General features: G+C 71.8%; 50 protein-coding genes and 1 pseudogene (1 of these 51 cut by a window edge). 29 read left to right on the forward strand and 22 right to left on the reverse strand.

All coding sequences use genetic code 11. The features are described from left to right. Positions 1-148 precede the first annotated feature (148 nt). Positions 149-1,558 carry a GTPase HflX gene (gene hflX, locus AB0K82_RS21900; protein ID WP_364399453.1) on the reverse strand — a complete coding sequence of 470 codons (1,410 nt, stop codon included), beginning with the start codon at positions 1,556-1,558 and terminating at the stop codon, positions 149-151. Positions 1,559-1,780: 222 nt separating this feature from the next. Here hflX and aceB point away from each other — a divergent pair, with 222 nt between their 5' ends. The 6 genes from aceB (at position 1,781) to AB0K82_RS21930 (ending at position 9,831) form a co-directional block, all read left to right on the forward strand. Next, the gene (aceB, locus tag AB0K82_RS21905) at positions 1,781-3,382 is read left to right on the forward strand and encodes a malate synthase A (protein ID WP_364399454.1); all 1,602 of its coding nucleotides are present in this window, start codon (positions 1,781-1,783) and stop codon (positions 3,380-3,382) included. A 39-nt stretch (positions 3,383-3,421) separates the two neighbouring features. Beyond that, on the forward strand, positions 3,422-4,864 hold the full coding sequence (locus AB0K82_RS21910; protein WP_364399456.1) for an FAD-linked oxidase C-terminal domain-containing protein: 1,443 nt from the start codon (positions 3,422-3,424) through the stop codon (positions 4,862-4,864). Between the two features lie 43 nt (positions 4,865-4,907). After that, positions 4,908-6,071 (forward strand): FAD-binding oxidoreductase, encoded by a 1,164-nt coding sequence (locus AB0K82_RS21915; protein ID WP_364399458.1) that lies wholly within the window; start codon positions 4,908-4,910, stop codon positions 6,069-6,071. Further along, positions 6,071-7,333 carry a glycolate oxidase subunit GlcF gene (gene glcF / locus AB0K82_RS21920; protein WP_364399460.1) on the forward strand — a complete coding sequence of 421 codons (1,263 nt, stop codon included), beginning with the start codon at positions 6,071-6,073 and terminating at the stop codon, positions 7,331-7,333. Before AB0K82_RS21915 ends, glcF begins: the two co-directional genes overlap by 1 nt. Before the next feature lie 2 nt (positions 7,334-7,335). Then, positions 7,336-8,967, forward strand: a complete 1,632-nt coding sequence (locus tag AB0K82_RS21925) for an L-lactate permease (RefSeq protein ID WP_364399462.1) — start codon at positions 7,336-7,338, stop codon at positions 8,965-8,967. A gap of 120 nt (positions 8,968-9,087) precedes the next feature. Continuing rightward, positions 9,088-9,831 carry a hypothetical protein gene (locus AB0K82_RS21930; RefSeq protein ID WP_364399464.1) on the forward strand — a complete coding sequence of 248 codons (744 nt, stop codon included), beginning with the start codon at positions 9,088-9,090 and terminating at the stop codon, positions 9,829-9,831. A 16-nt stretch (positions 9,832-9,847) separates the two neighbouring features. Here the strand turns inward: AB0K82_RS21930 and AB0K82_RS21935 are convergent, their stop codons facing one another. Beyond that, on the reverse strand, positions 9,848-10,450 hold the full coding sequence (locus AB0K82_RS21935) for a TetR/AcrR family transcriptional regulator (protein ID WP_364399466.1): 603 nt from the start codon (positions 10,448-10,450) through the stop codon (positions 9,848-9,850). Positions 10,451-10,571: 121 nt separating this feature from the next. On the opposite strand from AB0K82_RS21935, the gene AB0K82_RS21940 reads away from it, so the two are divergent. From AB0K82_RS21940 to AB0K82_RS21970, 7 genes are all read left to right on the forward strand, one after another. Then, positions 10,572-11,552 carry an aldo/keto reductase gene (locus tag AB0K82_RS21940; protein WP_364399467.1) on the forward strand — a complete coding sequence of 327 codons (981 nt, stop codon included), beginning with the start codon at positions 10,572-10,574 and terminating at the stop codon, positions 11,550-11,552. Positions 11,553-11,715: 163 nt separating this feature from the next. Continuing rightward, a complete protein-coding gene (locus tag AB0K82_RS21945) occupies positions 11,716-12,396 on the forward strand; it encodes a response regulator transcription factor (protein WP_364399468.1) in 681 nt (226 codons plus the stop codon). Beyond that, complete coding sequence (locus AB0K82_RS21950) at positions 12,393-13,904, forward strand: HAMP domain-containing sensor histidine kinase (RefSeq protein WP_364399470.1); 1,512 nt, start codon at positions 12,393-12,395, stop codon at positions 13,902-13,904. The genes AB0K82_RS21945 and AB0K82_RS21950 overlap by 4 nt, the downstream gene beginning before the upstream one ends. A gap of 30 nt (positions 13,905-13,934) precedes the next feature. Further along, complete coding sequence (locus AB0K82_RS21955; RefSeq protein WP_364399471.1) at positions 13,935-14,210, forward strand: hypothetical protein; 276 nt, start codon at positions 13,935-13,937, stop codon at positions 14,208-14,210. Between the two features lie 209 nt (positions 14,211-14,419). Continuing rightward, a complete protein-coding gene (locus AB0K82_RS21960) occupies positions 14,420-15,652 on the forward strand; it encodes a bifunctional glycosyltransferase family 2/GtrA family protein (protein ID WP_364399648.1) in 1,233 nt (410 codons plus the stop codon). After that, positions 15,649-17,760, forward strand: a complete 2,112-nt coding sequence (locus AB0K82_RS21965; protein ID WP_364399473.1) for a glycosyltransferase family 39 protein — start codon at positions 15,649-15,651, stop codon at positions 17,758-17,760. Before AB0K82_RS21960 ends, AB0K82_RS21965 begins: the two co-directional genes overlap by 4 nt. A gap of 285 nt (positions 17,761-18,045) precedes the next feature. After that, a complete protein-coding gene (locus AB0K82_RS21970) occupies positions 18,046-19,071 on the forward strand; it encodes a hypothetical protein (RefSeq protein ID WP_364399475.1) in 1,026 nt (341 codons plus the stop codon). 692 nt (positions 19,072-19,763) lie between these two features. Here AB0K82_RS21970 and AB0K82_RS21975 read toward each other — a convergent pair. The 5 genes from AB0K82_RS21975 to AB0K82_RS21995 form a co-directional block, all read right to left on the reverse strand. Beyond that, the gene (locus tag AB0K82_RS21975; RefSeq protein ID WP_364399477.1) at positions 19,764-21,422 is read right to left on the reverse strand and encodes an ABC transporter family substrate-binding protein; all 1,659 of its coding nucleotides are present in this window, start codon (positions 21,420-21,422) and stop codon (positions 19,764-19,766) included. Beyond that, on the reverse strand, positions 21,419-22,222 hold the full coding sequence (locus tag AB0K82_RS21980; protein WP_364399479.1) for an ABC transporter permease: 804 nt from the start codon (positions 22,220-22,222) through the stop codon (positions 21,419-21,421). The genes AB0K82_RS21975 and AB0K82_RS21980 overlap by 4 nt, the downstream gene beginning before the upstream one ends. Beyond that, a complete protein-coding gene (locus AB0K82_RS21985; protein WP_364399480.1) occupies positions 22,219-23,199 on the reverse strand; it encodes an ABC transporter permease in 981 nt (326 codons plus the stop codon). Before AB0K82_RS21985 ends, AB0K82_RS21980 begins: the two co-directional genes overlap by 4 nt. 153 nt (positions 23,200-23,352) lie before the next feature. Beyond that, positions 23,353-23,508: a DUF397 domain-containing protein gene (locus tag AB0K82_RS21990; RefSeq protein ID WP_364399481.1), complete on the reverse strand. Its 156-nt coding sequence runs from the start codon at positions 23,506-23,508 to the stop codon at positions 23,353-23,355. Next, positions 23,505-24,317: a helix-turn-helix transcriptional regulator gene (locus AB0K82_RS21995; RefSeq protein ID WP_364399483.1), complete on the reverse strand. Its 813-nt coding sequence runs from the start codon at positions 24,315-24,317 to the stop codon at positions 23,505-23,507. The genes AB0K82_RS21990 and AB0K82_RS21995 overlap by 4 nt, the downstream gene beginning before the upstream one ends. Positions 24,318-24,470: 153 nt before the next feature. On the opposite strand from AB0K82_RS21995, the gene AB0K82_RS22000 reads away from it, so the two are divergent. Then, positions 24,471-24,875: an ATP-binding protein gene (locus AB0K82_RS22000; protein WP_364399484.1), complete on the forward strand. Its 405-nt coding sequence runs from the start codon at positions 24,471-24,473 to the stop codon at positions 24,873-24,875. A 146-nt stretch (positions 24,876-25,021) separates the two neighbouring features. On the opposite strand, the gene AB0K82_RS22005 is transcribed toward AB0K82_RS22000, so the two are convergent. The 4 genes from AB0K82_RS22005 to AB0K82_RS22020 all read right to left on the reverse strand — a co-directional run bounded on the left by AB0K82_RS22005 (position 25,022) and on the right by AB0K82_RS22020 (position 28,064). Further along, positions 25,022-26,056, reverse strand: coding sequence for an acyl-CoA dehydrogenase family protein (locus AB0K82_RS22005; protein ID WP_364399485.1), 1,035 nt, complete (start codon positions 26,054-26,056; stop codon positions 25,022-25,024). Between the two features lie 2 nt (positions 26,057-26,058). Then, the gene (locus AB0K82_RS22010) at positions 26,059-27,228 is read right to left on the reverse strand and encodes an acyl-CoA dehydrogenase family protein (RefSeq protein WP_364399487.1); all 1,170 of its coding nucleotides are present in this window, start codon (positions 27,226-27,228) and stop codon (positions 26,059-26,061) included. Positions 27,229-27,236: 8 nt separating this feature from the next. Next, complete coding sequence (locus AB0K82_RS22015; protein ID WP_364399489.1) at positions 27,237-27,830, reverse strand: TetR/AcrR family transcriptional regulator; 594 nt, start codon at positions 27,828-27,830, stop codon at positions 27,237-27,239. Between the two features lie 66 nt (positions 27,831-27,896). Continuing rightward, the gene (locus tag AB0K82_RS22020; RefSeq protein ID WP_364399491.1) at positions 27,897-28,064 is read right to left on the reverse strand and encodes a hypothetical protein; all 168 of its coding nucleotides are present in this window, start codon (positions 28,062-28,064) and stop codon (positions 27,897-27,899) included. Positions 28,065-28,169: 105 nt separating this feature from the next. Between AB0K82_RS22020 and AB0K82_RS22025 the strand changes: the two are divergent. Both AB0K82_RS22025 and AB0K82_RS22030 read left to right on the forward strand, forming a co-directional pair. After that, a pseudogene (locus tag AB0K82_RS22025) lies at positions 28,170-28,637 on the forward strand (ADP-ribosylglycohydrolase family protein); the annotation flags it as partial. Between the two features lie 55 nt (positions 28,638-28,692). Further along, a complete protein-coding gene (locus tag AB0K82_RS22030; protein ID WP_364399492.1) occupies positions 28,693-28,974 on the forward strand; it encodes an ADP-ribosylglycohydrolase family protein in 282 nt (93 codons plus the stop codon). A gap of 262 nt (positions 28,975-29,236) precedes the next feature. On the opposite strand, the gene dapF is transcribed toward AB0K82_RS22030, so the two are convergent. Both dapF and miaA read right to left on the reverse strand, forming a co-directional pair. After that, positions 29,237-30,052 carry a diaminopimelate epimerase gene (dapF, locus tag AB0K82_RS22035; protein ID WP_364399494.1) on the reverse strand — a complete coding sequence of 272 codons (816 nt, stop codon included), beginning with the start codon at positions 30,050-30,052 and terminating at the stop codon, positions 29,237-29,239. After that, positions 30,040-30,939 (reverse strand): tRNA (adenosine(37)-N6)-dimethylallyltransferase MiaA, encoded by a 900-nt coding sequence (gene miaA, locus AB0K82_RS22040; RefSeq protein WP_364399650.1) that lies wholly within the window; start codon positions 30,937-30,939, stop codon positions 30,040-30,042. The genes dapF and miaA overlap by 13 nt, the downstream gene beginning before the upstream one ends. Before the next feature lie 227 nt (positions 30,940-31,166). Between miaA and AB0K82_RS22045 the strand changes: the two genes are divergently transcribed. Both AB0K82_RS22045 and AB0K82_RS22050 read left to right on the forward strand, forming a co-directional pair. Continuing rightward, the gene (locus tag AB0K82_RS22045; RefSeq protein WP_364399496.1) at positions 31,167-31,847 is read left to right on the forward strand and encodes a carbohydrate-binding protein; all 681 of its coding nucleotides are present in this window, start codon (positions 31,167-31,169) and stop codon (positions 31,845-31,847) included. 162 nt (positions 31,848-32,009) lie between these two features. Further along, on the forward strand, positions 32,010-32,243 hold the full coding sequence (locus AB0K82_RS22050; protein ID WP_364399498.1) for an antitoxin: 234 nt from the start codon (positions 32,010-32,012) through the stop codon (positions 32,241-32,243). On the opposite strand, the gene AB0K82_RS22055 is transcribed toward AB0K82_RS22050, so the two are convergent. Together AB0K82_RS22055 and miaB are read right to left on the reverse strand one after the other, a co-directional pair. Further along, positions 32,238-32,915 (reverse strand): hypothetical protein, encoded by a 678-nt coding sequence (locus AB0K82_RS22055; RefSeq protein ID WP_364399500.1) that lies wholly within the window; start codon positions 32,913-32,915, stop codon positions 32,238-32,240. The genes AB0K82_RS22050 and AB0K82_RS22055 overlap by 6 nt on opposite strands. A 22-nt stretch (positions 32,916-32,937) precedes the next feature. After that, entirely contained in the window at positions 32,938-34,428 is a 1,491-nt protein-coding gene (gene miaB, locus AB0K82_RS22060) for a tRNA (N6-isopentenyl adenosine(37)-C2)-methylthiotransferase MiaB (RefSeq protein WP_364399502.1), read from the reverse strand. Between the two features lie 191 nt (positions 34,429-34,619). Between miaB and AB0K82_RS22065 the strand changes: the two genes are divergently transcribed. The 5 genes from AB0K82_RS22065 (at position 34,620) to AB0K82_RS22085 (ending at position 40,206) form a co-directional block, all read left to right on the forward strand. Then, complete coding sequence (locus AB0K82_RS22065) at positions 34,620-35,402, forward strand: amino acid ABC transporter ATP-binding protein (protein ID WP_364399504.1); 783 nt, start codon at positions 34,620-34,622, stop codon at positions 35,400-35,402. An 80-nt stretch (positions 35,403-35,482) separates the two neighbouring features. Further along, entirely contained in the window at positions 35,483-36,337 is an 855-nt protein-coding gene (locus AB0K82_RS22070; RefSeq protein ID WP_364399506.1) for a glutamate ABC transporter substrate-binding protein, read from the forward strand. A gap of 72 nt (positions 36,338-36,409) precedes the next feature. After that, positions 36,410-37,099: an amino acid ABC transporter permease gene (locus tag AB0K82_RS22075; RefSeq protein ID WP_364399508.1), complete on the forward strand. Its 690-nt coding sequence runs from the start codon at positions 36,410-36,412 to the stop codon at positions 37,097-37,099. 5 nt (positions 37,100-37,104) lie between these two features. Next, positions 37,105-38,046 carry an amino acid ABC transporter permease gene (locus AB0K82_RS22080; protein ID WP_364399653.1) on the forward strand — a complete coding sequence of 314 codons (942 nt, stop codon included), beginning with the start codon at positions 37,105-37,107 and terminating at the stop codon, positions 38,044-38,046. 144 nt (positions 38,047-38,190) lie between these two features. Next, the gene (locus AB0K82_RS22085) at positions 38,191-40,206 is read left to right on the forward strand and encodes a prolyl oligopeptidase family serine peptidase (protein ID WP_364399510.1); all 2,016 of its coding nucleotides are present in this window, start codon (positions 38,191-38,193) and stop codon (positions 40,204-40,206) included. A gap of 323 nt (positions 40,207-40,529) precedes the next feature. Here the strand turns inward: AB0K82_RS22085 and rny are convergent, their stop codons facing one another. Together rny and AB0K82_RS22095 are read right to left on the reverse strand one after the other, a co-directional pair. Continuing rightward, positions 40,530-42,101, reverse strand: coding sequence for a ribonuclease Y (gene rny / locus AB0K82_RS22090; RefSeq protein WP_364399512.1), 1,572 nt, complete (start codon positions 42,099-42,101; stop codon positions 40,530-40,532). 432 nt (positions 42,102-42,533) lie between these two features. Next, complete coding sequence (locus AB0K82_RS22095) at positions 42,534-43,496, reverse strand: DUF6597 domain-containing transcriptional factor (protein ID WP_364399513.1); 963 nt, start codon at positions 43,494-43,496, stop codon at positions 42,534-42,536. A gap of 35 nt (positions 43,497-43,531) precedes the next feature. On the opposite strand from AB0K82_RS22095, the gene AB0K82_RS22100 reads away from it, so the two are divergent. Further along, on the forward strand, positions 43,532-43,978 hold the full coding sequence (locus AB0K82_RS22100) for a VOC family protein (RefSeq protein ID WP_364399515.1): 447 nt from the start codon (positions 43,532-43,534) through the stop codon (positions 43,976-43,978). 50 nt (positions 43,979-44,028) lie between these two features. On the opposite strand, the gene AB0K82_RS22105 is transcribed toward AB0K82_RS22100, so the two are convergent. Both AB0K82_RS22105 and recA read right to left on the reverse strand, forming a co-directional pair. Beyond that, a complete protein-coding gene (locus tag AB0K82_RS22105; protein WP_364399517.1) occupies positions 44,029-44,898 on the reverse strand; it encodes a regulatory protein RecX in 870 nt (289 codons plus the stop codon). A gap of 42 nt (positions 44,899-44,940) precedes the next feature. Next, entirely contained in the window at positions 44,941-46,056 is a 1,116-nt protein-coding gene (gene recA, locus AB0K82_RS22110) for a recombinase RecA (RefSeq protein WP_364399656.1), read from the reverse strand. 194 nt (positions 46,057-46,250) lie between these two features. Here recA and AB0K82_RS22115 point away from each other — a divergent pair, with 194 nt between their 5' ends. The 4 genes from AB0K82_RS22115 (at position 46,251) to AB0K82_RS22130 (ending at position 49,292) form a co-directional block, all read left to right on the forward strand. Further along, positions 46,251-47,123 carry an ATP-grasp domain-containing protein gene (locus AB0K82_RS22115; RefSeq protein ID WP_364399518.1) on the forward strand — a complete coding sequence of 291 codons (873 nt, stop codon included), beginning with the start codon at positions 46,251-46,253 and terminating at the stop codon, positions 47,121-47,123. 68 nt (positions 47,124-47,191) lie between these two features. Beyond that, positions 47,192-47,584 carry a hypothetical protein gene (locus AB0K82_RS22120; RefSeq protein ID WP_364399519.1) on the forward strand — a complete coding sequence of 131 codons (393 nt, stop codon included), beginning with the start codon at positions 47,192-47,194 and terminating at the stop codon, positions 47,582-47,584. Positions 47,585-47,587: 3 nt separating this feature from the next. Next, entirely contained in the window at positions 47,588-48,793 is a 1,206-nt protein-coding gene (locus AB0K82_RS22125; protein WP_364399520.1) for a glutathionylspermidine synthase family protein, read from the forward strand. A 49-nt stretch (positions 48,794-48,842) separates the two neighbouring features. Then, the gene (locus tag AB0K82_RS22130; RefSeq protein WP_364399522.1) at positions 48,843-49,292 is read left to right on the forward strand and encodes a DUF350 domain-containing protein; all 450 of its coding nucleotides are present in this window, start codon (positions 48,843-48,845) and stop codon (positions 49,290-49,292) included. Between the two features lie 123 nt (positions 49,293-49,415). Here AB0K82_RS22130 and AB0K82_RS22135 read toward each other — a convergent pair whose 3' ends face one another. Beyond that, a complete protein-coding gene (locus AB0K82_RS22135; protein WP_364399524.1) occupies positions 49,416-49,610 on the reverse strand; it encodes a DUF3046 domain-containing protein in 195 nt (64 codons plus the stop codon). 68 nt (positions 49,611-49,678) lie between these two features. Between AB0K82_RS22135 and AB0K82_RS22140 the strand changes: the two genes are divergently transcribed. Next, the gene (locus tag AB0K82_RS22140) at positions 49,679-54,163 is read left to right on the forward strand and encodes an ATP-dependent helicase (RefSeq protein WP_364399526.1); all 4,485 of its coding nucleotides are present in this window, start codon (positions 49,679-49,681) and stop codon (positions 54,161-54,163) included. An 84-nt stretch (positions 54,164-54,247) separates the two neighbouring features. Here the strand turns inward: AB0K82_RS22140 and AB0K82_RS22145 are convergent, their stop codons facing one another. Both AB0K82_RS22145 and AB0K82_RS22150 read right to left on the reverse strand, forming a co-directional pair. Next, positions 54,248-54,841, reverse strand: coding sequence for a hypothetical protein (locus tag AB0K82_RS22145; RefSeq protein ID WP_364399528.1), 594 nt, complete (start codon positions 54,839-54,841; stop codon positions 54,248-54,250). Between the two features lie 320 nt (positions 54,842-55,161). After that, positions 55,162-56,615, reverse strand: partial view of a protein kinase gene (locus AB0K82_RS22150; RefSeq protein WP_364399530.1) — the 3' portion only. Its footprint extends 286 nt past the window's final position; only the last 1,454 of its 1,740 coding nucleotides appear in the window; the start codon falls outside the window, past its right edge; the stop codon is at positions 55,162-55,164.

Consider the following 56,615-nt stretch of genomic DNA (forward strand, 5'->3'; position numbering starts at 1 on the left):
TAACCCGAGTTCCCACCCCCACACCTCGCCCCCCCCCCCCCCCCGCCCCCGCCCCACCCCCCCCCCCCCGACCGCGTAATGGACGAATACGCAGGGCAGCGCCGTACGGCGGAATCCGCATTCGGAGCCCGCCGTACGGTCTTATCACTCAGGCGTGTGCGGTGACGTACGGCTCCAGCTCGCCGGCCACGCGCGCCGGCACCCGGGCGTGCAGCGCCGTGCCGTCGGGGGTGTGCTCCTGGGAGAGCACCTCACCGAGGTCGTGCACCCGGGCGACGAGGTCGCCGCGCTCGTACGGCACCAGGGCGTGGACCTCGTGGTCGCCGCGCGGGAGGCTCTCCTCGATCGCCTCGAGGAGGCCTGTCACGCCCTCGCCCGTACGCGCCGAGACGACGACGCTGTGCGGCTCACGGCGGCGGAGCCGGGCCAGGGAGAGGGCGTCGGCCACGTCGGCCTTGTTGATCACGATGAGCTCGGGCACGTCGTCCGCGCCGAGCTCGCGCAGCACCTCGCGGACCGCGGCGATCTGCGACTCCGGGGCCGCGTCGGAACCGTCGACGACGTGCAGGATCAGGTCCGCGTCGGCGACCTCCTCCAGCGTCGAGCGGAACGCCTCGACGAGCTGGTGCGGCAGGTGGCGCACGAAACCGACCGTGTCGGCGATCGTGAACGCCCGGCCGTTCGGCGTGCTGGCCCGCCGGACCGTGGGGTCCAGGGTGGCGAACAGCGCGTCCTCGACGAGGACGCCGGCGCCGGTCACGCGGTTGAGCAGGCTGGACTTGCCGGCGTTGGTGTAGCCGGCGATCGCGACCGAGGGGACCTGGCGGGTGCGACGCCGGGACCGCTTCGTGTCGCGCGCCTTGCCCATCTCGTCGATCTGGCGGCGCAGCCGGGCCATGCGGGACCGGATCCGGCGCCGGTCCAGCTCGATCTTCGTCTCACCGGGGCCGCGGCCACCGATGCCGACGCCGCCGGCGGCACGGCCGCCGACCTGCCGGGACAGGTTGCCACCCCAGCCGCGGAGGCGGGGCATGAGGTACTCGAGCTGGGCCAGCTCGACCTGCGCCTTGCCCTCGCGGCTGCTGGCGTGCTGGGCGAAGATGTCGAGGATGAGGGCCGTCCGGTCGATCACCTTGACCTGGACGATCTCTTCGAGCTGACGGAGCTGGCTCGGGGTCAGCTCGCCGTCGCAGATCACGGTGTCGGCGCCGGTGGAGATGACGACGTCGCGCAGCTCCGCCGCCTTGCCGGACCCGATGTAGGTCGCCGGGTCGGGCTTGGAACGCCGCTGGACCATGCCCTCGAGGACGTCGGATCCGGCGGTCTCGGCGAGGAGCGCGAGCTCGCGCAGGGAGTTCTCGGCCTGGGCCTCGTCGCCGTCGGTCCAGACCCCGATGAGGACGACGCGCTCGAGGCGCAGCGCACGGTATTCGACCTCGGTGACGTCGCTGAGCTCCGTGGACAGGCCGGCCACACGCCGCAGCGCCTGCCGGTCCTCCAGATCGAGCTCACCGGTCAGCGGGGTCTGCTCTGGCTCTTCGTAAGGAAAGTTCGTCATGTTCCCCCATGTCAACGCCGGAACGTCGCCGGATCTTCCCCGATGCTCCCATGCCCTGAGCCCGGAGCACACCTACTTATTCCGGACCGGCCGACGCCGTCCCGAGTGTGGGCTTCCCCGAGGGGGGAGGAGTACTCCGGCCCCGTTGACCGAGCTGCGGCGATCTTAATATCGTTTCCACTAAGCAGAAGAATAATTTCACTGTGCGAAAGGATGGCGCCGATGTCCGAACCCCAAGGCGTGGAGCTGACCGGCCCGGTCCGCGAGCGTTACGACGAGATCCTCACGCCCGAGGCGCTCGGCTTCCTCGCCGCCCTGCAGCGTGAGTTCGGCGGCCGCCGCGACGAGCTGCTGCGCAAGCGCACCGAGCGGCAGGAGGAACTGACCGGAGGCGGCACGCTGGACTTCCTCCCGAACACGGCGACCGTCCGCCATGACGGCGCCTGGCGGGTCGCCAAGCCCGCGCCGGGCCTGGAGGACCGCCGCGTGGAGATCACCGGCCCGACCGACCGGAAGATGACCATCAACGCCCTGAACTCCGGCGCCAAGGTGTGGCTCGCCGACTTCGAGGACGCGAACACGCCGCTGTGGGACAACATGGTCGGCGGCCAGCTCAACCTCCGCGACGCCCTGGACCGCACGATCGACTTCGAGACCGGCGGCAAGTCCTACCGGCTGAAGCCGGACGAGGAGCTCGCGACGATCGTCGTCCGTCCGCGCGGCTGGCACCTCGACGAGAAGCACGTCCTCGTCGACGGCACGCGGATGTCCGGCTCGCTGTTCGACTTCGGCCTGTACTTCTTCCACTGCGCGCGACGGCAGCTCGCCAAGGGCAAGGGACCGTACTTCTACCTGCCGAAGATGGAGAGCCACCTGGAGGCGCGCCTCTGGAACGACGTCTTCAACCTCGCCCAGGACCTCCTGGAGATCCCGCGCGGCACGATCCGGGCCACGGTCCTGATCGAGACCATCCCGGCGGCCTTCGAGATGGAGGAGATCCTGTACGAGCTGCGGGACCACTCCGCGGGGCTGAACGCGGGCCGCTGGGACTACCTGTTCTCCGTCATCAAGAAGTTCCGCGCCCGCGGGCGGCAGTTCCTGCTGCCGGAGCGCAACGCGATCACGATGACGGCGCCGTTCATGCGCGCGTACACCGAGCTGCTCGTGCGCACGTGCCACAAGCGCGGCGCGCACGCGATCGGCGGCATGGCCGCGTTCATCCCGTCGCGCCGCGACGAGGAGGTCAACAAGGCCGCGTTCGAGAAGGTGCGGGCGGACAAGACCCGTGAGAGCAACGACGGCTTCGACGGCTCCTGGGTCGCCCACCCCGACCTGGTGCCGGTCTGCCGCGAGATCTTCGACGGGGTCCTCGGCGAGAAGCCGAACCAGCTCGACCGGCTCCGCGAGGAGGTCTCCGTCTCCGCCTCGGACCTGCTGGCCGTGGACAAGACGCCGGGCGAGATCACCGAGGCGGGGCTGCGCAACAACATCAGCGTCGGCCTGCAGTACATCGCCACCTGGCTCGGCGGCAACGGCGCGGTCGCCATCTTCAACCTCATGGAGGACGCCGCGACCGCCGAGATCTCCCGCTCCCAGATCTGGCAGTGGCTGCACAACGACGTGAGCCTCGCCGACGGCCCCAAGGTCACGAAGGAGCTGGTGGAGCGGATCGTCGAGGAGGAGCTCGGCAAGATCCGCGAGTCGTACGGCGACGCGTTCGACGAGCAGCGGTTCGCCGACGCGGCGTCGCTCTTCACGGAGGTGGCGCTCGCCGACGACTACGTCGATTTCCTCACCCTCCCGGCGTACGAGCGGATGCCCTGACCCTCGCCGATCAGCGAAAAAAGGGCGAGGATATCTGGTATGGCACTGCTGGACGCGCTCGCGGAACGGCTCAGGGAGATCGTCGGCGCGGAGAGTGTCATCAGCGACCCGGCGGAGCTGGCCACGTACGACTGCGACGGGCTGACCTATCACCGCGCCACGCCCGGGGTGGTCGTGCTGCCGGACACCGCCGAGCAGATCGCGGCGATCGTCCGCGCCTGCGCGGACGCGGACGTGCCGTACGTCGCGCGCGGGTCGGGCACCGGCCTGTCCGGCGGCGCCCTCCCCCGTACGGACGGCGTGCTGATCGTGACCTCCAGGATGCGCCGCGTCCTGGAGGTCGACGCCGCCAACCAGCGCGCCGTCGTCGAGCCCGGCGTCATCAACCTCGACGTCACGCGTGCGGCGCGGCCGTACGGCTACTACTTCGCGCCCGACCCGTCGAGCCAGCAGGTCTGCTCGATCGGCGGCAACGTCGCGGAGAACTCCGGCGGCGCGCACTGCCTGAAGTACGGCTTCACCGTGAACCACGTCCTGGCCTGCGAGGTCGTCACGCCGGACGGGGAGATCGTCGAGCTGACCGAGGGGCCCGGCTACGACCTGCTGGGCGCGTTCGTCGGCTCGGAGGGCACGCTCGGCATCACGACCAAGGTCACCGTACGGCTCACGCGCCTGCCGGAGACCGTGCGCACGCTGCTGGCCGGGTTCGACTCGATGGAGCGGGCCGGCGCGGCCGTGTCGGCCATCATCGCCGACGGGGTGGTGCCCGCCGCGATCGAGATGATGGACGCCCTGTCCATCGAGGCGGCGGAGGCCGCGGTGAGCTGCGGCTACCCGCCCGGCGCGGGCGCCGTGCTGATCGTCGAGCTGGACGGTCCCGCGTCGGAGGTGGACGCGCAGTTCGAGCGGGTGAAGGAGCTGTGCGCGGAGGCGTTCGAGCTCCGGGTCGCCGCCGACGACACCGAGCGCGCGCTGATCTGGCGGGGCCGCAAGTCGGCGTTCGCCGCGGTCGGGCGGATCAGCCCGGACTACATCGTGCAGGACGGCGTCATCCCCCGGACGATGCTGCCCCAGGTCCTCGCGCGCATCGACGCGATCTCGCGGGAGCGCGGCGTGCGCGTCGCGAACGTCTTCCACGCCGGCGACGGCAACCTCCACCCCCTGGTGCTGTTCGACGGTTCGGAGACGGGCGCGGGCGAGCGCGCCGAGGAGGTCTCCGGGCGGATCATCGACCTGTGCATCGAGCACGGCGGGTCGATCACCGGCGAGCACGGCGTCGGCATCGACAAGGCCAAGCACATGCCCCGGATGTTCACCGCCGAGGACCTGGACACGATGCAGATGGTGCGGTGCGCGTTCGACCCGGCCGGACTCTGCAACCCGGGCAAGGTGTACCCCACGCCCCGGCTCTGCGGCGAGGTCCCCGGACGGCGCAAGGGCGTGCATCCGCTGGTGGAGAGCGGAAAGGCGGACCTGTTCTGATGGCGCCTGTGCTGATGGCGGACGCACTGCCGGCGGTTCTTCGATGACCGCCCTCGACGACCTCGCGAAGGCGTGCGAGGTCCGCCCGGGCGAGGCGGGCGACGCCGTACAGGGACTGACGCCGTCGTACGTCGCCGCGCCCGCGACGGTCGCGGAGGCGGCCGACCTGATGCGGGCCGCCGCCGGACACGGGCTCACGGTCGTGCCGCGCGGCGCGGGCACCAAGACGCACTGGGGCGCGCCGCCGGACGGCTGCGACCTGCTCGTGGACACCCGCCGCCTCGGCCGGATCGTCGAGCACGCGGCCGGGGACCTCGTCGTCAAGACCGAGGCGGGGCTGGCCCTGGACGACCTGCGCGCGGTGCTCGCGGGCGCGCGGCAGCAGCTCGCCCTCGACCCGTTGCCGCCGGGCGGCACCGTGGGCGGGGTCCTGGCGACCGGGACCGCCGGGCCGCGCCGGCTGCTGTACGGCTCGGCGCGCGACCTGCTGATCGGCATCACGGTCGTCCGCGCCGACGGGGTCGTCGCGCACGCGGGCGGCAAGGTCGTGAAGAACGTCGCCGGATACGACCTCGGCAAGCTGTTCACCGGGTCGTACGGGACGCTGGGCCTGATCGTCGAGGCGGCGTTCCGGCTGCATCCGGTGCCGCGCGCGGCGGCGTACGTCTCGGCCACGGCCGCCGACGCCGCGCAGGCCCTCGACATGGCCCAGGCCCTCCTGCACTCGGCGCTGGTACCGGCCGCGATCGAGGTGGACGGCCCCGGTCCGATCACCGTGGCGGCGCTGTTCGAGGGCGTGCCGGACGGCGTTCCGCCCCGGGCGGAGGCGGCGCGGAGCCTGATCGGCGGCCGGATCGGTGAGAACCCGCCGGATTGGTGGGGCCGGCTCCCCGACGGTGAGGTCCTGGCCGAGATACGGGCCCGGCCCACCGCCCTCGCGGACCTGCTCACCGAGCTCGAGGGCGCGGCGCGGATCCGCGGGTCGGCGGGGCGCGGCGTGTGGCACGTCGCGCTGCCCGCCGACGGCGCGGACGACGCCCTGCGGCGGCTGCGCCGCCACGGCACGGCCGTCGCGCTCACGGCACCGGCGGGCGCACGACTCGACCGGTGGGGCCCGATTCCCGCCTTGTCGCTGATGCGGCGGGTCAAGGACCAGTTCGACCCCGAGCACCGGCTGGCGCCGGGCCGCTTCGCCGGAGGTGTCTGATGGAGGAGTTCCGGAGGCTGCTCGACGACTGTGTGCACTGCGGGTTCTGCCTGCCGACCTGCCCGACGTACGTCCTGTGGGGCGAGGAGATGGACTCCCCGCGCGGCCGCATCCATCTCATGGACCAGTTGGAGCGCGGCGGTCCGCTGACCGCGTCGACCGTCGAGCACGTCGACCGCTGCCTCGGCTGCATGGCGTGCGTGACCGCCTGCCCGTCCGGGGTCCGCTACGACCGGCTCATCGAGCTGACGCGGGCGCGGGTCGAGGACGACCGGCCGCGGTCGCGCGGGGAACGGCTGCTGCGCGAGCTGATCTTCGCGGTCTTCCCGTACCCGCGTCGGCTGCGGGCGCTGCGCGGGCCGCTGCGCGCGTACCGTCGGCTGCCGCTCGACCTCGGGCCGCTCCTGGAGCGGGTCTCCCCCACCCTGGCGGCGATGGAACGCCTGGCGCCGCCGCCCGCCCGGCACGTGCGCCTGCCGGAGCGCGTCGCCGCCCGCGGTGCGCGCCGCGCCGTCGTCGGGATGCTCACCGGATGCGTGCAGCGGGAGTTCTTCCCCGGCGTGAACGCCGCCACGGCCCGCGTCCTGGCCATGGAGGGCTGCGACGTCGTCGTCCCGAAGGGCCAGGGCTGCTGCGGTGCGCTCTCGCTGCACAGCGGGCGGGCCGAGGAGGCGAAGGCGTTCGCCCGCGCGACGATCGAGGCGTTCGCGGACGTGGACGTCGTCGTGGTCAACGCGGCCGGGTGCGGGTCGGCGATGAAGGACTACGGCGCGGTGCTGGCCGACGACCCGGAGTGGGCCGAGCGGGCGGCGGCGCTGTCCGCCCGGACCCGCGACCTCGCGGAGTTCCTGGCCGAGCTGGGGCCGCGCGCCACCCGGCACCCGCTCGAGCTGACGGTCGCCTACCACGACGCGTGCCACCTCGGGCACGCGCAAGGGGTCCGCGCGCAGCCCCGGCGGCTGCTCGGCGGCATCCCCGGCCTGGAGATCCGGGAGGTCGCCGACCCGGAGATCTGCTGCGGATCCGCCGGCGTCTACAACCTGCTGCAGCCGGAGGCGGCGGGCGAACTCGGTGACCGCAAGGCGCGGAACGTCGCGGCCACCGGCGCGGACCTGCTCGTCGCGGCGAATCCCGGCTGCACCCTGCAGATCACCACCGCGCTGCGCCGCCAGGGGCAGGAGCTCCCGGTGGCCCACACGGCGGAGGTCCTGGACGCGTCCATTCGGGGGATCGGCAAGGAGTCGTTTCTCTCCCGGAGGTGAGCGTGTTCCGCCAAGTGCTGGATCCCGTCGCGCATTCCCTCGCCTGGAGTTCGCTGGTCGCCGCGCTGCCGCTGCTGACGCTGTTCGTGCTGCTCGGCGTCGTACGGATGCGGGCGTGGACCGCCTCTCTGACAGCCCTCGCCGTCGCGCTGCTCGTGGCGGTCTGGACGTACGGCATGCCGGTCGGCCAGGCGGTCCTGGCCGGGACCGAAGGGGCGGCGTTCGGGTTCTTCCCGATCCTGTGGATCGTGATCAACGCGATCTGGGTCTACACGATGACCGTGCAGACCGGGCACTTCGACGTGCTGCGGCGGTCTTTCGCGCGGGTCAGCGACGACCAGCGGATCCAGGCGATCATCATCGCGTTCTCCTTCGGCGCGCTGCTGGAGGCCCTCGCGGGGTTCGGCACGCCGGTGGCGGTCACCTCGGTGATGCTGATCGCGCTGGGGTTCCGGCCGCTGAAGGCGGCGGTGCTGGCGCTGACCGCGAACACCGCGCCGGTCGCCTTCGGGGCGATGGCCACCCCGATCCTCACGCTCGGGAAGGTGACGTCGCAGTCGAGTGACACGCTCGGCGCGATGGTCGGGCGGCAGACACCGATCCTCGCGCTGTTCGTGCCGCTCGTGCTGGTGAGCATCGTCGACGGGCGCCGGGGCCTGCGGCAGACCTGGCCGGTCGCGCTGGTCTGCGGGGTGGCGTTCGCGATCGCCCAGTACGCCACGTCGAACTTCGTGTCGGTTCCGCTGGCGGACGTGGTGGCCTCGCTGGTGTCCGTGGCGGCGGTGGTCGCGATGGTACGGCCGCGGTCGCGGGCGAGCGGCCGGGCGGTCGTGGCGGGCGGCGCGGCGGACGAGCCGACGCCGGAGTTCGCGGAGCGGGTGGCCCGCCCGGACGACCACCGGGAGGTCCTGCGGGCCTACCTGCCGTACGCGACGATCATCGTGGTGTTCGTCGTCTGCCAGATCACGGCGGTCAAGAACGCCCTCGGCGAGGCGACTCAGACGGTGCGGTGGCCCGGTCTGCACCTGAAGAGCGCGGCGGGTGGAACGCTTTCCCTGCCGACCTTCACGCTGAACTACCTGACGTCTCCGGGCACCCAGATGCTGGCCGCCGGACTGCTCACCATGATCATTTTGCGGATATCGGTCCGCGGCGCGCTGCGCGCCTATCGCGACACCCTGGTGCGGCTGCGGTGGGCGATTCTCACCGTCATGCTCGTCCTGGCGCTGGCGTTCGTGATGAACGCCTCGGGACAAACGATCACCTTGGGCACCTGGATGGCGGGCGCCGGGGGATTCTTCGCGTTCCTGTCCCCCGTCCTCGGCTGGCTCGGGACCGCGGTGACCGGCTCCGACACCTCCTCGAACTCCCTGTTCGGCGCCCTGCAGGTGGCCGCCGCGGGCCGGGCCGACCTGTCTCCGGTGCTCCTGGCGGCCGCCAACAGCTCCGGCGGCGTGCTGGGCAAAATGGTCTCCCCGCAGAACCTGGCGATCGCCGCGGCGGCGGTCGGACTGGACGGCCGGGAGGGCGACATCTTCCGCCAAGTGATCATTTGGAGTCTGATCTTTCTGGCCGGGATGTGCGTGCTGGTCCTTTTGCAGGCCGGCGTCATTCTGTCGTGGATGGTGCCCTGACGAACGGTCATCGTCGCGGTAATTCTCGCTTCCGACCTGCTTTGCTATCTTTTGTCGCCTGCAAACGATCGACGCGAGGCCGAGTCTCGCTCGCGTACAGGCACCGAACCGGGATGATCAATGCCAGCGAGCCACCGCTCACATCGACGGAAGAAGGCCGGGAACGCCGCCCGTCTCGGCATCGCGAGCGGTGTCACCGGCGTCGTCGGAGTGGCCGCCGTGGCCGGATTGATCTTCGCCGTCCGGTCGCACGAGAACCACGCCCAGCACGATCCGGGCACCGTGGCGGCGGCCAGGACCGACGCCGCCGCGGCGGGGACCTCACGCGGCCGGACCCTGGCCCAGCTCAAGCCCGGCCCGAAGCTCGACCTCACCACGCCGGACGGCTACACCTACTCGATCGCCGCGGTGGACTCCGGCACCGCCGACAAGCCGCTCGCCGGGACCAGGACACCGCCGCCGGACGGAGCGACGCTCGCCTACGTCGACTACGTGATCACCAACACCGGCACCCGGCCCGCCCTGCTCGACTTCCCGGCCGACCTGTTCGTCAAGCGCTCGGTCCTGCCGGCGAGCGTCGCGAGCACGGGCCGGTGCATGCCCCAGCCCGGCGCTCCGACGGACATGTGCACGCTGCCCGACACGACGCAGGTCGTCGACACACTGGGGTTCCCGGCGCCCCCGTCCCAGGACGGCGACCAGTTCATCCCCGCGGGCGCGAGCTATCTGGTCAGGGTCGCCACCGACATGGGCGTCGACAAGGGCGTCCAGCGGAACGACCTCGGGCTGTACGTCTGGAACCCGCGCTTCGTCACCGACCGGCAGGCCGTGAAGGTGGAGTTCCCGCCGGCCGCCGGGTCCTGACGGCGCTCACCGCTCGTCACAGGCGGTCGGGGTGTGGGGTGCCCGCGCCGCGCAGCAGGGTGTCCACGACGAGCGTGGCGAGGGCGTCGGGGTCCTTCCCGTCCGGGTTCTGCGCGGCCTGGTGGATGAGGGCGTAGTAGACGCGGCGGATCCACGGGATATCGACGTCAGCGCGCATGACGCCCGCCTCCCGGGCCCGGCGGAACAACCGCTCGCACGTCTCCCGCACCTCGCCGTGGAGCCGCGCCACCTCCGGATCGGCCGAGGACGCCTGGCTCGTCGCGAATCCCCAGCCGGCCTTGACGCCGAGGACGTTCGCGGTCGTCTGGTAGAGGGCGACCAGCGGCGGAGCCGTGTCCGGGTGCGCGGCCTCCACCGCCGTGGCGAAACGCCGGGTGGCCCACACGGCCAGGGCGTCGATGAGCGCCTCACGGGTGGCGAAGCGCCGGTGCACGGTGGTGCGGGCGACGCCGGCGGCCTCGGCGATCTGCTCCATCGTGGCCCCGGGATCGCGGCTGAGGGTGCGCTCGGCGGCCTCCAGGATCGCCGTCATCGTCCGCTCGGCGTCCGCGCGTAGCGGCCGAGCGCCGGCGGATGTCGACTGCCGCTGCGTCTTCATGGAGAAAGCATACGACAGCGTCACGGTTCACGCTGTACTTGCATCATCAAAGTTGCAAGTTGTAGCTTCATCGCGTCCTTGTTGATGCGACTAGTGACGCCTCCCCGAAAGGTTGGAACACGTGGAGTACACCCGCCTCGGCCGCAGCGGCCTCTCGGTGTCCCGGCTCGTCCTCGGCACCATGAACTTCGGATCCCGAACGTCCGAAGAGGACAGCCACGCGATCATGGACCGGGCGCACGAGCACGGCATCAACTTCTTCGATACCGCGAACTCCTACAGCGAGGGCGGTACCGAGGAGATCATCGGGCGGTGGTTCGCCCAGGGCGGCGGCCGGCGCGATCAGACCGTCCTCGCCACCAAGGTCTACCTCCCGCAAGGAGACGGCCCCAACGAGAACGGGCTGTCCGCGCTGCACATCCGGCGCGCGGTCGACGCCTCGCTCAAGCGCCTGCGGACCGACCACATCGACATGTACCAGATGCACCACATCGACCGGGACACGCCGTGGGACGAGATCTGGGAGGCCTTCAGCGTCCTGCGCCAGCAGGGGAAGGTCCTCTATTTCGGCTCGTCCAACTTCGCCGGCTGGCACATCGCGCAGGCGCAGGAGGCCGCGCGATCCCGCCACTTCCTCGGGCTGGTCAGCGAACAGTCGATCTACAACCTGATGTCGCGCTGGGTCGAGCTGGAGGTGCTGCCCGCCGCGCGGGCGTACGGGCTGGGCGTGATCCCGTACTCGCCGCTGCACGGCGGAGTGCTCAGCGGCGTCCTGCGCAAGCAGCGTGAGGGAGGCGCCGTCCGCAGCGGCTCGGGGATCTGGGCCGCCGCGTTCGTCGAGCACCGGGACTCCGTCGAGGCGTACGAGAAACTGTGCGCCGACCTCGGCGAGGACCCGGCCCACGTCGGCCTCGCCTGGCTGCTCGCCCAGGACGGCGTCACCGGACCGATCATCGGCCCGCGAACGGCCGACCAACTCGACGGTTCCCTGCGCGCCCTGCGGATCACGCTCGACGACGACACCCTCGCCACGCTGGACGAGCTCTTCCCGCCGCCCGCCCCCAACGGCGCCAAGCCCGCACCCGAGGCGTACGCCTGGTGACCCCGACCCGGCGCTGATCGCCGCGCCTCCGGCGACCAGCGCCCGGCGTGTCTCGGCCGGCGGATCGCTCCGGAGCTTTGAACGGGCTGAAAGTTACATGAAAAAAGCGCCCGCTGACCGTCGCCCCGGTTCGCGCAGGTCCGAGCGCCGGTACCGTCGGATCGTGCGCATCCTGGTCGTGGACGACGAACCCGCCGTCCGAGAGTCGCTCGCCAGCAGCCTCGCGTTCGAGGACTACGAGGTCGAGACCGCCGTGGACGGGCTGGACGCCCTGGAGCGACTCGACGCCGTCAAGCCCGACCTGATCCTGCTCGACATCCTCATGCCCCGCCTCGACGGCCTGACCACCTGCCGTCGGCTACGCGGCCGCGGGGAGACCGTACCGGTCCTCATGCTCACGGCACGGGACACCATCGGCGACCGGGTCACCGGTCTGGACGCCGGGGCCGACGACTACCTCGTCAAGCCGTTCGAACTGGACGAGCTGCTGGCCCGGGTCCGCGCGCTGCTGCGGCGCAGCGCGCTCACCACCCGGCCGGCGGAGGAGCCCGGCGACGTCCTGGAGTACGCCGGCGTGCGGATGAACACGCTGACGCGGGAGGTCACCCGGGACGGCCGCGCCCTCGGCCTGACCCGTACGGAGTACACCCTGCTGGAGATGTTCCTGTCGCACCCGCGTCAGGTGCTCACCCGCGAGCAGATCCTCGAGACGGTCTGGGGCTTCGACTTCGAGCCCGCCTCCAACTCCCTCGACGTCTACGTGATGTACCTGCGGCGCAAGATGGGCGAGCCCCGGCTCATCCACACTGTGCGCGGTGTCGGGTACGTCCTGCGCGAAGCATGATCTCCCGGTTGTCGCTGCGGGCGCGGCTGGCCGTGCTGACGAGCCTCGCCGTGGCCGTGGCGGTCGCGGCCTGCGCCATCGGCTGCTGGTTCATCGTCCGCAGCCAGCTCGTCGAGCAGCTCGACCAGTCCCTGTCCAGTCCCAGGTCCGGCTTCGGCGGCGGGCCGCCGGGCGGCGGCCAGGGCGGCCTGCCGCGTCGGGACATCGACCCCGTCACCGAGATCTGCGGGCAGCCGGCCCGGAACGGCAACGACCGGATCCGGGACTTCCTGCCCACCATGCAGGTGGTACGGGCGGACGGCACCTCCTGCAACCCGCAGGACACCACCGACCCGCTCGTGTCGACGACCAGTGACGTGGACGTCGCGAAGGGCCTGCGCAACCTGGTCCGCCGCGACGGCCGTACCCAGAGCGGCACCCCGATGCGGATCTTCACCCACCGCGACCCGAGCAGCGGGGTCGCGGTGTCGATCGCCAAGCCCCTCGACCCGATCAACGAGAAGCTCGACAGCCTCGCCGTGGTCCTGGTCATCGTCTCCGCCGTCGGGGTCGTCGGCGCCGCGACCGCCGGCCTGCTCATCGCCCGCGCCGGGCTGCGCCCCGTCGACCGGCTCACCGCCGCCGTCGAGCACATCGCCCGCACCGAGGACCTGGCCACCACGATCCCGGCCGACGGCCACGACGAGATCGCGCGGCTGAGCCGGTCGTTCAACAGCATGACCCGCGCGCTCGCCAGCGCGCGCGAACGCCAGCAGCAGCTCATCGTCGACGCCGGGCACGAGCTGCGCACGCCGCTGACCAGCCTGCGCACCACCGTCGACCTGATGCTGCGCAGCGAGACGACCGGCCGACCGCTGCCCACCGCGGACAAGCAGAAGCTCCTCGGCAACGTCAAGGCACAGCTGGTCGAGCTCACCCACCTCGTCGGCGACCTGCTCGACCTGTCCCGGGCCGAATCCGCCGCCGACGCCCGTGTCGTGGAGGAGGTCGCCCTGCACGATGCCGTCGACAACGCCGTACGGCGGGCGCGGCTGCGCGGCCCCGGCCTGCGCATCGAGGCGGACGTCTCTCCCTGGTACGTCCGCGGGCACGCCGCCTCCCTCGAACGGGCGGTGGTGAACCTCCTCGACAACGCCGTGAAGTTCAGCCCGCCGGACGGCACCGTCGCCGTACGGCTGAACGGCGGCGAGCTGACCGTACGCGACCAGGGGCCGGGCATCCCGGCCGAGGACCTGCCGTACGTCTTCGACCGCTTCTGGCGCTCCCCGTCCGCCCGCGGACTGCCCGGGTCAGGGCTGGGCCTGGCGATCGTCGCCCGCGCCGTCGCGGAGGCGGGGGGCGAGGTCCGGCTGGGGCCCGCGGAGGGCGGCGGGACCCTGGCGTGGCTCCGCCTGCCGGGGTCCGCGACGTCGCCACAGCGCCCGGAGCTGAGCCGCGACGAGCCGCGGGTCGGCGTCGGCGAGGCAGGCGGCGGCACCGGCGGCGAAGACGCTGGTGGCCGGGGCTAGCGGGGCGACGACCAGCAGCAACGCGCGCGGATGGCCGACGGCCACCCGGCGCACCCGCTCGCCGTCGGGGTGCCCGAGGACGACGCAGTCCGGGTCGGCGACGACGGTCGAGACCTCGATCTCCTCGGGCGTCAGCTCGGCCAGCAGCGCCGCGTCGACTCCCGGGCCGGCGACGAGCACCCGGAACACGGAGACGTCGTCTCCCCGGTCCGGGCGCCCCGCCCGCACCGTCGCGTCCGTTTCGCCCGTCTGGACTGTTACATCCGCGTTCCCGGACGGCGTCATGTCCGCCCCCTTTCGTCCTGATTCCAGGGTGCCGTCCGATGCTCAGCCCGGCGTTTGCGAACCATGAGAGACGGATGAGAGCCGGTTTCTCATCCCCCCTTAACAGACGACTAAGGCGGCTCCCACGATGAGTGGCGAGCTTTGTCTCCATGACCGAGCTGACGACCTCCGTGGAGCCCCCGGGGTCCGGGCCGGCGCACGGCGCTGCCGTACGTTCCCGGCTCAGCCTCATGGGGCGTCCTCTGGGACTCACCGACGAAGACCCCCGCGACCCGCTCGTCGAGGTCGCCATTCCCGTCTACAACGAACAGCACGTGCTCGCGGCCAGCGTGCGTCGGCTGCACACCTACCTCCGCGCGACCTTCCCGTACCGCTTCGTCATCACGATCGCCGACAACGCGAGCACCGACGGCACCTGGGACGTCGCCCAGCGGCTGGCGCTGGAGATCCCCGAGGTGGACGCCGTGCACCTGGACCGCAAGGGACGCGGCCGGGCCCTCCGGCACGTGTGGAGCACCAGTTCCGCCGACGTGGTCGCCTACATGGACGTGGACCTGTCCACCGACCTGGACGCGTTCCTTCCGTTGATCGCGCCGCTGGTCTCCGGGCACAGCGACCTGGCGATCGGCACCCGCCTGTCGCGCGGCTCCGCCGTCGTCCGCGGGCCGAAGCGGGAGTTCATCTCCCGCACCTACAACCTGCTGCTGCGGACGACGCTCGCCGCGCGTTTCTCCGACGCGCAGTGCGGGTTCAAGGCGGGCCGTACCGAGATCGTGCGGGCCCTGCTGCCCGCCGTCGAGGACGAGGCATGGTTCTTCGACACCGAACTCCTGCTGCTCGCGGAGCGGAACGGCCTGCGCATCCACGAGGTGCCCGTGGACTGGGTCGACGACCCCGACAGCCGCGTCGACGTCGTCCACACGGCGGTGGACGACCTGCGCGGCATGGCGCGAGTCGCCCGCCGGGTCCTGTCCGGCGCGTTCAACGTGCCGGTCCCCACCCGAACGCGGGAGGCACAACTGCCGACGGGGATGCGCCGCCAGTTGCCGAGCTTCGCGGTGATCGGCGTCATCAGCACCGTCGCCCAGCTCGCGCTGTACGCGCTGCTGCGGCTCCTCATGCCGGTGGTCGCCGCGAACGTCGTGTCGTACTTCCTGGCCGCGATCGCCAACACCGCGGCGAACCGCCGGTTCACCTTCGGGGTACGGGGCCGCCGGCGCGCCGTACGGCACCAGTTGGAGGGCGGCGTCGCCTTCCTCGTCGGCCTGACCATCAGCACCGCCGGACTGGCCGCGCTGAACGCCGCCTCCCCGGACGCGCCTCGCCTCGTCGAGGTGGGCGCGCTGTTCGCCCTCAACCTGTTCGCCGCCGTCGTACGCTTCGTCCTGCTGCGCGCCTGGGTCTTCCACCCGCGCCGCGCCGCCCAGGGATCGGAGCCCGTCCTTCAGGAGCAGTCCCGGTGACCACCCAACTGTCCGAACCCATCGACGCCTGGCAGGCGCCGCCCGAGAGCCGGCTGAGACGTCTGGCGCTCGGTCCCGCCGGGGACCCGCGCTGGGCCCGCCCCGCGTTGTGGGCCGTCCTCGCGCTGGCCACCGCGCTGTACGGCTGGGGCCTGTCCGAGGGCGGTTACGCGAACGATTTCTACTCCGCCGCCGTCAAGAGCGGCACCCAGAGCTGGAAGGCGTTCTTCTTCGGCTCTCTGGACGCGGCGTCCTTCATCACGGTGGACAAGCCGCCGATGGCCCTGTGGGTCCAGGAGATCTTCGGCCGGATCATGGGATTCGGCACGTGGAGCCTGCTGCTGCCCGAGGTCGTCATGGGCGTCGCGGCGATCGCCGTCGTGTACGCGACCGTCCGGCGGGCCTTCGGGCCGGTCGCGGGCGTCATCGCCGCGCTGGTCATGACGCTCACGCCGATCACCGTGGCGATCAACCGGGACAACAACCCCGACACGTTGCTCGTGCTGCTGCTGGCCCTGGCCGCGTGGGCGTGCCAGCGTGCGCTGGAGTCCGGGCGGCTGCGCTGGCTGCTCGCCTCGGCGTTCTTCGTCGGCTGCGGGTTCAACACCAAGATGCTGCAGGCGTACATCCTGCTGCCCGCGCTGGCACTCGTCTACCTGCTGTTCGCCCACGGCGGCCTGCTCCGCCGGATCGGGCACCTGCTGGCCGCCGGAGTCGTCCTCGCGGTGTCGAGCTTCTGGTGGCTGGTGATCGTCGACCTGATCCCCGCCAGCAAGCGGCCCTACATCGGCGGTAGCACGGACGGCACCGCCTGGGACCTCGTCATCGGCTACAACGGCATCGGCCGGATCACCGGCAATGAGGGCGGCGGGCCGGGTGGCGGGAAGATGCCGAGCGGCGGCGGCCGCGGCGGCCCTGGAGGCGGCGGAGGCGGCATGTTCTCCGGCCAGTCCGGCATCGGGCGGATGTTCAACGACATCCTCGGCGGCCAGATCTCCTGGCTGCTGCCGCTGGCCGCGCTCGTGGTGGTGGCCGGGCTGGTCCTCTACTGGAGGCGGCCGCGCACCGACCTGGCGCGGGCGGCGCTGGTGATGTGGGGCGGCTGGCTGGCCCTGCACTTCATGGTGTTCAGCTTCGCGAGCGGCATCATGCACCCCTACTACACGACGGCCATGGCCCCGGCGATCGCCGCCCTGACCGGCATCGGCGCCGTCGAGCTCACCCGCGCCCGCCGGCGCGGCGGGGCCTGGCCCTGGATCCTGCCCCTGGGCGTCGCGGCGACCGGCGCCTGGGCCTTCGTCCTCCTGGGGCGTACGCCGGACTGGAACCCGTGGCTGGCCTGGGTGATCGCGGGCCTCACCGTGGTCGCGGTGGTCGGCCTGCTCGCCACGCGCCTGGGCCCCGGCGCCCTCGCCCGGTTCGGTGTCCTGGCGTCCGTCATCGGCCTGGTGGCCGGGCTCGCCGGGCCGGCGGCCTTCGCGATCTCCGCCGCCGGCAGCCACGCGAACGGCAGCAACCCGACGGCCGGCCCGAACTCCGGCGGCATGGGCTTCCCTGGGCGCATGCGCGGCGGAATGCCGGGCGGCGGACAACTGCCCGCCGCCATCCGGGAGCGGATGGCGGAGAACGGAGGCTTCCCCGGCGGTGGGTTCCCCGGCGGCGGAGCACGCGGCGACGCTCCCGGCGGCCGGGTGCCGGGCGGCCAGAGTGGCCCGGGCCAGGGCGGCGGCCCGGGCATGGGCGGGGAGGCGAACTCACAGATGATCTCGTACCTGGAGAAGAACCAGGGCGGCGCCACCTGGCTCGTCGCGGTCAGCAACTCGCAGAGCGCGGCCTCGATCATCCTGCAGACCGGCAAGCCGGTGATCTCCATGTTCGGCTTCGGCGGCAGTGACCGCGCCATGACGGCGCAGAAGCTCCAGGAACTGGTCAAGGCCGGCAAGCTGCACTACGTGCTGACCGGCGGCGGTTTCGGCGGACGCGGCGGTCCCGGCGGCGGTAACTCCGAGGTGACCTCGTGGGTCACCAAGAACTGCACCGCCGTCAAGGCCACGGAGTACGGCGGCTCCGCGCAGAGCACCGAGTCCTCCCTCTACCGCTGCGGCTGACAGCGGTCACGGGCCCGGTGCCTCCCCCGCCGGGCCCACGGCCGCCGCACCACCCGTCTCCCCTCAACCGGCGAAGGCTCGGCAAGGACGAGAGCGGGTGGTGATCCGTGAGTTCGGTGAGCGCCCCTCGCGCAGGAGCAGACAGACAACGGCCGACTCAATAAGATCGCCGATACAGCCGAACAAACCAGATCCAACCCCGGCTCTGCCGGAGTCACGCCATGAACGCGGGCGGGACGCCGACGGCCGGGGCGGCTGCCCGGACCTTCGAGACATCCCGCTTGCGTGGACGAGAAGGTCCAGATGCAAGTTCCGAACAAGACCGCCGGATTCCGCGAAAAGCCAGGACGCGGTTTCGCCGCCGGCATCTGCAACAACGCGCTTGGGTTGCTGGGGGGCGGTTTCACCAAGGAAGTGACACTCACCGTTTCGCGCCCGTTACCGGGGGCGGCGGTGGAAACGGTGGCCGGAGCATTCCTGTTGATGCTCATGGCCTACCGCGATCGTGCGGCGGACCTCGTGTTCCGTCGTGGACGGTCGACCGCCGCACCGAGCAGGTCGCCTCTCACCCAGGCGATGGTCATCAACATCATCCTCACCGGGGTGACCATCGGCACCACGAAAGCGATGCGGACCGTCTCGCTGGTGACGGTGTCGGTGGGTGTCATGAGCACTTTGAGCATGGCGGTTCCACTGGCCCTGTACGGCATCGAGGCCTGGCGCGAACGCCATCGCTGGACCGCGATCCTGGTCCCGCTGGTGACACTGGCCGGGGTCGCGCTCATCACCGGTCCCCAGACCGGGGACGTGGACCTGGCCGGAGCCGGTTACGCTCTCGCTTCCGGCGCCATCAACATGCTCCACGCGGTGTTGGTCGGGCGACTGTTGTCAAGCGGTGCTCTGACACAGAAGCAGGCCGACCGGGTGGGGCTCAAGGCGTTCGCCTGGGCGACCTTCCTCGGCGCGGTGATCCTGAGCGCCTGCGCGGCGTTCACCGGCGGCGCTTTCGGGTCGTTCCTGCATTGGCGGGTGGCCGCAATGATGATCGTGGGCGCCTTCCTGTTCGGCACCCTTCCGAGGATGCTGTACGCGGTGGCCCGCAGGTCCCTGTCGCTGGGCAGTTTCGGACTGCTCGGCGCCACCATCCCCCTGTTGGCTCTGCTCGGGGACATGGCCGTCTACCGGCGGCTCCCAACCGCCTCCGCGGCCCTCGGCATGGTGACGATCATGTTCGTCGCAGCCTGGATCGCCTGGCTCAAAGGCCGCGCCCAGCGGTCTGTGTCCAACCGTCACGGCGCCCCCGCGCCGTGACCCCACCGGCGGTGGGGGCCTGCGCCCCCACCGTTCGTCCACCGGCCGCACGCGACGAGCGTCTCGCGACGCTGCCCGGTGTCCAGCGCCTTTGCTCGTCCTACCCGTTCCTGGTCCGCTTCTCCCGAGCCGTGCGCCCGCCCTCGATCGCGAGGTCGCAGAGCGCGGCGCCCCCGCGCCCGCCGCGCTCCCACGTCCCCTCAGACCACCAATGGTCGGCAAAGGACGGCGGCGGGCGGCGATCCGTCCCCTTTTCTCCCGTTCTCTGATCGCGCTCGCCGAGCCTTCCGCACGCCCCCGAGGTCCGCGCCGTCGAGTCCGGCTACGGTCTGCTGTGCGCGAACCGACGCGTTCCGGCGCCGAGGGTCCATCGCGTCCCCTGACGAGGCGAGGGCCAGGGCCATGAGTACGCGTTGATGACCGCCCTGGTCAGCTCCTCAGGATCCGCGGCCTCGACCAGCCGCCATCCGCCTGACGTGTTCACGAGCGCCCACCACACCCCGGTCCACCGGCCGAACCAGAACACCAGGCCCGGAAATCGGCGACGCAGCACTGCGGCCGAATCGGCGCTCACCACCTCTCGGCTGGTGCCGCATCTCGGTTCTTGATGTCGCGCTGCCAGACGAGTACTCGTGATCACTGGCGGATGCTGCTGATAGAACGCAGTAATCGCAAGGGATCACACGGTTCGGCTATCTACGGAAGCCGATGTCGGACCAGACAGGGTCGCTGAGGCCGAAGGCGCCCCAGTTGGCGAGAGAACTCCGAACCGGGACGATCTGGGGGCGCTGGTACAGCGGAAGTGAGTGCATCTCGTCCCAGATCATGCGGTCTGCCGCGTTCGCCGCGCGCCGGGCGCGGACGGGATCAAGCTCACCGACGGCCTGAGCCAGTATCCGGTCCAACCCAGCGGAGCCGATGCGGGCGAGGTTCTGCTGGACGACGCCGCCGCGCGGCCGGGCGTACACCGACTCCAGGTTCGAGATGGGGTACGGCGTGCCGTGCCAGGTGAACGGGGCGATGTCGAAGGCGCCGGGCAGGAGGTACCGGTCGAAGAAGTCCCCGTCGGGCACCGGATGGAGCAGCAGCCGCACACCCACCGGGCGCAGCATCGCCTGGATCAGCTCGCCGCTCTGCCGGCTCGTCGTCGCGCTCTCCGGGAAGACGAAGCGCAGGGTGAGCGACCGGCCGTTCTTCCGGCGCGACTCCCCGGCCGGCGCCCAGCCCGCACGGTCCAGCAGCCGCCGGGCCTCGGCGGGGTCGTACGCTCCCGCCCGTCCGGCGTTGTCCTGGTAGCCGCGCTGGGTGTTCACGTACACGTGGTCGTCCATGACCTCGGGCCGTCCCGGAAGTCCGTGCAGCGCCGACCGGGCGACGGTGGGACGGTCGATGGCCATCGCGACCGCCCGGCGCACGTCCGGATCGGACAGGATCGGTCCGGCGCCGTTGAAGGTGAGCTGGGTGAAGTCCGGGCCGGCCGCCCGGCGCACCGACACGCCGGCGGTTCCCTTGAGACGGGCGTACGCGGCGGCGTCCGGTCCGGCGTCGAAACCGTCGATCTCGCCGCCGAGCAGGGCGCCGGGCATGGCGTCGCGGGCGAGGTACCGGAAGACGATCCGGTCGAGCTTTGCGCGGCTCCCCCACCAGGCGGGATCCCGGACGAGCGAGATCGTCTGCGCGGTCCGGTCGACGTGTTCCAGCCGGAACGGGCCCGCGGTGACCGGGAGCCGGTTCAGCCACGCGTGGTCCCAGCGCTCCGGCGTACCGATCGTCTCGGCCGGATAGAGCGGGCTGAACAGCTCGGGCCACTCGCCGAACGGCCGGGCGAAGGTGACCACGACCTGCCGGTCCCCGGCGCCGCGCTCGACGCTGCGGATCCGGTCGTACCCGGTGGACGTGGCGATCGAGAAGGCCGGGTTCCTGCCGCGGGTCGCCCGCCACAGGGCCTGGAAGTCGCGGTAGCCGATCGGCGTGCCGTCGGACCAGCGTGCCTTCGGGGCGATGTCGTAGACGACGACCTGGCGCGGCCTCGTACGGGCGACTCTGACGCGGGCGAGGTAGTCCGGGTTCGGGTGCACCGTGCCGGTGGCGTCGGCGCGGAACAGCCACGGCAGCGTCGCGCGCAGCACCGTGACCGCGTCGAGGTTCGGCCCGCCGAGGTGCCAGTAGTTCCACTGGGTGCGGAACTCTCCGGCCGCCAGCCGCAGGGTGCCACCGTCCCGGACCGCGTCGCGCGGCACCGGCCCGATGTCGTACGGGGCGAGCACGGACGGCCCGCCGGGACGGGTGCCGCCGCAGCCGACGAGGGTGATCAGGACGGCGGCGCTCAGCGCCACCCGCATGAGGGTCATCCGCGCTCCCGGAGCGAGGGGGGACCCAGCAGGCCGGCGCCGGCCAGGTCGACGGCGAGCAGGACGAGGATCAGCAGGCCCACCGGAGGCAGGAACAGCCAGGGGAAGACCGTCGCTGAGGGGGCTCCGTCGGCGAGGAGCGTGCCGAGGGAGACGTCCGGTGGGCGGACGCCGAATCCGAAGTAGGACAGGCCGGACTCCGCGACGATGGCGGCGCCGGTGTTCAGGGTCGCGTCGGCGAGCAGCAGCGACACCAGATTCGGCAGGAGATGCCGACGGACGATCATCCAGGCGGGGGCGCCCAGCTGACGTGCCGCCAGGACGTACCCCTCCTCGCGCAGGGAGCGGGTCGCGGCCCGGACCGCTCGTGCCGTGACCGGCCACAGCAGGCCGGTGAGCAGGAGGGCGGTCCCGGCCGTGCCCGCGACGACCGGCGACGCCACCGCGGCGATCAGGAACGGCGGGAAGATCAGGAACAGGTCGGTGCCCCACAGCAGCAGTCGGTCCGGCCATCCACCGAGGTACCCCGCCATGGCGCCGGTGACGGCCGCCAGGCTCGTGGCCCCGGACGCCACCAGCAGGCCGATCACGAGGGACCGGCGCAGGGCGCGCAGCGTGACCGCGTACACGTCGCGGCCGGCCGGCGTCGTGCCGAGCCAGTGCGTCACCGACGGCGGCTCGCCGAACGCGGTCACGTCGACGCCGGTCCAGCTCCACCGGGTGAGGTACGGACCGGCGTACGCGGCCGCGCCGAGCAGGGCGAGCAGCGTCAGGCCCGTCAGCCGCCGTCCGTGTCTCACATGCGGGTCCGCGGGTCGAGGGCCGCGACGGCGAGGTCGGACAGCAGACCGGCGCCGACGACCACGGCGGCGGCGAAGCAGCAGTACGCGGCGACCGCGTTGACGTCGCCGCGGTGGACCGAGTCGATCAGCCACTCGCCCATGCCGTGCCAGGCGAAGACCTTCTCGGTGCAGGCCGCGCCGGCGAGGAGGGCCGCGCACCCGTACGCCGACAGCGGGACCACCGGGATCACGGCGACGCGCAGCGCGTGCCCGGTCAGCGCCCGGCGACGGGTCAGCCCCTTGGCGACCGCCGCCCGTACGAACGCGGCACCGGCGGTGTCCCGCAGGGTGCCGCCGAGGTAACGAGTGAGGACCGCCGCCCGGCCGAGGGCGATGGTCAGAGTCGGGAGGATGAGGTGCCGACCCCGCTCGGTGACCCCGCCCAGGGATCCGCCCCGTCGGCCGGGGGTGTACTCCCCCGTCCAGGCGAAGATCCTCGTTCCGGTCCGGGAGTTGAGCCACTGTGCCGCGGCCTCGGCGACGACGGCCAGGACGGCCACGGGGACGGCGAGCACGGTGAATCCGCCGACCGCGATGAGGCGGTCGAGGAGCACTCGCCGGCCCATCGCGCCGACGAGAGCGAGCCCGGCCCCGAGGACGTTGCCCAGCAGCACGCCGGCCAGCAGCAGACGCAGGCTCACGCCGACTCGCCGGCCCATCTCCTCCGCCACCGGGGTGTCGTCCACGGCGACGCCGAAGTCCCCCCGTACGACACCGGACGCCCACGTGAGGTAGCGCATGGGCAGGGGCGTTCGGCCGTCGGCGTTCAATCGTGCGAGCCGTGCCTCGACGGCGGCGCGCGGCGGTCGCGGAGTCCGCGCCTCCAACTCCGCCCGCGGATCGAGGGCCGTCGCGGCGAGGAGATAGGCGAGGCTGACCGCGACGGCGAGAAGGAGCACCTGACCGACCGACCTGCGCAGCAGGACGCCCGCCATGCACACCTCCTCCGCGCGCGCCAGAAATGACCCGACCACGTGACGTTATCGATCGGTCACGTTCCGCGCAGGGAGTCGGTGGGATGTCCGCGATGGTGGATCCGTCGGCCTTTGACGTGGAGCGGCGGGGCGGCCACCCGTCCCGCCGCGACCTCAGCTCCTACGGTCGCCGGTTCCCGGCGCGGCCACGCACGCCACCTCGACGCAGTTGCCGCCGTTCCCGCTGCTGCGGGCGGACTTGCGCCAGGTCGTGACCTCGACGTACGCTCCGCCGTTGCCGCTGCTCCGTGTCGACTCGCGCCAGCTCATTCCCATTGTTCGGCCACTTTCCTGATGAGGTTGATGGATGCTTGACGCGGGAGCGCCTCGGCGCGAAGCGTCTCCCACATCCGTTTCACGATCGCCAGGTCATGCGCGCTCTCCGCCAACTGGCCGTAGAGCGCGGTGTCGAGGTAGACGAACTCGTCGCCGTCCATGGTCGCGATGGCGAAGGGCCCGGCCAGGCCGGCGTACGCGCCGACGTCCTTCGGGATCACCTGGACGACGATGTCCGAGCGCGACTCGCACAGCTCGACCAGGTGCAGGAGTTGCTCCCGCATGACCTTCGGTCCGCCGACGGCCCGGTGGAGGACCCCCTCGTCCACCACCGCCACGAACATCGGCGAATCGTCACGTTCCAGGATCTGCTGCCGCTCGATCCGGGTCCGCACCTGCGCCTCGATGTCCTGCGAGGCGGGCTGGCCGCTCTTCTCGAACACCGCGCGCGCGTAGTCCGGCGTCTGCAGCAGGCCCGGGATGAGGAGCGCTTCGAAGGAGTTCAGGGCCGTCGCCTGCTCTTCGACGATCCGCCATCGATCGAGCCAGTCCGGGATCAGCTCCCGCTCGACGAGCTCCTTCAGCAGTCGCCGCAGGGCCCCGCCGGTTCCGAGGGCGTCGTCGCACCGCTTGACGAAATCCACTTTCGGTTTGCGTCGCGCGGTCTCCACCATCCCGACGGCGGACTCCGAATAATTGATCGCCTTCGCCAACTGCAACTGGCTCATCTTTCGGTACTCACGCCATGACCGTAACTCAGCGGCGAAGTACTCCAGCCAGGTACGGCCGTCATTGAACCTCACAGCTCCCTCACAACCGCTTCACAGACCGGGCGCGCACGCTCACGGTAACGCCGTCTTTCCTTCGAGAGTACGTCGCTCCAGGTAGATGTGGGAGGTGAATCGCGCACCGCAAGGAAGGCGCAAGAGATGCAATCTTCACCGCGGTCGGGCCGCATGCTCATCGCCGCCCTCCCGACCGCCGCCGGCCAGGCTCGCGCCTACACGCGATCGGCCCTTCGCAGTTGGCGACTCGACGTGCTGATCGACACCGCCGAACTCCTGGTCAGCGAACTTGTAACGAACGCGGTGACGGCGACGGGGGCCGTGACCTGCCCCGTTCGCACCGGCCGGCGGATTAAGGAGCCGTCGATCTACCTCTGTCTTTCGGCTTTCGCCGAGACCCTGCTCATCGAGGTGTGGGACAGATCTGACGATCCGCCGCACCGGCGAACCGCTTCGGACGACGACGAGAACGGCCGCGGACTGCTTCTCGTCCAGGCCCTCTCGAAGAACTGGGGATATGAATCATTACACTCGGGAGGAAAAATCGTATGGTGCGAGTGCTCGATCCTCAGATGACGCCCACTAAAGGCCATATGCGTATCTGTCAATAAATATCCGACTTAGGGGGTCGGGCGACGAAGGCTCTCCTACCCCGAAAAAGAGAGTGACCGAGGAGTGCCCCGCTCTGGACACCCCCCGGCCACTCTCCACAGAGCCCGTCCTCAGTCGAGGAGGAAGGCGGCGACCTCGGCGCGCTGGTCGCGGGCGGGGCCGTCGAAGGCCGCCAGCCACTGGGCGCGCTTGTAGTAGCGGTGCAGCACGTGCTCCCACGTGAAGCCGATGCCGCCGTGCCCCTGAATGGCGTTCTCACAGGCGAAGACCGCCGCCTCGCCCGCGTGGGCCTTGGCGGCGAGGCAGGCCTGGCGCGCCATCGGGTCGTCCTCGGCGACGCACCACGCGGCCCAGTAGGCCAGCGACCGCGCCTCCTGGAGCCGTACGTAGACGTCGGACGCCTTGTGCGACACGGCCTGGTACACGCCGATCGGCTTGCCGAACTGCTGCCGCTCCTTGGCGTAGGCGACGAGCAGGTCCAGTGCGCGCTGCGCGACGCCGACCGACTCGAGGGCCGCCGCGGCGTACGCGCGGTCACGGATCCGGCCGAGCATCTCGGCGGCCGCCTCTCCGGTCACCAGCGGGCGCGCCGGCGCGCCCTCGAACCGGACGCTCGCCAGCCGGCGCGTGCCGTCCAGCCCACCGTGCGGCGTGACGACGGCGTCGGAGGCACCGACGGCGTACAGCCCGTCGGCGGCCGTCACGACGAACAGGTCGACCGCCGCGCCGTCCGGGACGAGGACCTTCTGGCCCGTGAGCCGCCCGTCGGAGACCGACGCGCCGGCCGGGTCCAGCAGGCCCTGGCGCATGCCCGGCTCCGCCCAGGCGAGCGTGGCGGTCAGCCGGCCGTCCGCGACCTGCTTGGCCGCCTCGTCGTCCAGCGCCGGAGCGGCCAGGACGGTGGTGGTGAAGTACGGTGCGGCGAGCGGCCGGTAGCCGGTCTCCTCCAGCAGCACGGCATGGTCGAGGAAGGTCAGTTCGGCGTCGAGCCAGCCCATCTCGGCGAGCTTCGGCCAGACCTCGGCGTCGACGCCGGTCTCGGAGTCGGCGAGTTGCGCGAGGCGGACGTCGTCGTAGCGGTCGGCGAGGAACTCACGGGCGAAGCCCCGCAACTGCTCCTGCTCTTCGGAGAACGCGAAGTCCATGATCAACGTCCCTTCGGCAGGCCGAGGACCCGCTCGGCGATGATGTTGCGCAGGATCTCCGAGGTGCCCGCCTCGATCGTGTTGCCCCGGGACCGCAGCTGCCAGTACTGCCAGAACCCGTGCCATGGCGCGTCCTCGCCGGTGACCTGGGCGTGCAGGCCGAACACCGACTGGGCGAGCGAGGTGAGGCGCTGGTTGGCCTCGCTCCACGCGAGCTTGACGCCCGAGCCCTCCGGGCCGGGGATGCCCGTCTCCAGCAGCGTGGTGAGGGCCCGGTAGTTCGTGAAGCGCAGCGACTGCATCTCGATCCACTCGCGGGCGACCGCGTCGCGGATCAGCGGGTCGTCGGCGGGCCGCCGGCCGTCCGGCCCCTCCTCCCGTACGAGGTCGACCAGGTGGTTGACCATGCGCTCGAGCTCGGCGGACAGCGCGAAGCCCAGCGTGCCGCGCTCGTGCAGCAGGGTTGTCATGGCGACCTTCCAGCCGTCACCGGGCCGGCCGAGGATCGACTCGCGCGGCACCCGTACGTCGTCGAAGAAGATCTCGTTGAACTCCGGGTCGCCGGTGATCTGGTGCAGGGGCCGTACGGTGACGCCGGGCGCGTGCATGTCGACGATGAGGTAGGACAGGCCGGCGTGCTTGGGCGCGTCCGGGTCGGTGCGGACGACGAGGATGCACCAGTCGGCCTTGTGCGCGTAGGACGACCAGACCTTCTGCCCGTTGACCACCCAGTGGTCGCCGTCGAGGACGGCGCTGGTGCGCCCGGCGGCCAGGTCCGAGCCGGAACCGGGCTCGGAGAAGCCCTGGCACCAGATCTCCTCACCGGCCAGCAGCGGCTTGAGATAACGCTGTTTCTGCTCGTCGGTGCCCCACGCGATGATGGTCGGGCCGGCCATGTTCAGGCCGATGACGCCCGGGTGGCCGGGGGCGTCGACGCGGGAGAGCTCTTCCAGGTAGATCGCCTGGTACGTCGGGGACAGTCCCCGGCCGCCGTACTCCTCCGGCCAGGTGATCCCGACATAGCCGGCGGAGTAGAGCCGCCCGCCCCACGCGCGCAGCGCGTCGAAGTCCCCGCGGCCCGCCTCGACCGCGCGCTGCGGCGCGTTCTCCTGGAGCCACGAGCGGAGCTCCGCGCGGAACGCGGCCTCCTCGGGTGTGTCGCGAAAGTCCACGCTGCCTCCTACATGCCGATCGCCCGGCAGTAGAGCCGGGTGAGCTGTTCGACGTCGCCGTCGTCGTGGGGGCGGCCGAGGACGTACCAGGTGTACGCCGTCCGGCCGATCATCGTCGCGAGCGCGACCGCCGCCGTGCGCGGCTCGACGTCGTCGGGAACGAGCCCGGCCCGCTGCCACTCACGGATGGCGCGTTCCTGACGGTCGTAGAAGACCCCCCAGGCCCGCAGGTAGGTCTCGCGCATGGCGGGCGAGAAGGTGGCGACCTGCTCGAAGACGGCCATCAGCCGGGCGTTCTTCCGGTACGCGCGCAGGTACGCGCGGTTGGCGCCGGCGATGCGCGCGGTCGGGCCGTCGCCGTTCAGGGGCTCGGCCCGCATCACGGCGAGCAGGCCGGCCAGCATCTCGTCGATCAGCTCGGCGAAGATCGCGTCCTTGTCGGCGAAGTGGGTGTAGAAGCTGCCGTACGCGACGCCGGCCCGCTCGCAGATCTCGCTGATCTTGGCGTCGAGGAAGCCGCGCTCCTCGAACACCTCCCGAGCGGCGGTCAGCAGCGCGGCGCGGGTGCGCTCGGCCCGCGCCTGGCGCTTCACGGGGGTCATGGCGGCCATCGTAACCGAAACCGATTCGGTAATCGACAATCGCCCCTCGCCGCGTCGGGCGACCGCTCAGGTGTCGGCGTCCACCAGGGTCGGCGCAGTGCGACCGGCGTCCCGACGAGAACCGGCACGCCGGTCCCGCAACGCGCCCAGGCCGAGAAGCAGGAGCCCGGCCACGGACCAGACGAGCAGGGCGCCGAGCGGCCCGCCCGTCCGCGCGCCGTCGAAGAAGGCCACCGAACGGAGCAGCGTGCCGCCCGCCCGGCCGGCATCCCCGGGCCGATCGCCCCCAGGGCCGGGGGACCCCACCGTCCGCGACCTGCTCACCGACACCCGGGACTGGTGGGTCGAACTCGCCGAACGGATGCGCGACGCCGGTCACCTGCCCGCCGACGCCGCCCCTCGGGCGGCCGGCCGGGACCCGGTCAGAACTTCGGGCCCGGCCAGGTGTGGCACTGGACCGACGACACCGCGATGGCCCTCAGCATCGTGCGCGTGCTCCTGCGGCACGGGGAGATCGTCGAGGAGGAGCTGGCCCGCGCGTTCGCCGACACCTACGCCGCCGATCCGGGCCGCGGATACGGCGCCGGGATGCACGACCTGCTGCCGTTGCTCGGAGCGGATCCGGGCGCGTGGCACACCGCAGCGCGGGCACTGTTCGACGGGCAGGGCAGCCTTGGCAACGGCGCGGCGATGAGAGCCGCTCCCCTGGGCGCCTGGTTCGGCCCGGACCTCGAGCTCACCGTCGAGCAGGCGAGGCGGTCCGCGCACGTCACCCACGCCCATTCCGAGGGCATCGCGGGCGCCGTCGCGGTGGCGTGGCGGCGGCGCTCGCCGTGGTCGGCTGGACCGACCACGAGGCGCGGTGAACCCGGGCGTGCCGCCGCAGACCCCGGTCGGGAGCGCGCTCTGGGGCGCCGACCTGCTCCGGGAGGTGGCGGCGCACACGCCCGGCGGATCGACCCGGGACGGGATCCCGCGCGCCGCGGACCTACCGGACGACACCCCCGCCTGGAAGGCCGCCGACGTCCTCGGCAACGGGCAGCGGATCCGCGCCGATGACACGGTCCCGTTCGCCCTGTGGTGCGCGGCCCACCATCTCGGCAGCCTCACCGACGGGCTCTGGACGACCGCCGAGGGCCTCTGACCCGCCCCGAAGGTGGACAAGCCGGCGGCCGCACGGTTCGAGGCCGCCCCGGCCGCGCAGAAGTCTCGGAAAACGACCTCCCTCAGGCCTGGAACGCCGAGAATCGTCCGATTCACAGGCCGGAACACACGGCCGTCGCCGAGCCTTCTGCGCGACGCCGAGCATCCACCCGATGAGCTCGCCGTCCCGTACGGGGCCGGAGCCGTCCTGTCCCACGCGCGTCAGCAACGCGATGAGGACGAGGCCGGAAGCGGCAATGCGGTCAGCGAAGGGTGAGGCGGTCGAGGTGGACTTCGCCTTCGGCGAGGAGGACGGCCGGGCCGCGCAGGAAACTGGTCGTGCCGTCGAGGATGACGGTGACGACGCCACCCGGCACGGCGATCTCCCAGGTGCCGGTCGTGCGGCCCGCGGCGTGGGCGGCGGCCACGGCCGTCGCGACCGTGCCCGTACCGCAGGAGCGCGTCTCGCCCACTCCCCGCTCGTGGACCCGCATCTCCACCCGGCCGTCGCCGACCGGCTGGAACAGCTCGACGTTGACGCCGTCGGGGAAGACCGCCGCGTCGACGTCGGGCGCGCGCTCGAGGTCCAGACCGGCGACGGGCTCGTCGATCGCGCAGGCCAGGTGCGGGTTGCCCATGGAGACGCGCAGGCCCGCGTACGACCGGCCGGCCAGCACCGCGCGGCCCTCCCCCAGGATCCGCGGGGCGCCCATGTCCACCGTCACGTCGCCGGTCGCGCCCAGGCTCACCGCGCGCACGCCCGACCGCGTCCCGACGGCGAGGTCGCCGGGGGCGGCCAGGCCGGTGTCGACGAGGTACCGCGCGAAGACCCGCACGCCGTTGCCGCACATCTCCGCGACGCTGCCGTCGGCGTTGCGGTAGTCCATGAACCACTCGGCGCCGAGGTCGTCATAGCCCAGCGCCTTGGCGCGCACGACGCGCAGCACGCCGTCGGCGCCGATCCCGGCGCGCCGGTCGCACAGGGCGGCCACGAGGGACGGCGTCAGGTCGAGTGAGCCATCGAGGTCCGGCACGATCACGAAGTCGTTCTCGGTGCCGTGTCCCTTCACGAAGCGCATGAGCCGATCGTATCCAGCGCGGTCTCGACCGGCGCGTCGTAGGGGATCCAGCGCACCCGGGGGTCGCGGCGGAACCATGACTCCTGGCGGCGGGCGAACCGCCGGGTGGCCCGGATCGTCTCCTGCTTCGCCTCTTCCTCGGTCCACTCCCCCGCCAGGAAGCGGAGCACCTGCGCGTAGCCGAGCGCGCGGCTCGCCGTGAGCCCGTCGCGAAGCCCGTACGGCTCCAGGCCGCGGACCTCGTCGACGAACCCGGCCTTCCACATGCGCTCGACGCGTACGGCGATGCGCTCGTCGAGTTCGGGACGGGGGACGGTCAATCCCAGTTGCACCGAGTCGCCGGTGTCGGCGTAGGACGGCATCGAGGCGGTGAAGGGCCGCCCGGTCATCTCGATCACCTCGAGCGCCCGGACGATCCGGCGTCCGTTGCCGGGCAGGATCGAGGCGGCGGCGGCCGGGTCGAGACCGGCCAGCCGGGCGTGCAGCGCGGCGGACCCGTGCTCGGCGAGCTCGCCCTCCAGCCGCGCCCGCAGCTCCGGGTCGGTGCCGGGGAACTCCAGGTCGTCCAGGACCGCCCGGACGTAGAGGCCGGACCCGCCGACCAGCAGCGGCACCCGCTCACGGCCGCGGATCTCCGCGACGGTCCGGCGGGCCAGCTCCTGGTACTCGGCGACGCTGGCCGTGCGGGTGACGTCCCACACGTCGAGCAGGTGGTGCGGCACGCCGCGCCACTCCGGCTCGGCGAGCTTGGCGGTGCCGATGTCCATGCCCCGGTAGAGCTGCATCGAGTCGGCGTTGACGATCTCACCGCCGAGCCGCAGCGCGAGCTCCACCGCGAGGTCGGACTTACCCGCGGCGGTCGGGCCAACGACGGCGATCACCTTCATGTCCCCCACCGGCTCAATTCTGCCGTTTCCCCCGGGGTGCCGCCGCCACCCCTCCGCTCAAGGCGCGGACACCGGACAGATCGGTCAAGCGCGTCCGGACTTCTCGTCATGCCTTCTTGTCGGGCGGTCGCGCACGGTCTACCATCGAGCCTGACTTTTAGGAAACTTTCCAAAAAGTCAATCGGAGCGCTCCCGGTCCCCTCCCCGCCCCCGACCTAGGAGGATCGATGCTGCTTCGCAAGTGGCTCCCCGGCCTGCTCGCGGCCGCCCTGTTCACCGTCATGAGCGCCACCGCGGCGGAGGCCGGCACCGTTCCGCCCGGCGCCGCCCGTTCCTCGGCCCATCCGGCGGCCACCTGCACGGTGACCAGCACGCTCGCCGGCGACCATTTGACCACCCTGCAGATCGCCCAGATCGCCGAGAACAACGGCTTCACCGGCAACGGGCTGGTCGTCTCGGTGGCCGTGGCGCTGGCCGAGAGCAGCGGCTGGACCCGCGCGGTCCTGGTCGACTCGGACTGCAGCCGTGACCGCGGGCTGTGGCAGATCAACTCTTACTGGCACTCCGAGGTGTCCGACGCCCAGGCGTTCGACCCGAACGGCGCGGCGCAGGCCGCCTACCGGATCTCCTCATCCGGTAACGACTGGACGCCGTGGACGACCTACACCAACGGCGCGTACCAGCAGCACATGGCCGAAGCCCAGCAGGCGGTGGACCAGCTCAACGGAGGCGGCGGGAGCGGCGGCACGGGCTGCGCCGGGCTGGCCGCCTGGAACGCCGGGACCGCCTACACCGGTGGGGCGGCCGTCTCCTACAACGGCCACCGCTGGACCGCCAAGTGGTGGACCCAGGGTGACGTGCCCGGCGCGAACGCGCAGAACGTCTGGACCGACAACGGCTCCTGCTGACCCGCGCCGCGCCCGGCCCCGTGACCGCCGGGGCCGGGCGCGGCGGTCACGGGGCCGGGCGCACGGTCTCCCCTTGATGGGTTCCGCCGCCGGATATGGGGGCAGAGGGCCGATAGAGGGTGCCGAGGGGCGGTACCCCCCAAGAGGCGGCAGGAGGCCCGGATGTCCTTCATGGACAAGGTCAAGAATCTTCTCGGCCAGCACGGCGACAAGGTCGACGAGGCCATCGAGAAGGCCGGCGACATGGCCGACCGCAAGACCGGCGGGAAGTACTCCCGGCAGATCGACACGGCCCAGGAGCAGGCCCACAGGTACGTGGAACGCTCCGGCGGACAGCCGCACACTCCCGAGGAGCGCGAAGGAGGCGCCGACCCGATGGGCGGCCGGCCGTCATAGCGCGCGGCGGGCCCAGCTCCCGACGAGATAACCCACGCCGTACGGCGCCTCGTCCGCCAGCAGCTCCGCGTCGAACGACGCGTCTCCGGCCGCGCCGGCCAGCACCTGCCACGGCGCCCGCCCGGCCACCCGCAGCTCGGCCGCCAGGGCGGGGTCGAGCCCGGCGAGAACGGCAGGGTCGCCCCCGCCCAGCGCCGCGGCCACCGCCGCGTCGAACCCGGCGGCCCGCGCGTCGAAGTAGCCCGGCGCGGCCTGGCTGCGGCACGCCGACGCGTCGCCCATCACCAGCAGCGCGACGGTGGGGGCCCGATCCGCCAGCTCCGCGCCGAGCCGTAGGCAGTCCTCCGGCGAGGCGCCCTCGGCGACGCTCCGGAACACGGCCGGCCGGTCGCCGAGGAGCCACCGGCCGATGGTCAGGGACAGGGGCAGCACCGGCTCGCCCGGCCCGAACGTCAGGTCGACGCCGTACGGCCGCAGGCCGCCCGCCGCGTCGGAGCCGAAGTCGCGGTCACTCGGCCCGGATCCCACCACGATGAGCAGATCGGCGGGGCGGAGCCGGCGCACCGCCGCGTCGCACGCCGCCCGCAGGCCGTCGAGTTCGGCAGCCGCGCCGCCCGCCACCTCGGGCACCAGCAGCGGCGGATGCGGGCACACCGCCGCGCAGGTCAGCACGCCGCCACCTCGGACGGCGCGATCACGGGCAGGAGGAGACCGGTGGCGTCGCCGGCCGGCCGATGCCCGGCATGCCCAGCGAGACGCCCTTTGGCGCGGCCGTGCGCCGCTCCCAGGCGTCGCCCGCCCGGGTGCGCCGCACGGCGCGGACCGGTCCGTCCGCGACCAGGTGGTGCGGGGCGGCGTAGGTGACCTCGACGGTCGCCATGTCACCCGGCCGGGGCGTCTCGGTGTCCTCCTCGCCGAGGCCGAAGTGGACGAGCCGGTTGTCGGGCGCCCGCCCGGACATCCGGTGGGTGCGCTGGTCCTTGCGGCCCTCGCCCTCGGCGACGAGCACCTCGAGGGTGCGGCCGAGCTGCTTCTTGTTCTCCGCCCAGGAGATCTCCTCCTGCAGGGCGACGAGGCGCTCGTACCGCTCCTGCACGACCTCCTTGGGCACCTGGTCGGCCATCTCCGCCGCCGGCGTGCCGGGCCGCTTGGAATACTGGAAGGTGAAGGCGCCGGCGAACCGCGCCTCGCGCACGACGTGCAGGGTCTGCTCGAAGTCCTCCTCGGTCTCCCCCGGGAAGCCGACGATGATGTCCGTGGTGATCGCGGCCTCCGGGATCGCGGCGCGGACCCGCTCGATGATCCCGAGGTAGCGCTCCTGGCGGTAGGAGCGCCGCATGGCCTTCAGCACCGGGTCGGACCCGGACTGCAGCGGCATGTGCAGTGACGGCATGACGTTCGGCGTCTCGGCCATCGCGGCGATCACGTCGTCGGTGAAGTCGCGCGGGTGCGGCGAGGTGAACCGGACCCGCTCCAGCCCCTCGACCTGCCCGCAGGAGCGCAGCAGCTTGGCGAACGCGCCCCGGTCGCCGAACTCGGCGCCGTAGGAGTTGACGTTCTGCCCGAGGAGGGTGATCTCGCAGACGCCCTCGGCGACCAGCGCCTCGACCTCGGCGAGGATCTCGCCGGGGCGGCGGTCCTTCTCCTTGCCGCGCAGCGACGGCACGATGCAGAAGGTGCAGGTGTTGTTGCAGCCGACCGAGATCGACACCCACGCGGCGTACGGGGACTCGCGGCGGGTCGGCAGCGTGCTCGGGAACGTCTCGAGCGCTTCCTTGATCTCGACCTGCGCCTCTTCCTGGACGCGGGCGCGCTCGAGCAGGACCGGCAGCGAGCCGATGTTGTGGGTGCCGAAGACGACGTCCACCCAGGGGGCGCGCTTGACGATCGTGTCGCGGTCCTTCTGCGCCAGGCAGCCGCCGACCGCGATCTGCATGCCGGCGTGGCTCTCCTTCACCGGCCGCAGGTGGCCGAGGTTGCCGTACAGCCGGTTGTCGGCGTTCTCCCGTACGGCGCACGTGTTGAACACGACGACGTCGGGCGTCGCGCCGTCGTCCGCGCGGGCGTAGCCGGCGTCCTCCAGCAGCCCGGCGAGCCGCTCGGAGTCGTGCACGTTCATCTGGCAGCCGTACGTGCGGATCTCGTACGTACGGGGCCGGTCGTCGAATGTCGTGGGCGCGCTCATCTCATAGGAAAGAGTACGCGCGCCCGGCGCCGGACGGTGACTCGATCACACTCGCGCCATGTCGGCCCCGTACAAGATCGACTTCAACGGGCCGGCGCCGCTCCGCCGCAGGCAAATGCGCGCTGCAACGTGACCGGATCGGTACCTGGGCTCTGCTTTCTTGGCAATTCTCTGACGTACGCTTTGCGCACATGACGGACAGCGGCAAGGAGGCCCGGGAGGCCGAGGTGAGTGGCGGCGGACCTCTCGTCGTGCTTGAGAACGTGAACAAGTACTACGGCGAGCACCATGTCCTCAAGGACATCGACCTCACCATCCATCGTGGCGAGGTCGTGGTCGTGATCGGCCCGTCGGGCGGCGGCAAGTCGACGCTGTGCCGCACGATCAACCGGCTCGAGCCCATCGAGGGCGGCACCATCCGGATCGACGGCAAGCCGCTGCCCGAGGAGGGCAAGGCGCTGGCGCAGCTGCGCGCCGACGTGGGGATGGTCTTCCAGTCGTTCAACCTGTTCGCGCACAAGACGATCCTGCAGAACGTCACGCTCGGTCCGATCAAGGTTCGCAAGACGGACAAGACCGAGGCCGAGCAGCGCGCGATGGAGCTCCTCGAGCGGGTGGGCATCGCCTCGCAGGCCGAGAAGTATCCCGCGCAGCTGTCCGGCGGCCAGCAGCAGCGCGCCGCGATCGCCCGGGCGCTCGCGATGCGGCCCAAGGTCATGCTGTTCGACGAGCCGACCTCGGCCCTCGACCCGGAGATGGTCAAAGAGGTCCTCGACGTGATGATCAACCTGGCCGCCGAGGGCATGACGATGGTCGTGGTGACCCACGAGATGGGGTTCGCCCGGGCATCGGCCAACAAGGTGGTGTTCATGGCGGACGGCCAGATCGTCGAGGAGAACACCCCCGGAGAGTTCTTCACCAACGCGCGGAGCGACCGCGCCAAGGACTTCCTCTCCAAGATCCTGACGCACTGACCGCGACCGGTTCGACGGATCTGGACTCATCCGACCCGAGGAACCGCGGGCGCGGTTCTGCCACTACACAGGGGATAGAAATGCGAGTACGTCACTTCGGGGTCGTCGCCGCCGCGCTCGCGGTGGCCACGGCGGGCATCTCCGGCTGTGCCGCGAAGAAGAGCACCACGGTGGTCGACAAGGCCAAGGACGGCAAGAAGATCGTCATCGGCGTCAAGTACGACCAGCCCGCCATCGGACTGAAGACCAGTAACGGTATCGAGGGCTTCGACATCGACGTCGCCAAGTACATCGCCAAGAAGCTCGGCGTGAAGGACGACAGCAAGATCGAGTTCAAGGAGGCCCGGTCGGCCAACCGGGAGACCTTCCTGCAGAACGGCACGGTCGACATGGTGATCGCCAGCTACTCGATCACCGCGGAGCGGAAGCCGAAGGTCACTTTCGGCGGCCCGTACGTCGTCACCCACCAGGACCTGATGGTCCGGGGGAACGACAACTCGATCACGAGCCTGCAGTCGCTCAAGGGCAAGAAGCTGTGCGCGGTGTCCGGGTCGAACTCCTGGAAGAACGTCACCGAGGGCACCAACAAGCTGAACCAGAAGGTCGCCGCGGTCACCGTCCCGGCCCAGGGCTACCTGGAGTGCATCACCAAGCTCAAGGGCGGCTCGGTCGACGCGGTCTCCACCGATGCGACCATCCTGGCCGGCTACGCCGCCAAGGAGGGCACGGCGGTCAAGGTCGTCAACGCGCCGTTCACCGACGAGAAGTACGGCGTCGGCCTCAAGAAGGGCGACACCAAGACCTGCAACGCCGTGAACGACGCGATCAAGTCGATGTACTCCGACGGCACCGCCAAGCAGCTGTGGGAGAAGTGGTTCGGCAAGGCGAACCTGCCCTTCGAGGCGACCGCGCCCACCCCGGAAGGCTGCAGCTGAGCCGTAGGTACGGATCGGCGCCGGTGGGCCGCACGGGCTCACCGGCGCCGTTCGTAAGAGGGTAGGAGTGAGATGAACTGGAACGTACTCCTCGACTTCAGTCCGTTGGCGGACAGCAGTGACAAGCTACTCTCGGCGTTCTGGGCGACCATCCGGATCTCCGTGACGGTGGGCATCCTGTCCCTGGTGATCGGCACGATCATCACCGCGATGCGCGTCTCGCCCATCCGGGTGCTGCGGATCGCCGGCACGTTCTACGTCAACACGCTGCGGAACACCCCGCTCACGCTGGTGCTGCTGTTCTGCAGCCTGGGGCTCAGCGACACGCTGAAGTTCAGGATCTCCAACACGTCGACCGTCAACTTCTTCTGGCTGGCGGTCCTCGGCATGTCGTTCTACACCGCGGCGTTCGTCGCCGAGTCCCTGCGGGCCGGCATCAACACGGTGCCGATGGGGCAGGCGGAGGCGGCGCGGGCGATCGGCCTGACCTTCACTCAGTCGCTGCGCATGGTGATCATGCCGCAGGCGTTCCGCGCGGTCGTCGCGCCGCTCGGCAGCGTCATGATCGCGATGATCAAGAACACGACGATCGTTCTGGTCGCGAGCTACTACGAGGCGGCCTCGCTGATGAAGGACATGTTCGAGCAGTACGGCGCGACCCTGCCGATCTTCATCGGCTTCGCGGTCGGCTTCATGTGCCTCACCCTGCCGACCGGGTTCTTCTTCAACTGGCTGGCCAAGCGGATGGCGGTGGCCCGGTGACGACGATGACGGAGACCAAGCCGGCGCCCTCGCGCGCCAAGAAGCACAAGGCGTCGGTGCTGTTCGACGCGCCGGGTCCCAAGGCGCGGATGCGGCACAACATCCTGACGCTGATCTCGGCGATCGTCATCCTCGGGATCATCTACATCGTCGTCGCCCGGTTCGACAAAGAGGGCCAGCTGCAGGGCAAGCTGTGGAAGCCGTTCATTCAGGGGTCGACCTGGACGGACTTCATCCTTCCCGGCATCGGCGGCACGCTGAAGGCCGCACTCGTCGCGGCCGTGCTCGCACTGGCCTTCGGCGTCCTGTTCGGGCTCGGGCGCATGTCCGACCACCGGTGGATCAGGATTCCGGCCGCAGCGGTCGTCGAGTTCTTCCGCGCCATCCCGCTGCTGATCCTGATCTTCTTCGTCTTCAGCGGGCCGCCGACGATCGCGAACGCCTTGAACCGCGAGTTCCCCGAGGTCACCGCGTTCGACGCCCTCGTCATCGGACTGATGCTCTACAACGGATCCGTCTTGGCGGAGATCTTCCGAGCGGGGATCAACTCAGTGCCCCGCGGCCAGTCGGAGGCGGCCTACGCGATGGGCCTGCGCAAGAACGGCGTGATGCGGCTCATCCTCATCCCGCAGGCGACGACCGCGATGATGCCCGCGATCGTCAGCCAGCTCGTCGTCCTGCTCAAGGACTCGGCCCTCGGCTGGATCGTCGGGTACGAGGACCTGCTGAACACGGGCTACCGGCAGATCCCCGCGCAGTACAGCAACCTGATCCCGGCCGCGATCGTGATCGCGCTGATCTACATCGCGATGAACCTGGCGCTCAGCTACCTGGCCACCTGGCTGGAGAAGCGGAGCCGGCGCAGCCGCAAGAGCTCCGCCAAGACGCTCAGCGCCGACCCCGGCGCGCTGCCCACGGCGGGCCTGCCCGGAAAGGTCACCGCGTAGTAGGCGACACGTCGACGGACATGAAACGGGCCGGTGGTCGATCCACCGGCCCGTTCGTGTCTCCCACCGCACGCGGCGATGTTCGGCCGCGTCAAGTCTCGGGTCGAGGCCCCATGAGCGCCCGGTTTGCGAGACGATTCCGATATGACCGCTCGCGCTACCGCCCCCTACGGATCCTGGTCCTCTCCGATCTCCGCCGCCGACGTGGCCCGCGCGCGCCTGCGACTCAGCTACCCCACCATCCACGGTGATCGGGTGTGGTGGCAGGAGACCCGCCCGGACAAGGGCGGCCGGACCACGATCGTGCGGTCCGGCGTCGACCTGCTGCCCGCGCCGTGGAACGCCCGTACCCGCGTGCACGAGTACGGCGGGCGGTCCTACATTCCCCTTCCCGACGGCGACGTGGTCTTCGCCAACTACGAGGACCAGCGGCTCTACCGGCTCACGCCGGGCGAGCTGCCGCGCCCGCTGACCCCGGAGCCCGCGCAGCCCGCCGGCCTCCGCTACGCCGACTTCGCGCTCGCGCCGGACGCCCAGCACATCTGGTGCGTCTGCGAGGGCCACACCACCGCGGGCGTACGCCGGGCGATCGTCGCGGTCCCCGTCGACGGCGGCGCCGCGGACAACGCCGGGGCGATCCGCGAGCTCGTCAGCGGCGCCGACTTCTACGCCTTCCCCACGCCGTCCCCGGAGGGCGGTCACCTCGCCTGGATGCAGTGGAGCCACCCGCGAATGCCGTGGGACGGCACCGAGGTACGGGTCGCCGCATTCGACGAGACGGGCGCGCTGGACCGGCCACGGCAGGTCAAGGGCGGCCTGAGCGAGTCGGCGCTGGCGCCCACGTGGCTGAGCGAGTCCCGGATGTACGTCGTGTCCGACTGGCCGGGCTGGTGGAACCTCTACGAGCTCGGCCTGCACGGCGAGTCCCCGCAGGCGCTGTACCCGGCCGAGGAGGAGTTCGCCGGAGCGCTGTGGCAGCTCGGCGGTCGTCCGTACGCCGTCCTGGACGACGGTCGCGTCGCGGTGCTGCACGGCCAGGGCGACCAGCGGCTCGGTCTGTACGACCCGGAGACGGCCGAGCTGGTCGACTTCGACCTGCCCTACACCGACTGGAAGCCCCAGCTCTCCGCCGACGGGACGAGCATCGTGGGCATCGCGGGCGCACCCGACATTCCCTGGTCGGTGGTCGTGGTGGACGCCGACAGCGGCGAGGCGAAGGTGCTGCGCAGCGAGCTCGACTCCCCGCCCGAGGCGGCCTATCTCCCGCTGCCGCGCGCCCAGGAGCTCGAGGGCCCGTTCGGGCGCCCGGTGCACGCCTACGTGTACCCGCCGTCCAACCCGGCCTTCCAGGCCCCTGCGGGCGAGCTGCCGCCGTACGTCGTGTTCGTGCACGGCGGCCCGACCGATCATGGGACGAGCGTGCTGGACCTGGAGATCGCCTACTTCACCAGCCGGGGCATCGGCGTGATCGACGTGAACTACGGCGGCTCCACCGGATACGGCCGCGCCTACCGCGAACGGCTGCGCCGCCAGTGGGGGATCGTGGACGTCGAGGACAGCGTGGCCGCCGCGGAGGCGCTCATCCGCGGTGGCACCGCCGATCCCGGACGGCTGGCCATCCGCGGCGGCAGCGCCGGCGGCTGGACGACGCTCTGCGCGGTGACGCAGACGGACCTGTTCAAGGCGGGCACCTCCTACTTCGGCATCTCCGACCCGCAGAACTGGCTCAAGGAGACCCACGACTTCGAATCGACCTACCTGTACGGGCTGATCGGGCCGATCCCCGGCTTCGAGCGCACGTACGAGGAGCGGTCGCCGGTCGCGCGCGCGTCGGAGGTCTCCTGCCCCGTACTCCTCCTGCAGGGCCTGGACGACCCGATCGTCTCCCCGCCGCAGTCCGAGCGGTTCGCCGAGGCGATGGCGCGCAAGCAGACGCCGTACGCGTACCTGACGTTCGAGGGAGAGTCGCACGGGTTCCGGCGCGCGGACACGGTCATCGCCTGCCTGGAGGCCGAGCTCGCCTTCTACGGGCAGACGCTGGGGTTCGAGCCGAAGGACGTCGCGCCGATCGACCTCACCGTCGGCCGCCCGCCCGCCGAGGAGGCCGGCGCGCCGGGGCCGGAGGCCGCCGCCTCGGAGCAGGCCGAGACCACCGCCTGAGGCCTCCGGGCCCACCCACGCCCGGCCGGGCCGCCCGGCCCGGGACCGCGGCACGGTCCTGGAGCGCGGTCCCGGAGGGCCGGACCGGATCCCGGATCCCGGAGCCGGAGCACGGTAACGGAGGCCGGAGCCGGAGCACGGTCACGGAGTCCGGAGCACGGTCACGGAGGCCGGAGCACGGTCACGGAGGCCGGAGCCGGAGCACGGTCGCGGGAGGCAGTCCGGAACGCGGTTCCGGAGCGCGGCCCCGGAGCGAGGTGGGCCGCCGCCGGTCCGGGAAGACCCCGGCCGGTACGGCGGTCCGGTCGACCGGGCCGCGGTCGTCAGCGGGCGAACTCCGTGGCGCGCGACTCGCGGACCACCGTGATCCGGATCTGGCCGGGATAGGTCAGCTCCTCCTCGACCTGCTTGGCGATGTCGTGCGCGATGACCTGCGCCTGCAGGTCGTCCACCGAATCGGGCCGCACCATCACCCGGATCTCCCGGCCGGCCTGCATGGCGAAGACCTTCTCGACGCCCTCGCGCGTGGCCGCGATCTCCTCGAGCCGTTCGAGCCGCTTGACGTACGCCTCCAGCGACTCGCGCCGCGCACCCGGGCGGCCTCCGCTGATGGAGTCCGCGGCCTGGGTCAGCACCGCCTCCACGGTGCGCACCTCGACCTCGTTGTGGTGCGCCTCGATGGCGTGCACGACGTCCTCGTCCTCGCCGTACCGCCGGGCGATCTCCGCACCGATCAGCGCGTGGCTGCCCTCCACCTCGTGCGTCAGCGCCTTGCCGATGTCGTGCAGCAGCGTGCACCGCTTCAGCAGCGGAACCGGCAGTCTCAGCTCGGCCGCCATGACCCCGGCCAGGTGCGCCGACTCGATGAGGTGCGCCAGGACGTTCTGCCCGTACGACGTCCGGTACCGCAGGCGGCCCAGCAATGTGATCAGTTCCGGGTGCATGTCGGTGAGCCCCAGCTCCAGCAGGGCGTCCTCACCGGAGCGCACGCACAACTGCTCGACCTCGGCCTTGCTGTGCTCGTAGATCTCCTCGATCCGCTGCGGATGGATCCGGCCGTCGAGGACCAGCTTCTCCAGTGTCAGCCGGCCGACCTCCCGGCGCACGGGGTCGAAGCAGCTCAGCAGTACGGCCTCGGGCGTGTCGTCGATGATGAGGTTCACGCCGGTCGTCGTCTCGAAGGAACGGATGTTGCGGCCCTCACGGCCGATGATCCGGCCCTTCATCTCGTCGCTGGGCAGGTGCAGCACCGACACGACCGACTCGGTGGTCTGCTCACTGGCGACCCGCTGGATCGCCAGGGTCACGATCTTGCGGGCGCGTTTCTCGCCCTCTTCGCGCGCCTCGTTCTCGATGTCCCGCGTGATCAGCGCGGCCTCGCGTTTGGCCTGGTTCTCGATCAGGGAGACGAGCTCGGTCTTGGCCTGGTCGGCGGTGAGCCCGGCGGCCTGCTCGAGCACGCTCTTGCGCTCGTCGTCGAGCCGGTCGAGCGCGGCCCGCCGTTCCTTCAGCGCCTGCTTGGCGTCGGCCAGCTCACGGGCGCGCTCCTCCAGGCGGCGCACCTCGTCGTCCAGCCGGTGCTCGCGCTCGGCGAGCCGGGCCTCGCGGCGCTCGAGATCCTCACGGAGCGCCCGCAGGTCCTCCTTCAGCGACTTGATCTCGTCCTCGACCTCGGATCGCGCCGCCGCGGACGCCTCCCGCGCCTTGACCTCGGCGTCGCTGATGATCTCCTGGGCGTCGGCGCGGGCCTTGGTGACGATCTCCTCGGCGCCCCGCTGCGCCTCCGCCTGCTCCTCGTTCGCCGCGACCGTACGGGCGGCTGCGTCGAAACGGCGCAGCACGATGAGGACCAGGACGACCAGCGCCAGGATGACCGCCAGTGCCGCACCTGTCACGACGTAAATCACGGCACTGACCCCTCTCCTCGACGCTGCGCCATCAGGAGGCCCTGATGTCGGCGACGCGAGGCGTTACGGGCGCGCCGTACGGTCCCGGGACGGCCGCGACCAGCGCCCCCGGCCGCTGCCGGACGCGCATGATCAGGCGGGCTCCGGAGCGTTCCAGAACCCTGGCTATGCGAACCACCGGCTGCGGGAGCCGGGCACAACACCCTTCAACTGGTCGAACGCGGTCAGTCCTATGGCAATCCGCACTGCGCGGAGTAACACCTCACTGCGGTAACCGTAAGCGGCCAAGAGGTAATGGGCAAGAAAAGACCCCACGTTCCGGACGATTCACTCGATCTTTGCAGTAACGGTCCATGTCAGGGCCGAGGCAGAGGTGTGAGCGGGTCACCCCCGACGGCCGGTTTCGAGGAGCCCGTCGGGTCAAGCCGGGAAGTCATGCCCTGTGTCACCGGGCCGGCCGGCCGTCGCCGCGGACGGGTGACGTTCGGCCAGCAGCGCGGACGGCGTCAGCCCTGCCAGGACGCGCACCTCCCGGCTCAGATGCGCCTGATCGGCGTATCCGGCGGAGACCGCGAGCTCGGCCAGCGACCTTTCCGGCCGGACCGGACCGGACCGCGTACAGGCCCGATCCGACCGCGTACGGGCCCGATCCGACGCCGGCCGCGTACGGGCCTGGGCGGACGGCGTACGGGCCTGGTCGGACAATGTCAGGAAGCGTTGGAGGCGCGCCACGCGCCGCAGGGTCCGTGGCTCCAGCCCGGTCGCGGCCAGGAGCAAACGGCGCAACTGGCGCTCGGAGAGGTCGAGCTCCCCGGCGAGGTCCGCGACCCGTGTCCCGGTTCGCATGAGACGGCGGACGGCGTACTCGATCCGGCGGTCCTCCGGCGGCCCGTCCACAGCGGGCGACCAGCTCCGACCGCGCCATACGTCGTCCGCGATCCGTCCCGCCTCGGCGGCCGGGAACAGCTCGCGGAGCGGCACCTTGAGGTCGCGCAGCTCGCAGGCGGGCAGGCCGAGCACCGTGCCGATGGCGGCGGTATGGATGCGCAGCCCCCGAAGGCGTTCCCCACCGCGCAACCGGGGCAGGACGGGCTCCGTCGCCGGCCCGACGACGACCGCGCTCCCGTCCGCCGAGACGATCACGTCCGCGCAGGCGTCCGGCAGCACCCGCTGCACGTAGCCGTCCACCCGCTCGTCGACGCTCTGCTCCCACCAGCACCGCACGAACGGGTGCGGCTCCGCGGGGGCGACCTCACGGTAGAGCGACGCCGGGTCCGGCCGGGTCAAGGGCGCCGGGTCCGGCCGGGTCAAGGGCGCCGGGTCCGGCCGGGTCAAGGACGCCGGGTCCGGCGCGTGCGAGGACGTCGTGTCCGATCCGTTCAAGACCGCCTCCCCGCGCTCGCGCCATGCTGGAGAACATGGAACAGCGAGCACACTTCATCACTCTGTCGACGCCCGACCTCGACGCCGCCCGGGCCTTCTACCGCGACGGGCTCGGCTGGACACCGCTCCTGGACGTCCCCGGCGAGATCATCTTCTTCCAGATCGCCCCCGGCCTGGTCCTGGGCCTGTTCGAGGCGACCAAGTTCGTCGCCGACATGCAGGGCACGGCGAACGACGGGAGGCTCGGCGGTCTCACCCTGTCCCAGAACGTCGCGACCCCCGCCGACGTCGAGGCCACCGTGAAGCGCGCCGTCGAGGCCGGCGGAACGCTCGTCAAGAGCCCGCAGACCGCGGAGTTCGGCGGCTACCACGGCCATGTGGCCGACCCGAACGGCGTCGTCTGGGAGATCTGCCACAATCCGGGCTGGCGGGTCGACGAGACCGGCCGCGTCCACCTGACACCGATCGAGAACACGCCTTGACGCGCCCCGGCCTGGAGTCCGGGGCCGCGCGGAGGATGCCGGTGGCGACATCAGTCGTCGAACGATAGATCCGGGAGTTCCTCGGCGCCTTCGGCCTCCAGCGCCTCGCGGACGACACGGTACGCCAGGCCGCCGGAGTAACCCTTGCGGGCGAGCATGCCCATCAGCCGCCGGGTGCGCTTGACCGGGTCGAGGCCCCGGGTGCCGGGCAGCCTGCGGGCGACCAGCTCGCGGGCCGCCGCCTCCTCCTGCTCCGGGCCGAGCTCCTCCATGGCCTCGCTGACCGTCTCGTCGGCGACGCCGCGTCGCCGCAGCTCGGCCGCGAGCGCCCGGCGGCCCAGCCCCCGGCCGGCGTGGCGCGACTCGACCCAGGCGCGCGCGAACGCCGCGTCGTCGATCAGCCCGACCTCGGAGTAGCGGCCCAGCACCCGCTCGGCGACGTCGTCGGGCACGCCCTTGCGGCGCAGCGCGTCGGCGAGCTGGGCGCGGGTCTTGGGGGCGAAGGAGAGCTGTCGCAGGCAGATCTCGCGCGCCACCGCCTCCGGATCGGCGGGCGGGCCCTGCGCCGCCGGGCTGCCCGGCGTCGGCCCCTCGGCGAGGCGGCCCCCGCCGCGCCTCCGCCCCCGCCGCCCCGGCCTCCCGGCCGCCGTTGTCTCACCGCCCGCCGTGTTCCCCGGACCGGCCGTCGGAAGAGATTCGGCACCCGCCGGACCGGCCGCGCCGGTCGCCGGGGCGGCTTGGGCACGCGCCCGCCGGGCCGCGCCGCCCGCCGACGTGTTCGCGCCGCCCACCTGGATCTCTGTGCCGTCCGCCGGAAGAGCTTCGGTGCCCGCCGGATCGGCCGTGCCGCCCGCCGACGGGTCCGCGCCGGGTTCGGTCCGGCGTGGAGCGGGACGCCGCCACCCTTCAGGAGCGTTCATGGGTCAGTCCCTCGAGCGGTCCCACCGAAGGACGACCCGGGATCACACGTCTCCCGGCTTCGGGGTCTTCGCGGCACGCTTGGCCGGTGCGGCCTTGCCCGCAGCGGCAGCGGCCGCCGGAGGAGCGGCGGGAGCGCCCGCCGGCTCCGCCGGGGCGTCGATGCGCGGCCCGACGCCGAGCTTCTCCTTGATCTTCTTCTCGATCTCGTCGGCGATGTCCGGGTTTTCCTTGAGGAACCGCCGCGCGTTCTCCTTGCCCTGGCCGAGCTGGTCGTTCTCGTAGGTGTACCAGGCGCCGGACTTGCGCACGAAGCCGTGCTCGACGCCCATGTCGATCAGGCCGCCCTCGCGGCTGATGCCCACGCCGTAGAGGATGTCGAAGTCGGCCACCTTGAACGGCGGGGCCATCTTGTTCTTGACGACCTTGACGCGGGTGCGGTTGCCGACCGCGTCCGTGCCGTCCTTCATCGTCTCGATCCGCCGCACGTCCAGCCGCACCGACGCGTAGAACTTCAGCGCCTTACCACCGGTGGTCGTTTCGGGCGAACCGAACATAACCCCCACCTTTTCCCGCAGCTGGTTGATGAAGATCGCTGTGGTCTTGGTCTGGTTGATGGCGCCGGTGAGCTTGCGGAGGGCCTGGGACATGAGGCGGGCCTGGAGGCCGACGTGGCTGTCGCCCATCTCGCCCTCGATCTCGGCGCGGGGCACGAGCGCCGCGACGGAGTCGATGACGACGACGTCGATCGCGCCGGAGCGGATCAGCATGTCGGTGATCTCGAGGGCCTGCTCACCCGTGTCGGGCTGGGAGACGAGGAGGGCGTCGATGTCGACGCCGATCTTCTTGGCGTACTCCGGGTCGAGCGCGTGCTCCGCGTCCACGAACGCGGCGATGCCGCCGGCCTTCTGCGCGCTCGCCACGGCGTGCAGGGCGAGGCTCGTCTTACCGGAGGACTCCGGACCGTAGATCTCGACCACGCGGCCACGCGGGTAGCCGCCGATGCCCAGGGCGACGTCGAGGGCGATCGAACCGCTCGGGATCACCTCGACCGGGGGGCGCCCCTCCTGGCCCAGCCGCATGACGGAACCCTTGCCGAACTGCCGCTCGATCTGCGCGAGCGCCGCCTCGAGGGCCTTCTCGCGATCGTTTGCTGCCATGTGAGGTGTCCCTGTGGGGTCGATGCCTGCTGTTGTCGGAAGCGACGTTACGGGGACCCGCCGACAATTTTCGAGGGTCCGGCCCACCACTGTGGACAACGTCGTCGCTTCCTTCACTCTAGCCGAACACGTGTTCGATCATGAACGGACGCGCCGATTCCCCCGGGAAAGACCCGGCGTCTTGCCCTACGCTGATGCACAGGATCATGCCGGTGACCATCCTCATGTGCGCCGACCCGTTGCACCCCCGGCGGGTCGACGAGCACTTCGCCCGAGAGGCCGAGGCCGTACGTGCGCTCGGCGGATCGGTCGCGCTCATCGACCATGACGCCCTGCAGCGCGGTGACGCCGCCGCGGCCGTACGGCGCGTGCCCGACGGGCTGGGAACGGCCTGGTATCGCGGCTGGATGGCGACGACGGCGCAGTACGCCGCGCTCGCCGCCGCGCTCGCCGCCCGCGGCGTCGTCCTCGCCGTTCCGCCGGACGGCTACGAGAAGGCCCATGAGCTGCCCGGCTGGTACGACACGTTCGCGGGCGTCACGCCCGCCAGCGTGTGGCTGCCGCTGTCCCCCGGCGCCACCCCGGCGGCCGACAAGCTGGCCGAGCTCGTACGCCCGCTGCGGTCCGGGCCGGCGGTCGTGAAGGACTACGTCAAGTCGCGCAAGCACGAGTGGGACGAGGCCTGTTACATCCCCGACCTCGCCGACGTGGAGCGGCTGCACGCCGTGGTGACCCGGTTCGTCGAACGCCAGGGCGACCTCCTCGCCGGCGGCGTCGTCATCCGTGAGTACGAGCGGTTCGACGGCGGCGAGGCCCGCGTGTGGTGGGTCGACGGCGAGCCGGTGCTGATGGGTCCCCACCCGGACACGCCGGACCGGTATCCGCGTCCGCAGGCGGACCCGATCGCGCCGTGCGTGCGCGCGCTCGGCTGCCGGTTCATCACGACGGACCTGGCCCGGCGCGAGGACGGGACCTGGCGGGTGGTCGAGGTCGGCGACGGTCAGGTGAGCGATCTGCCGTCGGTGGCCGAACCTGCGGATCTGTACCTCAGCTTCCCGATCAGGTAGTGCTTTCGTCAGGATCTTGGCTCTAGACTTACCGGTCATCACTCCCAACTCCGGAGATCCGACCGCAAATGCCCCCGAAGGACGCCCGCCGGATGATGCGGTCCGGCATCGTGCAACTCAGCGCGGTGAGCCTTCTGTCGTTGACCCTCGTCGGTTGCTCCTCGCGGAGTGAGACCGCGTACTGCGTCGACAGCTGGGCGCCGGCCGGCAGCTCCTACCGCGTCGTCCCCGACTACTTCTGCGACAACGGCGGATCGTACGGGCGTTACTACTGGTACTACGGCGGCCGGTACCGCAACAACGGCTACGTCTCGGGCGGCTCGTCGGTCCGCCCGCGAGGGGGCACCCGGATCGTCTCGCGCGGCGGCCGGGTGATCTCCAGCGGCAAGAGCCACAGCAGCGGCCATGGCGTCTCGCGGGGCGGGTTCGGTCACCACGGCAGCAGTTCGCGGGGAGGCTGAGCGGTGCGGCGCGGGCATTCGAAGCCCCGGGCGCGCTGGGATCAGATCGTCGAGTCGCAGGGGCTGGCCTATCACCGCACCTCGCATCCCGAGCATCTGACCCGCCCGTACTGGGACGAGTCAGTGCACTACACGTTCGAGATGGACGAGGTGCTCGCCCTCGAGGAGACGGTCGAGGAACTGCACCGGATGTGCCTCGCCGCGGTGGAGCACGTCGTGAGCACCCGCCGGTACGCGGTGTTCGGCATCCCGCAGTGGGTGTGGCCGCTGATCGAGGCGTCGTGGCGGCGCCGCGACCCGCACCTCTACGGGCGGTTCGACCTGTGGTACGACGGCTCGGGCCCGGCGAAGCTGCTGGAGTACAACGCCGACACCCCGACCTCGCTGCTGGAGAGCTCGATCATCCAGTGGTACTGGGTGCGCGACACCCACTCCGACGACGACCAGTGGAACTCCATCCACGAGCGGCTCGTCGACCGCTGGAAGGAGATCGCCCCGGCCGTCCGGTCCGGCACACCCGGAGTGCCCGCCGGATCGGCCGTGCACTTCGCCTGGACGAACGAGGACGAGACCGGCGAGGAGGTCATGACGATCGCGTACCTGCAGGAGACCGCCGAGCAGGCGGGCATCCCCGGGATCGCGATCGCCATGGAGGACATCGGCTGGCACCACGACCGCGGCCGGTTCGTCGACCTCCAGGACCGCGACATCACGGCGTTCTGCAAGCTCTACCCGTGGGAGTGGATCGTCGGCGAGCCGTTCGGGCGGAACGTCCCGCGGGCCGGCTGGGTCGAGCCGATCTGGAAGATGCTCCTGTCCAACAAGGCGCTGCTCGTGCTGCTGTGGGAGCTCTACCCCGGCCACCCGAACCTGCTGCCGTCCTACCTCGGCACGCCGGGCTCCCTCACCTCGTACGTGCAGAAGCCGCTGCTGGGACGTGAGGGCGCGAGCATGCGGATCGTCACGCCGGACGGCGTGCGGACGGCCACGCCGGGCGAGTACGGCGCCGAGGGCTTCGTCTTCCAGGAGTTCTGCCCGCTGCCGGACTTCGAGGGCGAGCACCCCGTGCTCGGCGCCTGGGTGGTCGGCGACGAGGCGGCCGGGCTGGGCATCCGCGAGACGTCCGGGCTGATCACCGACGACACGTCGTCGTTCGTCCCGCACCGCATCCCGGCCGAGCCCGAGGACGGCGGAGCAGGCCCTTCCTGACCGGTTTTCCCCTGGCACTCCCCCGACCTCGGCAAAGGAGAGAAGACAGATGGTCCTGGCGTTCTCACACGACTTCGGCACGGCGCTGGGCAAGGGCGCCGGCGCGATCGCCGCGTACACGGCCGTCGGCCTGGTCCTGCTGCTCATCGGCTTCTTCGCCGTCGACGTGACCACGCCGGGACGGCTCACCTCGATCATCCGTAACGGGCGGAACACGAACGCCGCGCTGCTGGCCGTCTGCGGCATCGTGGGGGTCGGGCTGGTCGTCGCCTCCTCGATCTACGCCTCCGGCGGCCGGCTGAGCGAGGGGCTGATCGCGACGCTGGTCTGGGGACTCGTGGGCATCGTGGCCCAGCAGATCGGGTTCCTGATCATCCGGGTCCTGCTCCGCATCGACGTCGCGGCGCTCATGGCCGCCGAGTCCCTGGAACCCGCCGCCGTGCTCCTCGGCGCGACGCAGGTGACGATCGGCCTGATCACCGCGGTCGCGGTCATCTGACGGCCCGCCGGCCGACCGCGGCCCGGCTACCGGCCGTCGTACGGCGCGAGCCGGGAGCGTACGGGCGCCGCGCCTACTCCTGGACGAGCCGCGTACGCGCCTCGGCGAGCAGCCGGTCGACGCTCACCGGAGCCGTTGCTGAACGTCGAAGGTGGCGCAGACGGCCCGCCAGACGTCCTTGGCGCTCTCCCCGTCGGCCAGCGCCTGCTCGATGGTGCGACCGTCGAGCTCGGCCATGACGTAGTCCTTGGCCACGCTCTCGGCGTAGCCCTCGCCGAACTGCTGGTTCATCCGATCCCAGAACACCGTTAGTCGCACGTGCCCCAAGCTACCGCCCGTCGTCACCGGCGAACGATTCAGTCGGTGGGGCGAGGCACACTGACAGAATGAACCCCGTCGACCGTTTCTCGGCCCCGACACGGGCCTGGTTCACCGGGGCCTTCGCGGCGCCCACGACGGCCCAGACGGGCGCCTGGGAGGCGATCGCCCGCGGCGACAACACCCTGGTGGTGGCGCCGACCGGGTCGGGCAAGACCCTCGCCGCGTTCCTGTGGTCGCTCGACCGGCTGGCCTCGACGCCGGCGCCGGAGGATCCGAAGCGCCGCTGCCGCGTGGTGTACGTATCCCCGCTCAAGGCCCTGGCGGTCGACATCGAGCGCAACCTGCGCGCCCCGCTGACCGGGCTGCGGCAGACGGCGCGGCGGCTGGGACTGGACGAGCCGGACATCGGCGTCTCCGTACGCTCCGGGGACACCCCCGCCGACGAGCGCCGCCGGTTCGCGACGAAGCCGTCCGACATCCTGATCACGACGCCGGAGTCGCTCTTCCTGATGCTGACGTCGCAGGCCCGCGAGGCGCTGCGCGGCGTGGAGACCGTGATCGTCGACGAGGTGCACGCCGTGGCGGCCACCAAGCGCGGCGCCCACCTGGCGCTGTCCCTGGAGCGGCTGGACGCGCTGCTGGAGCGTCCCGCGCAGCGGATCGGGCTGTCGGCGACGGTTCGCCCGGTGACGGAGGTCGCGACCTTCCTCGGCGGGGTACGGCCCGCGACCGTGGTCCAGCCGCCGCACGGGAAGGAGGTCGACCTGCGGATCTCCGTGCCGGTGGAGGACATGACCGAGCTTCCGCCCGACCCGCGTGGCGAGGACGACTCCCCGTTGCGGGGGCGCAACCTCTGGCCGCACGTCGAGGACGCCGTGCTCAACCTGATCGAGGAGCACCGGTCGACGATCGTGTTCGCCAACTCCCGGCGCCTGGCCGAGCGGCTGAGCGGGCGGCTCAACGAGCTCTCCTGGGAGAGGCAGAACGGCGAGGCGCTGCCGCAGGACTCCTCACCTGCGGAGATGATGGCGCAGGCGGGGGCCTCGCGCGGCGCGCCCGCCGACGTCGTACGCGCACACCACGGCTCGGTCTCCAAGGAGGAGCGGGCCGGCATCGAGGAGTCGCTGAAGGCCGGCCGGCTGCCGGCCGTGGTGGCGACCTCCAGCCTGGAGCTGGGCATCGACATGGGCGCGGTGGACCTGGTCGTGCAGGTGGAGTCGCCGCCGTCGGTGGCGGCCGGGCTGCAGCGGATCGGCCGGGCCGGGCACCAGGTCGGCGCCGTCTCCAAGGGCGTCATCTTCCCGAAGTACCGGGGCGACCTCGTGCAGACGGCGGTCGTGGCCGAGCGGATGCGCGACGGGCGGATCGAGGAGCTGCGGTATCCGCGCAACCCCCTGGACGTGCTGGCGCAGCAGATCGTCGCGATGACCGCGATGGACGAGTGGCCGGTGGACGAGCTGGAGACGCTCGTCCGCCGGGCGGCGCCGTTCGCGACGCTGCCCCGGTCGGTGCTGGAGGCGACCCTCGACATGCTCGCGGGCCGGTACCCCAGCGACGAGTTCGGCGAGCTGCGGCCGCGGCTGGTGTGGGACCGCGTCGCGGGGGTGCTGCGCGGCCGGCCCGGCGGGCAGCGGCTGGCGGTGACCAGCGGCGGCACGATCCCCGACCGCGGCCTGTTCGGCGTCTTCCTCGTCGGCGAGAAGTCCTCACGGGTCGGCGAGCTCGACGAGGAGATGGTGTACGAGTCGCGGGTCGGCGACGTGTTCGTGCTGGGCGCGAGCTCGTGGCGGATCGAGGACATCACGCCCGACCGCGTGCTGGTCTCCCCCGCGCCGGGCCATCCGGGGAAGCTGCCGTTCTGGCACGGTGACGCGCCGGGGCGGCCGGCGGAGCTGGGCCGGGCGCTGGGGGCGTTCAGCCGTGAACTGGCCACGCTCGAGCCGGACCCGGCCCGCGCGCGGTTGGGCGAGGCCGGCCTGGACGACTGGGCGGCGGGCAATCTCGTGGCGTACCTCGCCGAGCAGCGGGAGGCCACCGGCTACGTCCCCGACGACCGGACGCTGGTGGTGGAGCGGTTCCGCGACGAGCTCGGCGACTGGCGGGTGGTCGTGCACTCGCCGTTCGGGGCGCGGGTGCACGCGCCGTGGGCCCTCGCCATGGCCGCGCGGCTGCGGGAGCGGTACGGCGTGGAGGCGCAGGCCGCGCACTCCGACGACGGCATCGTGCTGCGGGTGCCCGACACGGGCGCCGCGTTCGACGAGACCGGCGCGGCTCCGCCGGCGGGCGATCTGGCGGTGTTCGACCCCGAGGAGATCGAGCGGATCGTCACCGACGAGCTGGGCAACTCGGCGCTGTTCGCCTCCAGGTTCCGGGAGTGCGCGGCGCGGGCGCTGCTGCTGCCCCGACGGCATCCGGGCCGGCGCATGCCGCTGTGGCAGCAGCGGCAGCGGGCCGCGCAACTGCTGTCGGTGGCGAGCCGCTACCCCTCCTTCCCGATCGTGCTTGAGACGGTGCGCGAATGCCTGCAGGACGTCTTCGACGTGCCGGGCCTGATCGCGCTGATGCGGGAGCTGGCGAGCCGCAAGGCGCGGCTCGTCGAGGTCGAGACGCAGGTGCCGTCGCCGTACGCGCGGTCCCTGCTGTTCGGGTACATCGGCGCGTTCATGTACGAGGGCGACGCCCCCCTCGCGGAGCGGCGCGCCCAGGCCCTCGCGCTGGACTCGACGCTGCTCGCCGAGCTGCTGGGCCAGGCGGACCTGCGTGAGCTGCTCGACCCGGAGGTGGTCGCGGAGGCCGACCGCGAGCTGCGGCGGCTGACGCCCGACCGGCACGCCCGCGACCGGGAGGGCACCGCCGACCTGCTGCGCGAGCTCGGGCCGCTGAGCACCGACGAGCTGGTCGAACGCGGCGTCGATCCGCACTGGCCGGCCGAGTTGGAGGACGCCCGCCGGGCCATCCGGGTGCGGATCGGCGGCGTCGAGCGCTGGGCGGCGATCGAGGACGCCGCCCGGCTGCGCGACGCGCTCGGCGTTCCACTGCCCGTGGGCATCCCGGAGGCGTTCCTGGAGCCGGTCGCCGACCCCCTCGCCGACCTGCTCAGCCGGTACGCCCGTACGCACGGGCCGTTCCACGCGGCCGACGCGGCGGCGCGGTTCGGGCTCGGCGTCGCCGTGGTGACCGACGGGCTGCGGCGGCTGGCCGCGGCGGGCCGGGTCGCCGAGGGCGACTTCACGCCCGGCGAACGCGGCACGGAGTGGTGCGACGCGGGCGTGCTGCGGATGCTGCGCCGCCGCTCCCTCGCCCGGCTGCGGGCCGAGGTGGAGCCGTCGCCGCCGGAGGCGCTCGCCCGGTTCCTGCCCGCCTGGCACGGCATCACGGCGCGCGGCTCGCTGCGCGGCATCGACGCGCTCGTGCACGCGATCGAGCAGCTGCAGGGCGCGGCGGTGCCCGCGTCCGCCCTGGAGTCGCTGGTCCTGCCCGCGCGTGTGCCCGGCTACTCCCCCACGATGCTCGACGAGCTGACCGCCTCCGGCGAGGTCGTGTGGGTGGGCCAGGGCGGGCTGCCGGGCGGCGACGGCTGGGTGTCCCTGTACCTCGCGGACACGGCCCCCCTGCTGATGCCCGAATCCGCCGAGATCACCCTGACGCCGCTGCACGAACGCGTCCTGGAGTCGCTGTCCGACGGCAGCGCGGTGTTCTTCCGCACGCTGTCCGACCGCGTCGGGTCGCTGAACGACCAGGAGCTCGTCACCGCGCTGTGGGACCTGGTGTGGGCGGGCCGGCTCACGAACGACACCCTCGCGCCGCTGCGCGCCCGGCTCGGCTCGAGCCGTACGACGCACCGGTCCCGGACGCGTCGGCGGCCGGCCATGCCGTCGCGCACCGGCCCGCCGACCGTCGCGGGCCGCTGGTGGCTGCTGCCCGAGCCGGAGGCCGACACGACGCGGCGCGGGCACGCGCAGGCCGAGACGCTGCTCGACCGGTACGGCATCGTGATCCGCGGGGCCGTCATGGCCGAGCGGACGCCGGGCGGGTTCGCGGCGGTGTACCCGGTGCTCAAGGCGTTCGAGGAGTCCGGACGGGCCCGGCGGGGCTACTTCGTCGAGGGCCTGGGCGCGGCGCAGTTCGCGCTGCCCGGCGCCGTGGACCGGCTGCGCGCGACGCGTCCCGACGCCGACGCGCCGCGCGCGGTGGTGCTCGCCGCGACCGACCCGGCCAACCCGTACGGCGCGGCGCTGCCCTGGCCGGAGCGGTCCGGTGAGGTGGCGAGCGGGCACAAGCCCGGCCGCAAGGCGGGCGCGCTCGTCGCGCTGGTCGACGGCCGCCTCACGCTGTACGTCGAACGCGGCGGCAAGACCCTGCTGTCCTGGGGCGAGGACGACCTGCAGCCCGCCGTGGACGCCCTGGCCCTGGCCGTACGCGAGGGCGCGCTCGGCAAGCTCACCGTCGAACGCGCCGACGGCGAGTCGATCGTCGACTCCCCGCTCGCCGCCGCCCTGGAGGCCGCCGGCTTCCACCCCACCCCCCGCGGCCTCCGCCTCCGGGGTTGAACGCCTGCCGGGTAAGCGGCAGGCCGCCGGTTCGATCTCGGCCGGAGGCTTCGTGGGTGCGGGTCCGGCCGACCGGGGATACACCTAGTGGATGATCTGGCCTGCGGTCGTCCAGTCCGTGGTGATGGCCTTCTGAGCGGCGGCCAGTGTCACTGTGCCGGCGCATACGGCTTTGTACAGCTTGAACTCGATGTCGTCCTTGGGATTCGGTGACGCGCCGGGTTCGGGCCACAGGTTCTGCGGATCGCGTGGTGCGCCGCCGAGGCTCAGCGGAATGAAGTGGTCCTCTTCGTAGGAGCGCGGATTGGTGTCCGTGTAGCCGTACTCGCGGATCTGCTGCCGTTTCAGCGCGTCGGTGTAGGCGACGGGTGGGCGGATCGTCTTCGTGTAGCCGGAGATACAGATCGTGTGGTGAATGTTGGCTTGGGTCACGGCGGGGTTGAGGGCGCCAGGAGTGCAGTGCGGATCCGGATGGGTGGTGGCCGGGTCAAGGCTGGAGGCGTGACATGACCCGGGCGCGAGGGTGCTGGTCGGCTCCGGAGCGGCGGTGTCCGTTGGTCTCCCCGCGGATCGCGAGGAGCCGGCCCTGTCGCGATGCGATGAGACCCGCGAGGCGGTGGAGTTACAGCCGGCCAGCAGCAGGCACGCGGCGATGGCGGCCGTGATGGAGCGAAGCATGAGGGACCTCCCAAATCGGGGGAAATCCATCATGCGACCAGATAGATGATCGAGTCGCTTAAATAACCGGAATCAGACATATCCACGTGGCACGCCTATCGGCCGGATCTCGCGGCCGCCGGTGGGGTTGAGGGAAAGCGCATCGAGGCCCGCGTGCGCGTCGGGCACAACGCTCGGTCAAGCCACCGGAAGCGGGGCCCTTATCAGGACGTATCACCCAGCTACTCGGGCCTTTACCGAGACTCGCGTCCGCCCCTAGACGTGAGGCCCGCCACCGGCGTCCGGGACAGTTCGGTACGCCGTGGGGGGCGGAGGGATGGTCAGTGGCAGTGGGTCCAGCCGCTGGTCCAGGCGGCCGTCGGGGAGGAGCCGCCCCAGCGGACGCACTTGTCCTTGGCGGGCAGGCGTACCGGGCCGGCGAAGAAGGGGGTGGTCGCCGACCTGGTGCCCTGGCCGCCGTCCTTGACCGCCAGGGTCGCGGTCATGCGGACCTTGTCGCCGTTCGACTTGGGGACCATGGTGACGACGCAGTTCGCGCCGCTGGCGTCGTTGTAGAGCAGATGAACGGTCGCCCCGCCGAGCCCGTGGCTCTCGATCTTGTGGAAGCCGGGACCGCACAGCCGCTCGGGGGTGTACGGGTTGGCCCGCATGGTCTTCTTCGGGGTCGGCGAATGCGACGGCGTCTTCTTCCGCGTCGGCCGGTGCGACGGCGTGTGCGACTTCTTGGCCTTGTGCTTCTTGACGCTGGGGCTGGGCTCGGCGGCGTTCTGGCCGTCCCCGCCGTTGTTCATCGCCGCGTACACGGCGCCGCCGCCGGCCAGCAGGATGACGCCGGCGACGACCGCGGCGACGACGCCTCCCGTGCCGCCTCTCCTCGGTGCCGGCTCCCGGCCGTACGCGGGCGCGGGCGGCGTCACGGGCGGGAGGTTGTACGTGCCGCCGTCGGACGGGTGATGGGCCCCGGGCGGCGCGGCGGAGCCCGGACCGTACGGCGGCATCCGCCGGGTGGACGACGTGGGTGGGCCGGCGGGCATCCGCATCGTGCCGGCACCCTGCGGACCGGCGGGGGGCAGCACCTGCGTTCCGGCGCCCTGCGGACCGGCCGGCGGGAGCACCTCGGTGCCGCCTCCGGGCCTGCCGCCCGGCGGCAGCACCTCCGTCGCACCGCCCGTCGCACCGGCCGGCGGGAAAGCGCCCCCGCCGGGCATCGGCGCTCCGGGCGCGCCGGAGAGGTCGAGGAGGCCGGTGGCGCCCTGCTGGCCCATCAGCGCGTCCATGAGCTGCCGGGCGGTCGGGCGCCGCGCCGGGTCCTTGGCGAGACAGGCCGCGACGATCTGGCGCAGCCGTCCGTCCAGGGCCCCGAGGTCGGGCTCGTCGTGGAGGATGCTGTGGATCACCGTGGGGATGGACTTGTTGCCGAACGGGGGCTTGCCCGAGGCGGCGCACGCGATCGTGACGCCCCACGCGAACATGTCGGTCGCCGGGCCGACGCGCCCCTCGGTCAGCTGCTCGGGCGCCATGAAGGCGGGCGTGCCGACGACCTGGCTGGCGGCGGTCGTCCCGGTCGCGTCGAGTGCGCGGGCGATGCCGAAGTCGATCACCACGGGGCCGTCCGGGCCCATGAGGACGTTGCCGGGCTTGAAATCCCGGTGCACCACGCCGGCCTGGTGGATGGCCGCGAGCGCGGTGGCGGTGTTGATGGCCAGCCGGTCGAGGGCGGCGCCCTGGCGGGGCCCCTCCTCCCGGAGCTGCTGCTGCAGCGAAGGGCCCGGAA

Origin of the sequence: Actinoallomurus sp. NPDC052274 (assembly GCF_040679475.1) — a bacterium.
GTDB classification, from domain to species: Bacteria; Actinomycetota; Actinomycetes; order Streptosporangiales; family Streptosporangiaceae; genus Actinoallomurus; species Actinoallomurus liliacearum.

What these genes read in the sequence shown, in the direction of transcription:
- hflX (WP_364399453.1), bottom strand. Translation starts at nt 1,558, where the DNA reads ATGACGAACTTTCCTTACGAAGAGCCAGAGCAGACCCCGCTGACCGGT.
- aceB (WP_364399454.1), top strand. Translation starts at nt 1,781, where the DNA reads ATGTCCGAACCCCAAGGCGTGGAGCTGACCGGCCCGGTCCGCGAGCGT.
- AB0K82_RS21910 (WP_364399456.1), top strand. Translation starts at nt 3,422, where the DNA reads ATGGCACTGCTGGACGCGCTCGCGGAACGGCTCAGGGAGATCGTCGGC.
- AB0K82_RS21915 (WP_364399458.1), top strand. Translation starts at nt 4,908, where the DNA reads ATGACCGCCCTCGACGACCTCGCGAAGGCGTGCGAGGTCCGCCCGGGC.
- glcF (WP_364399460.1), top strand. Translation starts at nt 6,071, where the DNA reads ATGGAGGAGTTCCGGAGGCTGCTCGACGACTGTGTGCACTGCGGGTTC.
- AB0K82_RS21930 (WP_364399464.1), top strand. Translation starts at nt 9,088, where the DNA reads ATGCCAGCGAGCCACCGCTCACATCGACGGAAGAAGGCCGGGAACGCC.
- AB0K82_RS21935 (WP_364399466.1), bottom strand. Translation starts at nt 10,450, where the DNA reads ATGAAGACGCAGCGGCAGTCGACATCCGCCGGCGCTCGGCCGCTACGC.
- AB0K82_RS21950 (WP_364399470.1), top strand. Translation starts at nt 12,393, where the DNA reads ATGATCTCCCGGTTGTCGCTGCGGGCGCGGCTGGCCGTGCTGACGAGC.
- AB0K82_RS21955 (WP_364399471.1), top strand. Translation starts at nt 13,935, where the DNA reads ATGGCCGACGGCCACCCGGCGCACCCGCTCGCCGTCGGGGTGCCCGAG.
- AB0K82_RS21960 (WP_364399648.1), top strand. Translation starts at nt 14,420, where the DNA reads ATGGGGCGTCCTCTGGGACTCACCGACGAAGACCCCCGCGACCCGCTC.
- AB0K82_RS21975 (WP_364399477.1), bottom strand. Translation starts at nt 21,422, where the DNA reads ATGACCCTCATGCGGGTGGCGCTGAGCGCCGCCGTCCTGATCACCCTC.
- AB0K82_RS21985 (WP_364399480.1), bottom strand. Translation starts at nt 23,199, where the DNA reads ATGGCGGGCGTCCTGCTGCGCAGGTCGGTCGGTCAGGTGCTCCTTCTC.
- AB0K82_RS21990 (WP_364399481.1), bottom strand. Translation starts at nt 23,508, where the DNA reads ATGAGCTGGCGCGAGTCGACACGGAGCAGCGGCAACGGCGGAGCGTAC.
- AB0K82_RS22000 (WP_364399484.1), top strand. Translation starts at nt 24,471, where the DNA reads ATGCTCATCGCCGCCCTCCCGACCGCCGCCGGCCAGGCTCGCGCCTAC.
- AB0K82_RS22005 (WP_364399485.1), bottom strand. Translation starts at nt 26,056, where the DNA reads ATGGACTTCGCGTTCTCCGAAGAGCAGGAGCAGTTGCGGGGCTTCGCC.
- AB0K82_RS22015 (WP_364399489.1), bottom strand. Translation starts at nt 27,830, where the DNA reads ATGACCCCCGTGAAGCGCCAGGCGCGGGCCGAGCGCACCCGCGCCGCG.
- dapF (WP_364399494.1), bottom strand. Translation starts at nt 30,052, where the DNA reads ATGCGCTTCGTGAAGGGACACGGCACCGAGAACGACTTCGTGATCGTG.
- miaA (WP_364399650.1), bottom strand. Translation starts at nt 30,939, where the DNA reads ATGAAGGTGATCGCCGTCGTTGGCCCGACCGCCGCGGGTAAGTCCGAC.
- AB0K82_RS22045 (WP_364399496.1), top strand. Translation starts at nt 31,167, where the DNA reads ATGCTGCTTCGCAAGTGGCTCCCCGGCCTGCTCGCGGCCGCCCTGTTC.
- AB0K82_RS22050 (WP_364399498.1), top strand. Translation starts at nt 32,010, where the DNA reads ATGTCCTTCATGGACAAGGTCAAGAATCTTCTCGGCCAGCACGGCGAC.
- miaB (WP_364399502.1), bottom strand. Translation starts at nt 34,428, where the DNA reads ATGAGCGCGCCCACGACATTCGACGACCGGCCCCGTACGTACGAGATC.
- AB0K82_RS22065 (WP_364399504.1), top strand. Translation starts at nt 34,620, where the DNA reads ATGACGGACAGCGGCAAGGAGGCCCGGGAGGCCGAGGTGAGTGGCGGC.
- AB0K82_RS22070 (WP_364399506.1), top strand. Translation starts at nt 35,483, where the DNA reads ATGCGAGTACGTCACTTCGGGGTCGTCGCCGCCGCGCTCGCGGTGGCC.
- AB0K82_RS22075 (WP_364399508.1), top strand. Translation starts at nt 36,410, where the DNA reads ATGAACTGGAACGTACTCCTCGACTTCAGTCCGTTGGCGGACAGCAGT.
- AB0K82_RS22080 (WP_364399653.1), top strand. Translation starts at nt 37,105, where the DNA reads ATGACGGAGACCAAGCCGGCGCCCTCGCGCGCCAAGAAGCACAAGGCG.
- AB0K82_RS22085 (WP_364399510.1), top strand. Translation starts at nt 38,191, where the DNA reads ATGACCGCTCGCGCTACCGCCCCCTACGGATCCTGGTCCTCTCCGATC.
- AB0K82_RS22100 (WP_364399515.1), top strand. Translation starts at nt 43,532, where the DNA reads ATGGAACAGCGAGCACACTTCATCACTCTGTCGACGCCCGACCTCGAC.
- AB0K82_RS22105 (WP_364399517.1), bottom strand. Translation starts at nt 44,898, where the DNA reads ATGAACGCTCCTGAAGGGTGGCGGCGTCCCGCTCCACGCCGGACCGAA.
- recA (WP_364399656.1), bottom strand. Translation starts at nt 46,056, where the DNA reads ATGGCAGCAAACGATCGCGAGAAGGCCCTCGAGGCGGCGCTCGCGCAG.
- AB0K82_RS22115 (WP_364399518.1), top strand. Translation starts at nt 46,251, where the DNA reads ATGCACAGGATCATGCCGGTGACCATCCTCATGTGCGCCGACCCGTTG.
- AB0K82_RS22120 (WP_364399519.1), top strand. Translation starts at nt 47,192, where the DNA reads ATGCCCCCGAAGGACGCCCGCCGGATGATGCGGTCCGGCATCGTGCAA.
- AB0K82_RS22130 (WP_364399522.1), top strand. Translation starts at nt 48,843, where the DNA reads ATGGTCCTGGCGTTCTCACACGACTTCGGCACGGCGCTGGGCAAGGGC.
- AB0K82_RS22140 (WP_364399526.1), top strand. Translation starts at nt 49,679, where the DNA reads ATGAACCCCGTCGACCGTTTCTCGGCCCCGACACGGGCCTGGTTCACC.
- AB0K82_RS22145 (WP_364399528.1), bottom strand. Translation starts at nt 54,841, where the DNA reads ATGCTTCGCTCCATCACGGCCGCCATCGCCGCGTGCCTGCTGCTGGCC.